Here is a 55874-nt window from a genome sequence, read left to right on the forward strand (position 1 = left end):
GACGCCGGATACGACGCGACCGGACGCCGAGGAGCAGCCATGATCAGCGGGCGACTGAATAATGGTTGGGTGATCTGGTTATCACTGTTGATAGCGCTGTTGCTCAGCGTGGCACCCATGCCGCACAGCATCGGGCTGGGGCGTCCGCTCTGGCTCGCCATGTTCATCGCCTACTGGGCAATCGCCTTGCCCCATCGAGGCGGTATGGTCGCGGCATTCTTCTTCGGGCTGATGCTCGACGTGCTGTCCGGCACCCTGCTGGGGCAGAACGGCCTGCCGTTGATATTGATCACCTTTCTGGTGCTCAACCTTCAGCAGCGCCTACGTATGTTTCCGCTATTGCAGCAAAGCCTGGTACTGCTGGTGATTCTAGGAATCGGGCAATTGGTGCAGTTGTGGCTCAATACGCTGACAGGCAATCGTCCGCCGACGCTTCTGTTTCTCGTCCCCGTCCCGGTCAGCGCTTTGCTCTGGCCATGGGTCTTCATTGCCCTGCAATGGGCGCGGCGGCGCTTCAACGTCTACTGACCGTCTCCGCGATCAGGCGAGTTGCTTCCGAGCGCCGCCTAGATATGCGAATCTGCTTCGATAGTTTTTATCCTAGGAGCAGGCATGCCCGCATTGTTTCTCGCCTCCGCGTCGCCCCGGCGTCGTGAACTGCTGACGCAGATCGGCGTTCCGTTTTCCCTTCTCGCGGTCTCCATCGACGAAACACCCGATCCAGTGGAGTCGCCGGACGTCTACGTTCAGCGTCTGGCTCGAGAGAAAGCCCTGGCGGGCCTGGCTCTGGTCGATGACGCCTCGGCGTACGTGCTGGGTGCCGACACCACGGTAGTGCTGGATCAGCGGATTCTTGGTAAGCCGATAGATAAGCAGGATGCACTGGCGACACTACAAGCCTTGTCCGGGCGCGAGCATCAGGTACTGACGGCGGTCGCGTTGGCTGGTCAAGCAGATTGCGTGGTGCGTCTGGTGAGCAGTCGGGTACGCTTCCGGCCCGTTCGGCCGGAAGAAGCCGAGGCCTACTGGACCAGCGGCGAACCACGGGACAAGGCGGGTAGCTATGCCATTCAGGGTTGGGGTGCGGTTTTCGTCAGCGCCCTTGAGGGCAGCTACTCCGGCGTGGTCGGTCTGCCGTTATGTGAAACGGCACAGCTGCTCGATGCATACGGTCTCGAGTACTGGACTAAAAGCTCAATCTAGAGCCTGTGGCTTGGCGGCGTATGCCGTAGAATCGAGCCCACTCGTCAGCTTCGGCTGTTTCACCCCACCGCCATCGGCCGAGAATAACAATGAGCGAAGAAATTCTGATGAACATCACCCCCATGGAATCACGGGTGGCGGTGGTGGAAAACGGTGTCCTGCAGGAGGTGCATGTCGAGCGCACCCAGCGTCGCGGCATCGTCGGCAACATCTACAAGGGCAAGGTGGCACGAGTGCTACCCGGGATGCAGGCGGCTTTCGTCGACATCGGCCTGGAGCGTGCGGCATTCATCCACGCTTCGGAAATTTCCAGCCGGGAAGGCAACGCGGTCGAGCCCATCAGTGCGCTCGTCCATGAAGGGCAGGCGCTGGTCGTCCAGGTCACTAAGGACCCGATCGGAACCAAGGGCGCACGGTTGACGACACAGCTGTCGATACCTTCGCGCTACCTGGTCTACATGCCCAAAACCAGTCACGTCGGAATTTCCTTGCGCATCGAAGACGAGGCCGAGCGCGAGCGACTCAAACAGGTGGTCGCCGAATGTGTCGCGGCCGAAGGCATCAAGGAAGCCGGCGGGTTCATCTTGCGCACAGCCGCCGAGGGAGCAGGGAGCGACGAAATCCTCATGGACATTCGCTACCTGCGTCGCCTGTGGGAGCAGATCGACGGCCAGATGAAGACCGCCGGCGCGCCCTCGATCATTTATGAAGACCTGTCGCTGGCCATGCGCACCCTGCGCGATCTGGTCAATCCGCGTATCGAGAAGATCCGTATCGATTCGCGAGAAAACTTCCAGAAGGTCAGCCAGTTCGTCGGCGAGCTGATGCCGGAGTTGAGCGAGCAGCTCGAGCATTACCCCGGCGAGCGGCCGATCTTCGATCTGTACAGTGTCGAGGACGAAATCCAGAAGGCGCTCGAGCGCAAGGTCATGCTCAAGTCCGGCGGCTATCTGATCATCGATCCGGCCGAGGCGATGACTACTATCGACGTGAATACCGGCGCCTTCGTCGGCCATCGCACGCTCGAGGAAACCATCTTCAAGACCAACCTCGAGTCTGCTACCGCCATTGCGCGTCAGCTTCGGCTGCGCAATCTCGGCGGGATCATCATCATCGACTTCATCGACATGGAAGACGAAGAACATCGCCGTCAGGTCCTGCGCACGCTGGAAAAGCAGCTGGAGCGTGATCACGCCAAGACCAACATCATCGGGATCACCGAGCTGGGCCTGGTGCAGATGACTCGCAAGCGCACTCGTGAAAGTCTCGAGCAAGTACTGTGCGAGCCCTGCATGTGTTGCCAGGGGCGCGGCAAGTTGAAAACTCCGGAAACCGTTTGCTACGAGATATTCCGCGAGATCCTTCGCGAGGCCCGCGCTTACCAGCCCGAGGGCTATCGCGTACTGGCGAACCAGAAAGTGATCGACCGGCTACTCGACGAGGAGTCGGGCAATGTCGCCGACCTCGAAAGCTTCATTGGCCGTTCGATCAAGTTCCAGGTGGAGACCATGTACTCGCAGGAACAGTACGACGTGGTGCTGCTCTGACTAGGGTCTGTTGCCGTTTCGCTGCGAGCCGCGTTGCTGCGCCAAATCTCGCCAGGCAAGGCGCGGGACGCAGGTAATGGTCGCTCCCTTACCAAGTCCCGCAACGCCGCATGGCGAGATTTGCCGCGCAACCCGTAGGGACGGGCCGGTTTTTGTGCGATACGGCGTTTCTCGTCGCTTATTTGGAACGACCAAACTGCGCGACTCGTGTCTTGTCTCGCGCAAAAACCGGCTCCGTCGCGGCCGCGACGAAACGGGAACAGACCCTAGATGCAAGCCAGGCCATGTTGGCCCGGATGACTGGAGCGCATCCGTATGAGTCGGCTCCTTGCCCTTGCCCTTGCGTTCTTGCGCGGTAGCCTCTGGCTGGGCGCTATCGGCCTGGTGCTGCTTGCTTTTTACGTAAGCCTTGGCCGCCAGTTGGTGCCGCTGGTGGCGGAGTATCGGCTCGAGGCGCAAGACAAGGCGCGCGAACTGCTGAACATGCCGGTGGCGCTCGGAAAACTGGAAGGTCGCTGGGAAGGCTTTTCGCCGCGGTTGCTGGCGCACGACGTGGTGCTTGGGGAAGGAGACGCGGCGATGCGTCTCGATAGCCTGGCGTTGGTGCCGGACGTGATGGCCAGCCTCTTGTCTCGGCAGCTTCAAGTGAAGTCGGTGGAATTCACTGGCGCCCATTTAAGCCTGGTGCAGGATGCGGAGGGCAAATGGCGTGTCGGCGGATTGCCCGAGCGCGGCGACCAAACGCCAGCGGATCCGCAGAAGCTATTTGGGGAGCTGCAGAGAATCGGGCGCCTATTGCTGCTCGACAGCCAGATCACCCTTGAGGCGCACGCTGAAGCGCCGCTGACCCTGACCTACGCCAATCTCGAACTGCGCACCGCAGGTGAACGCCTGCGCCTGGACGGGCGGGTGCTGTTGCCGGATGGCCAGCCACTGAGAATGCGTGCGCAGGCTTTGGTGCGACCGAAAGACTGGCGGGCCAGCGAGGCGCAACTGTACCTCAGCCTGCCGCAGAGCGACTGGGCCGCCTGGCTGCCGACGAGTCTGACCGGCAGATGGAGGGTCCGACAGCTACAGGCTGGTGGCGAGATATGGCTCGATTGGCGCGAGCGCGGGTTGGCGCGTGCCGTTGCGCGGCTGAACGCGCCGGCAGTGCAGGTAGGTCATTTGCAGCGTGACCCGGTGCAGATCGAGGATCTGGCGATGAACGCCTATCTCGATCGGGCGGATGAGGGCTATCGAATGCAGGTCGCTGGTCTGGCCTTCACTTTTGAAGGCAACCGCTGGCGGGACACGACAGTGGTTGTCCAGCAGGATATCGCCGAGGATCGCTGGCGCGTGCAGGCTGATCGCATTCCGGTCGCACCAGTGGCCGAGCTGATTCATGCATTAGCGCCTTTGCCCGATATGGCTAGCGAGTATCTGCTCGGCCTTGCGCCGACCGGAATGCTGCGTAATTTGCAGTTCGACTACCGTCCGGCAGCGCCGAGTTCCGAGCGCCTGGCATTTGCCGCCAATCTCGATGCGGTCAGCATCGCCGCGCATAACTGGATACCCGCGGTGCGCAACGTCAGCGGCGTGGTGCAGGGTAATCTCGGCGGGGGCGAGCTGCGTTTCGACAACCGGGACTTCAGTTTGCATTTGGCTGAGCTGTTTCCGAATCCCTGGGACTATCGCCGTAGCCGCGGCAGTCTCGTCTGGACGCTAAATGATCAAGCCTTCACGCTCGCCGCGCCCTATTTGCAGGTCGAGGGCGAAGAGGGGCGCATCGCTGGCGATTTCCTGATCCGCCTGATGCGCGACCCGGCGGCAGAGGACTACATGGATCTGCGCGTCGGTATCCGCGACGGGGATGCCCGCTACACCGAGAAATACCTGCCGACGCGCTCGCCAGCCCTGAGCCCGGCTTTGAGCGATTGGCTGAACACGGCGATTCGCGGCGGTACCGTCGAGCAGGGCTATTTTCAGTATCAGGGCGCGCTGAGCAAAGGCGCTACCGATACCGCTCGCAGCCTCAGTCTGTATTTCAAGGTGAAGGACGCCGAGCTTGCCTTTCAGCCCGGCTGGCCCGTGTTACGTGAGGGCCGTGGCGAGGTACTGATCGAGGACAGCGGGGCGCGGGTACGTCTTGCCGAGGCGCGCATGCTCGACAGTCGCGTGCATGACGCTACAGCCGAAATTCCGCATAGCCAAAACGGCCAGCCGCCGCGGCTGGATATCGAAGGACAGGTCGATGGCAATCTGCGAGACGCGCTGACACTGATGCAAGAGGCACCGGTCGGCACCGCCGATCTCTTCGCCGGTTGGCGCGCTGAGGGGCCTCTGAGCGGAACGCTCAATCTGGACATTCCGCTGGCAAAGGGTGAACGCCCGAAGGCTGTTGTGGATTTTTCCAGCTCCAATGCTTCGCTGTTCGTTACGCAGGCGGATCTGCAGTTCGAAGGATTGGCTGGTGAGTTTCGCTATGACAGCGAGCGCGGCTTCAGCGCTGCGGAGCTTCACGGTCGCGCCCTTGGCAGCCTTGTGCGTGGCAAAGCCATCGCCACCGGGCAGCCAGGCAATCCTTCCACGCGGATCGAGGCCACCGGAACGGTGGCGCTGCAGCGACTCCTGGCCTGGCGGAAAATCGAACAGCCTGTGCCTGCATCCGGGGAGCTACCGTTTCGGTTGAATCTGGTCCTGGATGGCGTCGACAGCAACCTGCAGGTGGATTCATCGCTGTTGGGCACAGCGCTGGCGCTCCCGACGCCATTCGGCAAGACGGCCAACGAACGGCGCGATACCACGCTGCGAATGACGCTGGGCGGCGAGCGCCAAAATTACAGTCTTCGGCATGGCGTGCTGGCGGCGCTGACCTTCGTCGCGCCGGCCGGTAGCTGGACCGAGGGTGGCGGTGAGCTGGTGTTGGGCGGTGGCGCTGCGAACCTACGCAGCGATAAGGGCTTGTATGTACGCGGAAACATACCGCGGCTTGATCTGAGCGAATGGAAGGCGTTGTTGAATGTCTACAGCGACGTTTCGCAAGGCCAGCAGGCCACTTCACTGCTGCGGCGCGCTCAGCTTGATATCGGGACGTTTGTGGGTTTCGGCACCCAAGTCGACGATCTCGGCGTGGACTTGCAGCGCCTTCCGGCTGGCTGGTCGCTGGGGCTGGATAGTCGAACTGTCGCCGGCACCGCTCGGCTGCCTGATGCCGTCGGCGAGCCCATCGTACTAGATCTGTCGCGCCTGCAGCTCCCTGCGGCAGAGCCAGGCAAACCCTCAGGAATATTGGATGATCCGCTGGCCACCGTCGATCCGAAGAGCCTGCCGGCGATGGATATTACGGTAGCCGAGGTGCTGCAGGGCGACCAGCCGCTGGGTGCCTGGGCGTTGAAGATGCGGCCGAAAGAAAATGGTGTCGAATTCTCAGAACTAAACCTGAACTTGAAGGGGCTCAAGATCGGCGGTAACGGTGGTTGGAGAGGCTCGCAGAGCTGGTACAAAGGCCGGATGGAGGGCACCGATCTGGCCGATGTGCTTTTAGCCTGGGGGTTTGCACCCTCCACCACCAGCGAATCCTTTCACCTCGATGTGGACGGCAACTGGCCCGGATCACCTGCATCTTTCAGTTTGCAGCGGCTGTCTGGTCGACTCGACGGCAGCCTACGTAACGGCCAGTTGCGCGAGGTTGACGGTAGCGCTCAGGCGTTGCGAGTCTTCGGTCTACTCAACTTCGCGTCCATCGGGCGACGGCTGCGGCTGGATTTCTCCGATTTGTTCAGCAAAGGTCTGAGCTACGATCGAATCAAGGGCGAATTGGTCGCTACCGACGGGGTTTACGTCACGTCGCAGCCGCTGACGGTCACCGGACCCTCTAGCAATCTGGAGCTGGACGGCCGGATCGATATGGTCAACGATCAGATCGACGCCAAGCTGCTGGTCACACTACCGGTCAGCAATAACCTGCCGCTGGCCGCGCTGATTGTTGGCGCGCCGGCTATCGGTGGCGCGTTGTTCGTCGTCGACAAGTTGCTGGGTGATAAGGTCGCACGTTTCGCCACCGTTCAGTACAACGTAGAAGGGCCGTGGCGAGCGCCTAAGATCACGTTCGACAAACCCTTCGAAAAGCCCAACTGAGCGCTCCTTTAAAACATGCGGCTCTGCGCCGCCTACGGTATCCATGCATGACACTAGCCGTGATCCAGATGGCCAGTCAGGCCGATATACAGGCGAACCTTGCCACCGCCCGACGGCTGCTGGAGCAGGCTGCTGCCTCTGGCGCGCGGCTAGCGGTTTTGCCGGAGAACTTCGCCGCCATGGGGCGAAGTGATCTACCGGCGGTCGGCCGGGCCGAAGCCGAGGGTGCCGGGCCGATACTGCCGTGGTTGAAACAGGTCGCATGCGACCTCAGGTTGTGGATAGTGGCCGGCACGCTGCCGCTGCCTCCGGATGATCAGCCGCAAGCGAAGGTCCGGGCCTGCTCGCTACTGGTCGATGACCAGGGCCAGCGCGTCGCGCGTTACGACAAGCTGCACCTGTTCGACGCCGAAGTGAGCGATGCGCGTGGACGTTACCGTGAGTCAGATGATTACGCCGCTGGCGAGCGGTTGGTCGTCGTCGATACACCGGTGGGGCGCTTGGGCATGAGCGTCTGTTATGACCTTCGGTTCGCGGAGCTGTACCTGGCTTTACGTCAGGCCGGGGCTGAATTGATCAGTGCTCCCTCAGCGTTCACTAGTGTGACCGGCCAGGCGCACTGGGAGATGTTGATACGCACGCGGGCCATCGAGACGCAATGCTATATGCTGGCCGCAGCGCAGGGTGGAGAGCACTCTGGCGGACGATTGACCCACGGGCATTCGTCTATCGTTGATTTTTGGGGGCGCGTGCTGAACGAGCAGGCGACAGGCGAAGCCGCACTCACCGCTGCTCGGGAAACGGCCGAGCAGAATGCGATGCGCCAGCGTATGCCGCTACTGAGCCACCGCCGTTTCACCACGCCCCGTATTGCATCGCGCATTTTGGAGTAGATATGAGTGAACTGCTGTTACCTGTCACCGAGCGCCTCCTGACGCCGGGCGGACTGGGTATCGATGATCTGCCGGGTTTGCTCGGCGAGCTGGCCGGCCCTGGCATCGACGCGGCGGATTTGTATTTCCAGGATCAGGTCACCGAGTCCTGGGTGCTGGAGGACGGCATCGTCAAGGAAGGCAGCTTCCACCTGGAGCAGGGCGTTGGCGTACGCGCGTTGTCCGGCGAGAAGACGGGCTTCGCCTATAGCAATGCGATCACCGCCGATGCGTTGCGTCAGGCAGCCGAGGCTGCCCGCTCAATCGCCCGTGGCGGCCAGCAGGGTCGTGTCGAGGTGCTTTCGAAGGCCGCTTTTGCCCCGCTGTATAGCCCAGAGAATCCACTGGATGGGCTCGGTCGTGCAGAGAAGGTCGAGCTGCTCAAGCGTATCGACGTCGCTACGCGAGCGCTGGATCCGCGAATCAAGCAGGTCACGGTAAGTCTGGCGGGTGTCTGGGAGCACATTCTGGTGGCGGGGCTGGACGGAGTCATGGCTGCCGACATACGCCCGCTGGTGCGTTTCAACGTGAGCGTAATCGTCGAGCAGAACGGACGTCGCGAGCGTGGCGGACAGGGCGGCGGTGGACGTACCGGTTACGATTACTTTTTCAGCGAAGATCGTGCAATGGGCTATGCCCGTGAGGCGCTGCGACAGGCGCTGGTGAACCTCGAAGCGGTGGCGGCCCCGGCCGGCACGCTACCGGTGGTGCTTGGTCCGGGCTGGTCCGGCGTGTTACTGCACGAGGCGGTCGGCCATGGCCTGGAGGGTGACTTCAATCGCAAGGGCAGCTCGGCTTACAGTGGCCGTATCGGTCAGCAGGTCGCTTCGAAGCTGTGCACCATCGTCGATGACGGCACGCTGGCCGATCGCCGCGGTTCGCTGAGCGTCGACGATGAAGGCACACCCACTCAGTGCACCACGCTGATCGAGAACGGAATACTCAAGGGTTATATTCAGGACAAGCTCAACGCGCGCTTGATGGGCGTTGCGCCAACCGGCAACGGTCGGCGTGAATCCTATGCTCATCTACCGATGCCGCGGATGACCAACACTTACATGCTGGCGGGTGAAAGCGACCCGGAAGAAATCATTCGTTCGGTGAAGAAGGGTATCTACTGCGCCAGCCTCGGCGGCGGACAAGTAGACATCACCAGCGGCAAGTTCGTGTTCTCCACCAGCGAAGCCTATCTGATCGAGGACGGCAAAATTACCGCGCCGGTCAAGGGCGCTACGCTGATCGGCAATGGGCCGGACGTGATGAACAAGGTTTCAATGGTCGGGACCGACTTGGCGTTGGACAGTGGTGTCGGCACCTGCGGTAAGGATGGTCAGTCCGTACCGGTCGGCGTGGGTCAGCCGACCTTGAAAATCGATGGTATTACCGTTGGTGGTACCGGAGCCTGAGAGCTATGACAAGCGCAAAGCAGCCATCCGACGCGACACGAATTGCGGACCAATCGCAGCGAGCACGTTGCGGGCAGCTCTTTTTCAGCGCAGCCCGCGCTGTGTCTCGTCCAGTCCGCGGATGTATTTGAAAATTTTGCGGCTGGCAGCTGGCGGCTTGTTCCGCGCAGCTTCGTGCTGGGCATGGCGGATCAGGCTGCGCAGCTGCTGGCGGTCAGTGTCGGGATATTCGGTAACGAAGGCTTCGAGGGTTTCGTCGTTACCGGCGATCAGGCGGTCGCGCCAACGTTCCAATGCATGGAAGCGTTCGTTGTACTGGCGGGTGGACGCGTCGAGTTGGTCGACCAGCGCCAGGATGCCTTCGATATCCTGGTCGCGCATCAGTTTGCCGATGTATTGCAGGTGGCGTTTGCGCGCGATATTCGCTGTGTGCTTCGGCGCATCGGCCAACGCCTTGCGTAAGGCGTCGGTGAGCGGGAGGCGATCAAGCACGTCGGATTTGAAAGTGGTGAGGCGCTCACCGAGGTCCTGAAGTGCATGCAGCTCTCGCTTGACCTGGGTTTTGCTTTTTTCCTCGAAGTCGTCGAGATCGGAAATATCAGACATGGGGCTGGTCCAGTAGGAAATGCCGCCATGATAACAGCAGCCTTGCTATGCAGCTCAGCTGCGCCTCGCTGGCTGCGATTGATCGAATCTGTGGTTTGGAGTGTTTTATGAGTGAAGTAGAGGGGATCGGTCCGCACGCGTTGCCCGGATTACGCGAAAAGGTCGCACGCATCATCGAAGAGGCCAGCCGGCAGGGCGCCAGCGCTTGCGAAGTATCCGTCTCGATGGAGCAAGGCCTGTCCACCACGGTTCGCCAGCGGGAAGTGGAGACGGTCGAGTTCAATCGTGATCAAGGTTTCGGCATTACGCTGTACGTCGGGCAACGTAAAGGATCGGCGAGCACCACGGGCGGCGGCGACGAGGCGATTCGCGAAACCGTGGCGGCGGCGCTGGCGATCGCCAAGCATGCTTCGGAGGATGAATTCGCCGGGCTCGCCGATCCGGCTCTGATGGCGAAAGACACACCGAATCTGGATCTTTATCATCCTTGGGATATCTCCCCTGATGAGGCTGTCGAGCTGGCACTCCGTTGTGAGGCGGCAGCGTTCGCAACCGACAGCCGTATCCTCAATGCCGATGGCACCAGCCTTAGCACTCATCAGGGATGCCGCGGCTATGGCAATAGCAACGGTTTCATTGGTGCCTACTGCAGCACTCGCCACAGCCTGAGTTGCGTGATGATCGCCGAGGCCGAGGGGCAGATGCAGCGCGACTATCATTACGATGTCAGCCGCATCGCCAGTGATCTGGCCGGTCCCGAGTCGATCGGTCGACGTGCCGCAGAACGTGCCGTTCGCCGCCTCGGCGCCCGCCCCGTGCCGACGTGTGATGTCCCGGTATTGTTTTCGTCGGAGCTGGCGACTGGTCTGTTCGGCCATTTTCTCGCGGCGATTTCCGGTGGCAATCTTTATCGCAAGGCGTCTTACCTAGAAGGCTCGCTGGGGCAAACGCTGTTCCCCGAGTGGCTGACCTTAGACGAGCGCCCGCACCTGCGGCGCGGGCTGGCCAGTTCGGCTTATGACGGCGATGGTTTGGCGACCTACGCCAAGCCGTTCGTTGAGAACGGCAAGCTCTTGTCCTATGTGTTGGGTACCTACTCCGGGCGCAAGCTCGGGATGCCAAGCACGGCCAATGCTGGCGGGGTGCATAACCTCTTCGTATCCCACGGTGATGAGGACCAGGCGGCACTGATCCGTCGCATGGGCCGCGGGCTGCTGGTTACCGAATTGATGGGGCAGGGCTTGAATCTGGTTACCGGCGACTATTCGCGCGGTGCTGGCGGGTTCTGGGTGGAAAACGGCGAGATCCAGTTCCCGGTCCAGGAAGTTACGATTGCTGGCAACCTGCGCGATATGTTCCGGCAGATCGTCGCGGTGGGCTGCGATGTCGAGACACGCAGTAGCATTCACGCCGGCTCGGTGCTGATCGAGCGAATGAAGGTGGCGGGGCAGTAGCGGCAGCAGGTTTCAAGCTGCTGGCAACAAGTGGAAGCGTAAGCGCTTTACTGTCTCTCGGCGCTCGCCTGCATACTGATTATCTTGCAGCTGCTTTATTCCCCTTCCTCAAAATAGTCTTCGATCAGTGCGATCAGCGCATCGATCGCCTCCTGTTCTTGTTCGCCGTCGGCGTGCAGATGGAGGGTAGTGCCTTTGCTCGCGGCGAGCATCATCACCGCCATGATGCTCTTGCCGTCGATCAGGCTGGCCGGGCAGCGCCCGACGCGGACATTGCAGGGAAACTGGTTGGCAACGCCAACGAACTTGGCTGCCGCACGGGCGTGCAGGCCCAGTTTGTTGATGATGGTGATTTCGCAAGACGGCATGTGGATTCCTAAGCCAGGTCTCGGTGGCGCACCTGAACGTTCTTCAGGGGCTCGCGCAGTGCCTGGCCGAGTCGCTCCGCCAGATAGACCGAACGGTGGTGCCCGCCGGTACAGCCGATGGCAACGGTGACATAGGCGCGATTGCTGGCGGCGAACCGCGGCAGCCATTTGTTCAGATAGACAAAGATGTCCTGGAACATCTCTTCAACATCGGTCTGCATGGCGAGGTAGTCGACGACGGGCTGATCCAGTCCGGAAAAATCTCGTAATTCGGCTTTCCAGTACGGATTAGGTAGGCAACGCACATCGAATACCAGGTCGGCATCCACCGGCATGCCGCGTTTAAAGCCAAAGGACTCGAAGAGGAACGCGGTCCCCGGTTCAGGCTTGTTCAGCAGACGCAGTTTCAGCGTATCTCGCAGTTGGTAGAGGTTGAGGTTTGTCGTATCGAGCGTCAGGTCGGCATGGTCGATGATCGGAGCGAGCAATAGCTCCTCGTCATGGATGGCCTCGGCCAATGAGCGGTTTTCATTCGTCAGCGGGTGCCGCCGCCGAGTTTCCGAGAAGCGCTTGAGCAACGTCTCGTCCGCCGCATCTAGATACAGCACGTCGCACTGAATGTGCCGAGCACGAACCTCGTCAAGCAGCTCGGGAAAGCGCTTCAGCTGACTTGGCAGGTTGCGTGCATCTATGGAGACAGCGACCTGCGGGTGTAGCAGTTCGGTGTGCAGCAATGCTCGCTCCGCCAGCTCTGGCAGAAGCCCGGCGGGAAGGTTGTCGATGCAATAAAAGCCGTTGTCCTCGAGCACATTGAGTGCCGTGCTCTTGCCTGACCCGGAACGGCCACTGACGATGATCAGGCGCATTGCGGAGCGAGGTTTGTCAGGGGGCGGGCTCGAACACGCGAACCATGCTGCATGCGCTGCTGGGTTGAGAATTGGCAGGTTACGGACACGTCTCTTTCCTCACTTTACGCGGGGCGAACAGCCATGCCGTTGCGCTAATTACCGCTCTGAATATCGACGACGGTCTGATACAGGTCCTGCCCGGTGGTGGCTCTGCGCAGGCGCTCACGCACTTCCTCACGGTCCAGCATGCTGGCGATCTGACGAAGCAGTTCGAGGTGTTCGTCCGTCGCCGCTGCCGGTACCAGCAGTACGAAAAGCAAATCGACCGGCGCGCCGTCGATGGCGTCGAAGTCAACCGGTGCGTCGAGCCGTAGCACCGCGCTGAGCGGCGACACGCAGCCGGGCATGCGGCAATGCGGGATGGCGATACCGTTGCCGAAGCCGGTAGAGCCGAGCTTTTCGCGGGCAATGAGGCTTTCGAAGATGGTCTGAGGATCAAGGTCTGGCAGGTCTTGGCCAATTACTTTGGCGATCTGTTCCAGGACGCGTTTCTTACTGCCACCCGGTACGTTCACCAAGGAACGTCCGGGGGTCAGGATATTTTCGATTCGGATCATGATGGGTCAGCGAGCGAGAGCACCCTGGTTATGGTCGAGCTGTTTTTCTTTGTGCTTGATGAGCTGCCGGTCGAGCTTGTCGGCAAGCAGGTCTATGGAAGCGTACATGTCTTCATGTTCTGCGTTGGCGACGACTTCGCGACCGGCAACGTGCAGCGTGGCTTCGGCTTTCTGCCTGAGCTTCTCGACCTGCAGAATCACCTGAACGGCAATGATGCGATCGAAATGTCTTTCCAGTCGCTCGAATTTCTCCTCGACGTAGTCACGCAGGGCTTCTGTGATTTCCAGGTGAAGGCCAGTGATGTTGACTTGCATACTGCATCTCCTTTTGCCACGTGCGAATTGACAGGCTGCGCGCCCGCCACCGGAAGAGATCGACCAGGTCGCCTGGCATTACAACAACCGCTTACGCTCGCTGGACGGCGCGATACCTAATGATTCGCGGTACTTCGCGACGGTGCGGCGTGCAACTTGAATACCCTGTGCCTCCAGTAAACCAGCGATCTTGCTATCGCTCAATGGCTTTTTCAGGTTTTCCGCCGCCACCAGCTTCTTGATGATCGCGCGGATGGCGGTGGATGAGCATTCGCCGCCTTCGGCCGTGCTGACGTGGCTTGAGAAGAAATATTTCAGCTCGTAGATTCCACGAGGGGTATGCATGAACTTCTGTGTCGTGACGCGTGAAATCGTCGATTCATGCATGCCTACCGCTTCGGCGATGTCATGCAGCACCAGCGGTTTCATGGCTTCATCGCCGTGATCAAGGAAGCCGCGCTGATGTTCCACGATCTGCGTGGCGACCTTCATCAGCGTCTCGTTGCGGCTGAGCAGGCTCTTGATGAACCAGCGTGCTTCCTGCAACTGGTTACGCATGAAGGTGTTGTCGGCGCTGGAGTCGGCGCGTTTGACGAAGCCGGCGTACTGAGCATTCACCCGCAGGCGCGGCATCGCATCCTGGTTCAATTCCACCAGCCAGCGATCGTTGTGCTTGCGCACGATTACGTCTGGCACGACGTATTCCGGTTCGCTCGCTTCGATCTGTGAGCCGGGGCGGGGGTTAAGCGTCTGGATCAGGTCCACCACCTGGCGCAGCTCATCCTCCTTGAGCTTCATACGGCGCATCAGAAGGTTATAGTCACGGCTGCCGAGTGTCTCCAGATGATCACTCACGAGGCGTACCGCTTCCCTCAGCCAAGGCGTTCGCTCGGGTAGCTGGCGCAATTGCAGCAGCAGGCATTCGCGCAAGTCGCGCGCGCCGATGCCGGCGGGCTCGAACTGCTGGATTCGGCGCAGCACGACCTCGATTTCATCGAGTTCGATTTCCAGCTCGGGGTCGAACGACTCGAGTACCTCCTCAAGGGTTTCGTCGAGGTAGCCCTGTGGGTTAATGCAATCGATCAGGGTTACGGCGATGAGGCGGTCGGTGTCGCTCATTGGCGCAAGATTGAGCTGCCAGAGCAGATGACTTTGTAGGCTTTCGCCGGCGGAGGTGCGGGTGGTGAAGTCCCACTCGTCGTCGTCACTGCTGGGCAGGCTGCTGGCGCTGGTCTGGTAGATGTCTTCCCACGCGGTGTCGACCGGAAGTTCATCAGGAATGCGATCACCCCAATCGCCTTCTTCAAGGTTTTCCACCGTATTGACGGGTTCTTCGTGATGATTGTCAGGCGTGTCCTGCTCGGTCGAGGTGCTGCTCTCGGGTTTCTTCTCGACCGACTCGGCCATCGGATCGGAGTTGTCGAAGTCGTCTCCGTCCTCTTCGCGCTCGAGCATGGGGTTGGAGTCCAGCGCCTCTTGTATCTCCTGTTGGAGATCGAGCGTGGATAACTGGAGCAATCGTATGGCTTGTTGCAGCTGCGGTGTCATCGTCAGCTGCTGGCCCATCTTCAGGACTAGCGATGGTTTCATGGCAGAGGACTTCGAACCTTATTTGCCGGCGCAACCGCGCCTGTTCCGATTTCGCTGGCGCTGTGCACGCCCGATGTAAGCAAATTATATGCCTGCGAATGAAGCCTTTGCCTAGTCCCGGGCGACGGTGTGAGCGGAAAAATCGGTTTCAGAGACGGAATTCGTGTCCGAGGTAGACTTCCTTGACCAGTTGGTTGGCCAGGATCGCCTCCGCGTCACCTTCCGCGATCAGCTGGCCATCGTTGACGATGTAAGCGGTTTCGCAGATGTCCAGCGTTTCGCGCACGTTGTGATCGGTGATGAGTACGCCGATGCCCTTGGCCTTCAGGTGATGGATGATCTGCTTGATGTCGCCGACCGAGATCGGGTCGACACCGGCAAAGGGCTCGTCGAGAAGGATGAATTTAGGGGCGGTGGCGAGTGCACGGGCAATCTCGACGCGACGCCGCTCGCCTCCGGACAGGCTCATGCCGAGACTGTCACGGATGTGGTTGATGTGGAACTCCTGCAGTAGGCTTTCCAGCGCCTGCTGGCGACCGCTGCGATCCAGATCCTTGCGGGTTTCGAGAATCGCCATGATGTTGTCGGACACCGATAGCTTGCGAAAAATCGACGCTTCCTGTGGAAGATAGCCGATACCGGCGCGGGCGCGGCCATGCATGGGCAGGTGGGTGACATCCTGTTCATCGATCAACACGCGTCCCTGATCGGCTTTTACCAGCCCGACGATCATATAGAAGCAGGTGGTCTTGCCGGCGCCGTTCGGCCCAAGCAAACCGACAATCTGACCGCTCTCGATGGACAGGCTTACATCACGCACGACCTGACGGCTCTTGTAGCTTTTTGCCAAATGCTGGGCTTTGAGAATCGCCATTACTCGGTCTGCTCCGCTGCCGGCTGGTCTTTGCTGCGCGGCTGGATGACCATGTCCACGCGAGGGCGCGGGGTGGTTACGTCGGTATTGGTGGCTCGGCCGGCGTTGACGATCTGGCGCTGGGTGTCATAGACAATCTTCTCGCCTTCGAAGGTGTTGCCTTCCTGGACGACTTTCGCCTGATCGATCAGGACGATGCGCTCGTTAGCTGCGAAATATTGGATGGTCAGTCCATACGCCTTGACGATTTCCTTGTCCACCGCCGGCTTCTGCTCGTAGTACGCGGGTTTGCCAATGGAGGTGAAAACCTCGACATCGCCATTCTCGTTTTGGGTGATCGTGACGGTGTCGCCGGTGATCTTCATGGTGCCCTGGGTAATGACCACATCGCCGCGATATACGGCAACGCCCTGTCGATCGTCCAGCTCCGCGGTGTCGGCCTGGACGCGGATCGGCTGGTTACGGTCTTCGGGAAGCGCATGGGCGTTCGAGCCGAACAGAAAAATGCTCAAGCCGAACAAAAAGGGGAGGGTCTTAACGCAGCTCATGCTGGCCTCTTACGTTGGATAGCAGGAGCATCCTGCCTTCATTCAGATACGCTTTCATGCCCGTGGCAGTGGTCACACCATTTGCGGCGACGATTCTAACGGGTTGGCGGGTCTCGGCATAATCCTTCTCGGGGAGCACCGTCATTCTGCTGGTGGTAATGATTGTCGGACGTCCCTTGGCATCGTTGCGTTCGATCCTGACATCATCGATCAGCTCCACTTCCACACCCTGCGGGCCGACTTCGCCGCGCTCGCTAGTCACATGCCATGGCAGCTCGGTGCCGCGATAAGAATGCAGATCGGGTCGGGTCAGCAGACTTACATCGCTGGCCTTGACGTGCTCCACTTTCTCCGCAGACAGTTCGTAATTACGCTTGCCATCCGGCTGGTACTGGACGGTTCTGGAGTTGATTACGTAAAAGTCGATCGGCGATTCCTCACCTGTGGCCGCAGCCGGTTCCTGCATGAAGCTTTCCGGGCGAATGTTCCAGTAGCCGACTGCTACCAGGAGTAATGCAATCAACAGCAGGATGGCAGGGAAACGGATTCGGCTCAGCATTGAAACCTCTAGAGATAGGCAGCCTGAGCGGCTTCAAGGTTGCCTTGGGCGCGCATGATCAGTTCGCAGAACTCCCGCGCGGCGCCTTCGCCGCCGCGGGCGCTGGTGACCCCGTGAGCGTGCTGGCGAACGAACGCATCGGCGCTGGCGACGGCCATGCCCAGGCCCACCCGGCGGATCACCGGTAGGTCGGGCAGATCATCACCTAGATAGGCGACTTCAGCGTAGTCGATTCCGAGTTCGGCGAGCAGCTCATCGAGGACCACCAGCTTGTCCTCGCGTCCCTGATAGAGATGCTGGATACCCAGGTTCTGCGCGCGGCGTTCGACCACAGGTGTTTTACGACCACTGATTATTGCGGTGCGCACGCCGGAATTGATCAACATCTTGATGCCGTGACCGTCGAGCGTGTTAAAGGTTTTGAACTCGCTGCCATCGACCAGGAAGTACAGCTTGCCGTCCGTCAGTACGCCGTCGACGTCGAAAATAGCCAGCCGAATATTACGGGCGCGCCGCAGTAAATCGTTCACTTACATCACTCCTGCGCGCAACAGATCATGCATGTTCAGAGCGCCGATGGGGCGGTCGTTGTCGTCGACCACCACCAGCGCACTGATTTTGTTGTCTTCCATTATTTTCAGGGCTTCGGCGGCAAGCATGTCGGCGTTGGCTGTCTTGCCGTGGAGGGTCATCACTTGGTCGATAGTGGCCTGGCGTACATCGATGCCTTTATCCAAAGTGCGTCGCAGGTCGCCGTCAGTGAATACTCCGGCCAGGCTGCCGTTGCCTTCTATGACCACGGTCATGCCGAGACCCTTCTGAGTCATCTCAAGCAGCGCATCGCGTAGAGAAGTACCGCGGGTGATCTGGGGCAGGCGGTCGCCCGAATGCATGACGTGCTCCACTTTGAGCAGCAAACGCCGACCAAGTGCGCCGCCAGGGTGCGAAAAAGCGAAATCTTCCGCGGTGAAGCCGCGCGCTTCCAGAAGGGCGATCGCTAGGGCGTCACCGAGTACTAGGCTGACGGTGGTCGAGGAGGTGGGCGCGAGATTTAGTGGGCAGGCTTCGATGGCGACGCTCGCGTCGAGGTTGACCGCCGCCGCCTTGGCGAGCACCGAATCGGGGTTGCCGGTCATGCTGATCAGGGTGATGCCGAGGCGCTTGATCAGCGGTAGCAGTGTCACTATTTCGCTGGTGGAGCCCGAGTTGGACAGGGCGAGGACCACGTCGTCTCGGGTAATCATGCCCATGTCGCCATGACTGGCTTCGGCCGGGTGAACGAAGAATGCGGTGGTGCCAGTGCTGGCGAGGGTGGCGGCAATCTTGTTGCCGATATGGCCCGATTTGCCCATGCCAACCACGACGACGCGTCCTTTGCAGTGGAGGATAAGCTCGCAAGCCTTAACGAATTGCTCGTCGATGCGGGTCTTGAGTTCTTCGACCGCGTCTATCTCCATGCGGATAGTGCGCTGGGCAGTCTCGATCAACTGGCTGCTCTGGCTCATGTTCACGTCATCGTCTGAATTAAAACGCGGGATTATAACGGCAAACCGATCGCCGCTCACCGAAAAGCTGCAGTTCCGAATAGCCGCTTGCGAAGCTAAACCCTCGCTGAGTGACATGTGCTCGCTCATGCGCCGACACAGTCGCGTGTTGGGGCGCTTGGCAGCGCGGTGCTATAGTTCGCCGCCGAAAATGGTCGCCGCGAAGTATCTCCGGAAAGCTGGGGGGCGTCTGATTCGCAGACTGTAGCCAAGGAGAGCCAATGAGCGCCGCCAACGCTAACGCCGTCGAGCTGAAGGGTGTCACCTTCAAGCGCGGGGAGCGGAGCATTTTCAACAACGTCGATATTGTCATACCGCGAGGCAAGGTAACGGCCATCATGGGGCCGTCCGGCTGCGGCAAGACGACACTGTTGCGCCTGATTGCGGCCCAACTCAAGCCGGCCAGCGGCGAAGTTTGGGTGGCGGGAACCAACCTGCCGACCCTGTCGCGCCGTGAGCTGTTCGATATGCGCAAGCAAATGGGCGTGCTGTTTCAAAGCGGCGCGCTGTTCACCGACCTCGATGTATTTGAAAACGTTGCGTTTCCGTTGCGCGTGCATACCAAGCTGCCGGAAGAGATGATTCGTGACATCGTGCTGATGAAGCTACAGGCAGTAGGGCTGCGGGGTGCGATCGAGCTGATGCCTGATGAGCTATCCGGTGGGATGAAGCGCCGTGTGGCTTTGGCGCGCGCTATCGCGTTGGACCCGCAGATACTCATGTACGACGAACCCTTCGCTGGCCAGGACCCCATTGCTATGGGCGTTCTGGTGCAGTTGATTCGCCTGCTCAATGATGCGCTGGGTATCACCAGTATCGTGGTTTCCCACGATCTGGCCGAAACCGCCAGCATTGCCGATTACATCTATGTGGTTGGCGATGGCCAAGTGCTCGGGCAGGGTACGCCTGCCGAGCTTCGCGAATCGGCCAGCCCACGTATCCAGCAGTTCATGAGAGGCACGGCAGACGGCCCGGTGCCTTTCCATTTCCCTGCACCGGCCTATGCCGACGACCTGTTGCGAGGCTCCGATGCGTAAGCGCTCCTTGATCGAACGAGTCCGTCTGCTCGGTGAAGCCGGCATGAATGTGGTGGCCGCGCAGGGCCGCGCGACGCTGTTTCTATTCCACGCGCTGTTCGGCCCTAGCGGCTTGAGCAATCGCTTTTCTCTGCTGATCAGACAGCTTTACTCGGTTGGGGTGCTGTCGCTGGCAATCGTGGTGGTGTCGGGAATTTTCATCGGGATGGTGTTGGCGCTGCAGGGCTATAGCATTCTCAACAGTTATGGATCCGAGCAGGCGGTGGGGCAAATGGTGGCCCTTACGCTGCTGCGCGAGCTAGGGCCGGTGGTCACCGCGCTGCTGTTCGCCGGACGCGCCGGGTCGGCGCTGGCTGCCGAGATTGGCAACATGAAATCCACCGAACAACTGTCCAGCCTGGAAATGATCGGCGTCGATCCGCTGAAGTACATAATTGCGCCGCGGCTGTGGGCCGGTTTCATCTCGCTGCCGTTGCTGACCGTGATTTTCAATGTGGTCGGCATCTGGGGCGGTGCGATGGTTGCGGTGGATTGGCTTGGCGTATACGAAGGCTCGTTCTGGGCCAATATGCAGAACAGCGTCACCTTCACCTCGGATGTGCTCAATGGAGTCATCAAGAGCATGGTGTTCGCCGTGGTAGTCACCTGGATCGCGGTGTTCCAGGGCTACGACTGCGAGCCGACTTCCGAGGGGATCAGTCGCGCCACTACCCGAACCGTGGTCTACGCCTCGCTGGCGGTACTCGGCCTCGACTTTATTCTGACCGCGTTGATGTTTGGAGATTTTTGATGCGTATCCGCACCCTGGAAATCGGTGTTGGCCTGTTCCTTTTGGCGGGCGTGCTGGCTCTGCTATTGCTATCGCTGCGGGTCAGCGGGCTGAGCGTCGATAGGACCGACACCTACAAGCTTTACGCTTATTTCGACAATATTGCCGGTCTCAGTGTCAGATCCAAAGTAACCATGGCCGGCGTGACCATCGGCACGGTGACCGCAATCGACCTGGATCGCGAGAGCTACACCGGACGTGTCACGCTGGAAGTGCAGAAGGATGTCGACATCCTGCCGGCCGACTCCACTGCGTCGATTCTGACCGCTGGGCTGCTGGGCGAGAAGTACGTAGGCATCAGCGTGGGTGGCGAAGAAGAGACGCTAGGAGACGGCGATACCATTCGCGATACCCAGTCGTCGCTAGTGCTGGAAGACCTGATCGGCAAATTTCTACTCAATTCGGTAAACAAAGAGTGAGGAGTGTTCATATGATGACTGTCCTGCGTCGCGGCTTGCTGGTATTGCTCGCTGCCCTGCCTCTACTGGTTCAGGCGGCCCCGAGCGCCCATGAAGTGATCGAGCGGACCACAGATGAACTGCTCGCCGACCTTAAGGCCAACAAGGAGCAGTACCGTCAGGATCCGAATGCCTTTTACGACTCGCTCAACGAGATTCTCGGCTCGGTGGTCGATGCCGAAGGAATTTCCCGCAGCATCATGACCGTGAAGTACTCGCGCGGCGCCAGCCCTGAGCAGATGAAGCGCTTTCAGGAGAACTTCAAGCGCAGCCTCATGCAGTTCTACGGCAACGCCCTGCTGGAGTACGACAATCAGCAGATCCGGGTGCTACCTGCGAGCGGCAAGCAGGATGCCGAGCGCACCAGCGTTGGCATGGAGGTGACGGGTCGCCAGGGCGAGATCTATCCGGTCTCCTACACCATGGTCAATCAGAACGGCGAATGGCTGGTTCGAAATGTGATCATCAATGGCATCAACATCGGCAAGTTGTTCCGTGACCAGTTCGCCGACGCCATGCAGAAAAATAATGGCGATCTGGACAAGACCATCGAGGGCTGGGCCGAAGTGGTCGCGCGGGCCAAGGACACCGAAGCCGGTCAGCAGGCGGCGGGCGATGAGTGATGGGCGTGTCGAGATGGGCGCTGGCGGCGAGCTGCTGCTCTCCGGCGTGCTCGATTACCAGTCCGGCCCGGCTTTACGCCGTGACGGCCAGGCATTGATCCGTGCGAGTAACGGCGAACGGCTGCTGATCGACTGCTCATCGGTAGAGAAATCCAGCAGCGTCGGGCTTTCCCTGTTGCTGGCTTTTAGTCGAGATGCAATCGGGTCGGGCCGGGAGGTGGAGATCGTTGGTATGCCCAGCGATATGCGTGAAATTGCTAGGGTGTCTGGCCTGCTGAATGTTCTTTCGTTGACAGACGAAGCACGGGAAGCGGGCTGATGCTACTGCGCTGGGCTGAATCGATGCGCGGCAAAGTTCATGCAGTGGCCGAGTCGCTGGGAAATCTTCTGGTCGAAACTTTTCATTATCTGGCGCTGTTCGCTATTGGTGCAGTCACCGCCTGGGCGGGGGTGGTGGCGTTTCTGGGCATGATCGAGAAAGGCAGCATCAGCGTCGACGACATTCTGCTGCTGTTTATCTATCTAGAACTCGGCGCGATGGTTGGCATCTACTTCAAGACCAACCATATGCCCGTGCGCTTCCTTATCTACGTGGCTATCACCGCGCTGACTCGTCTGCTGATCGCGGATGTATCGCACCACCACCGTCCGGACATGGGCGTAGTCTATATTTCCGGAGCGATCCTGCTGCTAGCAGTGGCGATACTGGTTGTTCGTTTTGCCTCGTCGAAATTTCCAGCGGTAGCTGCTGGCAACCGACCTCAGCGTTTGCGTGACAGCGAGGCGGAAACGCTCGACTGAGTGAGCTTCGTCACCCCACGTGGGTTCGGGGTTCGCAGCCTTCGGGCTTTTTTGTATGATGGCCGGCCGCGCGCGTCCGGCGCCGATCGAGGTTGAACATGCAGGCTGTAGAAGTTAAGAATTTTCTGGAAGAGAAGCTTCCAGGTGCTCAGGTGGAAGTCGAGGGCGAAGGCTGCAACTTCCAGCTGAACGTGATTAGCGATGAGTTGGCCGGCTTGAGCCCGGTCAAGCGCCAGCAGCAGATTTATGCTCATCTGAATCCTTGGATCGGCGACGGCAGCATCCACGCCGTCACTATGAAGTTCTTCAGCCGTGCCGACTGGCTTGCGCGTAGCTGATTGCCGGTCACGATAGACATATTTCAGCCAGTGCGCAGTCCCTGAAGCCGCGTACGGCTCCTCTTCGACAGTGCTTCGAGCCTGCGGGTTACGGGAACATTCATGGATAAATTGATCATCACCGGCGGTGCCCGCCTAAACGGCGAAATTCGCATCTCCGGCGCCAAGAACTCGGCCCTGCCCATTCTGGCGGCTACCTTGCTTGCCGATACCCCGGTAACCGTATGCAACTTGCCGCACCTGCATGACATCACCACCATGATCGAACTGTTCGGTCGCATGGGCGTGCAACCGGTCATCGACGAAAAACTCAGCGTTGAAGTCGACGCCAGCAGCATTCAGACGCTGGTGGCACCTTACGAGCTGGTCAAGACCATGCGCGCCTCGATTCTGGTGCTCGGACCGATGGTGGCACGCTTCGGCGAGGCGGAAGTGGCCCTGCCGGGTGGTTGCGCCATCGGCTCGCGGCCAGTCGACCTGCACATCCGCGGTCTGGAAGCGATGGGTGCCCAGATCGATGTCGAAGGTGGCTATATCAAGGCGCGGGCTCCGGCTGGCGGCCTGCGCGGCGCGCATTTCTTCTTCGATATCGTCAGCGTGACCGGCACCGAGAACATCATGATGGCGGCGGCGCTGGCGAACGGTCGTAGCGTACTGGAAAACGCTGCGCGTGAACCGGAAGTGGTCGATCTGGCTAACTTCCTCAACGCCATGGGTGCGCAAATCTCCGGCGCCGGAACTGACACCATCGTTATCGACGGCGTGAAGCGTCTGGGTGGTGGGCGCTACAGCGTAATGCCGGACCGCATCGAGACGGGCACCTATTTGGTGGCCGCCGCCGCAACCGGCGGTCGCGTAAAGCTCAAGGATACCGATGCCACGCTGCTCGAGGCTGTATTGCACAAGCTCGAGGAGGCTGGCGCTCACATCGATACCGGCAGCAACTGGATCGAACTGGATATGAAGGGCAACCGGCCGAAAGCGGTCAACGTCCGTACGGCGCCGTATCCGGCATTCCCCACCGACATGCAGGCGCAGTTCATCGCCATGAACGCTGTCGCCGAAGGCACTGGCACGGTCATCGAGACGGTGTTCGAGAACCGCTTCATGCACGTGTACGAAATGAACCGCATGGGCTCGCAGATACTCGTCGAAGGCAATACTGCCATCGTGACCGGTGTACCGAAGCTCAAGGGCGCTCCCGTGATGGCGACCGACCTCCGTGCCTCGGCGAGTCTGGTCATCGCCGGTCTGGTGGCCGAAGGCGATACGCTGATCGATCGTATCTACCATATCGATCGCGGCTACGAATGCATCGAAGAAAAGCTGCAGCTGCTGGGCGCCAAGATCCGCCGCGTACCGGGCTAGTCCCACCAGGCCGGAGTCGCCAGCTTGTGGGCGGCGACACCCGGTCCGGTGAGCCAACCCGGCTCTGCCCATGCCTGTGCCACGGCCGCCACCAATAGGCTTCAAGGAACAAACCGTCCATGCTCACCATCGCCCTTTCCAAAGGCCGTATCCTCGACGACACCCTGCCATTGCTCGCCGCGGCTGGTATCGTTCCCACCGAGAATCCGGAAAAAAGCCGCAAGCTGATCATTCCGACTACGCAGGATGACGTGCGCTTGCTGATCGTCCGTGCCACCGATGTGCCGACCTATGTCGAGCACGGCGCGGCGGATCTCGGTGTCGCGGGCAAGGACGTATTGATGGAATACGACGGGCAGGGCCTGTACGAGCCGCTGGATCTGAAAATCGCCAACTGTAAGCTGATGACAGCAGGGCGGGTCGGTGCTGCAGAGCCAAAGGGCCGGCTGCGCGTTGCGACCAAGTTCGTTAACGTTGCCAAACGCTACTACGCCGAGCAGGGCCGCCAGGTCGACATCATCAAGCTCTACGGCTCGATGGAGCTAGCGCCCTTGGTAGGGCTTGCGGACAAGATCATCGACGTCGTCGACACCGGCAATACGCTGCGTGCCAATGGCCTGGAGCCGCAGGAATTGATCGCCATGATCAGTTCGCGCCTGGTGGTCAACAAAGCCTCTATGAAAATGCAGCACGCCCGCATCCAGGCATTAATCGACGCCTTGCAGGGCGCGATCGAACATCACGGTTGAGAACCCTCCGGTCTGCGCTGCAGCCCGGCCCGCCTATCCGTGTCATAACCTAAATTTTCAGGTGCCCACGCGGTTGGCTTGTTAATCTAGTGGCGCCTGAAAATCCGCTTCGACGCATCCATTCATGAGGCCTGTTATGACCGCTTCCATCGACATCCGCCGACTCAATGCTGCTGATCCGGACTTCTCGCGACACCTGGATCATCTGCTGAGCTGGGAAAGCGTGTCCGACGATGGCGTCAATCAGCGCGTACTCGAAATCATCAAGGCGGTACGTGAGCGCGGCGACGCGGCTTTGGTCGAGTTGACCCAGCGTTTCGACGGCCTCGAAGTGGCGTCGATGGCCGATCTGATCCTGCCTCGTGAGCGCCTCGAACTGGCGCTGGAGCGCATTACCCCGGCGCAGCGCCAAGCGCTGGAAGCGGCCGCTGAGCGCGTGCGGACCTATCATGAAAGGCAGAAACAGGATTCCTGGTCGTACGCCGAAGCCGACGGCACGGTGCTGGGCCAGAAAGTTACCCCACTCGACCGTGCCGGGCTTTACGTGCCGGGCGGCAAGGCATCGTACCCGTCATCCGTACTGATGAATGCCATTCCTGCCAAGGTTGCCGGTGTACCGGAAGTCGTCATGGTCGTGCCGACACCGCGCGGCGAGCTGAACGAATTGGTGCTGGCGGCGGCCTGCATTGCCGGCGTCGACCGGGTCTTCACCATTGGCGGCGCGCAGGCCGTCGCGGCGCTGGCCTACGGAACCGAAAGCGTGCCGCCGGTGGATAAGATCGTCGGCCCCGGTAATATTTATGTCGCAACGGCCAAGCGTCACGTGTTCGGCAAGGTCGGCATCGACATGATCGCTGGACCGTCGGAGATTCTGGTGGTCTGCGATGGCCAGACCGATCCCGACTGGATCGCCATGGACCTGTTCTCCCAGGCCGAACACGACGAAGACGCCCAGTCCATTTTGGTCAGCCCCGATGCTGCGTTTCTCGACAAGGTTGCCGAAAGCATTGCGCGGCTGCTGCCGACTCTGGAGCGCGCCGATATTGCCCGAGCCTCCTTTCAGGGCCGCGGCGCGCTGGTTCAAGTCGCCGATATGCAGCAGGCGATCGACGTCGCCAACCGCATCGCGCCTGAGCACCTTGAGTTGTCGGTGGCCGACCCCGATCAATGGCTGCCGCAGATTCGCCACGCCGGAGCGATATTCATGGGGCGCTACACCGCCGAGGCGCTGGGCGATTATTGCGCTGGGCCAAACCACGTCTTGCCGACATCCGGCACGGCGCGTTTTTCGTCTCCGCTGGGCGTATATGACTTCCAGAAGCGCTCGTCGATCATCAACTGCTCGGCCGAGGGTGCATCGGAGCTGGGCAAGATCGCCTCGGTCCTGGCCCGCGGCGAATCGCTGACGGCGCACGCACGCAGCGCTGAGTACCGGATAAAGCGGTAAAACGAAGAAGACGAAAAAGGCGCTGGAGGTTGGACGTGTAAGAGCGAGCTTGCTCGCGAACCGCCTTGAAAGCTTCGCCAGCAAGCTGGCTCCTACGGGTTGGGCGGTGCATGGTTCCTGCGCGTCGGCTCTTTCAGTCTCCAGCCTCTGCGATCAAACAATTTGAACACCAAGGAGAAAGGGCATGAGCAAATTCTGGAGCCCCTTTGTCAAAGATCTGGTGCCTTACGTACCGGGTGAGCAGCCCAAGCTGAGCAAGCTGGTCAAGCTCAATACCAACGAGAATCCCTACGGCCCATCGCCAAAGGCGATCGCCGCAATGCAAGCCGAGTTGAGCGATAGCCTGCGCCTTTATCCCGACCCGAACGGGGAGCGCCTCAAACGCGCGGTTGCGGAGCATTACGGTGTGCGGCCGGAGCAGGTCTTCGTAGGCAATGGCTCGGATGAAGTGCTTGCGCATGCCTTTCACGGGCTGTTCCAGCACGGTAAGCCGTTGCTGTTTCCCGACGTGACCTACAGTTTTTATCCGGTCTACTGCGGTCTGTATGGCATCGAATACGAAGCTATCGCGCTGGACGATAACTTTCAGATCGATGTGGCCGACTATGCACGGCCGAACGGCGGAATCGTTTTTCCTAATCCCAACGCACCAACTGGCTGCCTGCTGGGGTTGGAAGCGATCGAGCGCCTGCTGCAGGCCAATCCCGATTCGGTCGTCCTGGTGGATGAGGCCTATATCGACTTTGGCGGCGAATCAGCGATTGCCTTGGTGGACCGCTACCCGAACCTGCTGGTGAGCCAGACGCTGTCTAAATCCCGCTCGCTGGCAGGGCTTCGCGTCGGTCTGGCCGTTGGGCATCCTGATTTGATCGAGGCGCTTGAGCGGATCAAGAACAGCTTCAACTCCTATCCTCTGGACCGTATCGCCATTGCCGGTGCCGCCGCCGCGTTTGAGGATCGCGAATACTTCGAGCAAACCTGCCGACAAGTAATTGCCAGTCGCGAAGACTTAATTGCCTCGATGCAAAAATTGGGTTTCGAAGTGCTGCCTTCAGCCGCCAACTTCATCTTCGCGCGTCATCCTCAGCGTGACGGCAGGCAGCTGGCGGAGCAGCTGCGCGAGCAGGGCGTGATCGTGCGGCACTTCAAGCTGCCGCGTGTCGACCAGTTCCTGCGTATCACTATCGGTACGCCTGAGCAGAATCAGGCGCTGTTGCAAGCGCTCTAGAGGTAGCGGCAAACCTCAAGCTTCAAGCGGCAAGTAGAAGCGGATGCGGTGCTTAGCAGAATGTCATCACTTGCATCATGGTTTGCTTGCAGCTTGCAGCTTGCAACAGCTATTGCGGACCTTTCTCCACCAGCGGTCGCATCCCGACTTCAGCCGTCAGTGTCAGTGGCTTGCCGTTGCGCAGGATATCGATATCGATCTTATCGCCAGGACGCGCCCTCGCAACCTGGTTCATCGAGGTGCGGCCATCGCTGGCTTGCTCGCCGGCAATGCTCAGGATTAGATCACCCGGCAGTAACCCGGCACGCTCAGCCGGGCCGTCGCGATAGACACCCGCGACGACAATTCCCGGCCGTCCGGTCAGGCCGAAGGATTCCGCCAGCTCCTGGGTCAGGGATTGCACCTCGACCCCGAGCCAGCCGCGGATGACCTGACCATGTTCGATGATTGATTTCATCACCTCGATTGCCAGCTTCACCGGAATCGCAAAGCCAATACCTTGCGAGCCGCCGGATTCGGAAATAATCGCCGTGTTGATACCGATCAACTGCCCGGCGGTATCGACCAGTGCGCCACCGGAATTGCCGCGGTTGATCGCTGCATCGGTCTGAATGAAGTCTTCGTAGGTATTGAGGCCTAACTGGTTGCGTCCCGTGGCGCTGATAATGCCCATGGTCACCGTCTGGCCGACCCCGAACGGGTTGCCGATCGCTAGCGTCACATCGCCGATGCGGATGCTATCGGAGCGCCCGATGGTCATCGCTGGCAAATTCTCCAGATCGATTTTCAGTACCGCGAGATCGGTTTCCGGGTCGCTGCCAATCACCCGTGCAAGCGTTTCGCGGCCATCTCGCAGGGCTACGACTATCTGCTCGGCGTTGGCGGTAACGTGGTTGTTGGTCAGCAAATAGCCTTCGGGGCTCATGATGACTGCCGACCCGAGGCTCGACTCCATGCGCCGCTGCCGCGGCAGGTTGTCGCCGAAGAAGCGCTGAAACAGCGGGTCGTCCTTGAGCATCGGCTGCTGCGGGGTTTGGTCGATCACTTTCGTGGTGTAGAGGTTGGCTACGGCGGGTGCCGCGCTACTTACCGCGTTGGCGTATGAATAAGGACCCTGCTGCGGTATCCCCACCACCGGCGTGTGGCGCAAGGTGTATTCAGGTTGCGTGCCCAGCCCTACCAGATGCGGGTAGCGCTGGATGATCAGCAGGGCCATGAGCAGGCCTACCAGCAACGGCCAGCCAAGAGAACGCAGGGCATTGATCATCGCGATTTTAGAATCCGGGCAGGTTGCAGGGGTCGATAGCGCCCCCTTAAGGTGGCGGCATTATACGAAGCTGGTGGCGAATTGCAGCTTCGCCAGTTGCTAATCTGCGCTGAGTTGGCAGGGCGGGTTAGATCACGCTCTTGGCTAGCGTAACGACCGCTTAGGCTGAGGTCAGTTTTTTCATTTTACGAGAGGATGTCGCATGGCCGTTGCACTGACCACTTTGGTCGAGGAAGCCGATCGTTACCTGAATGCCGCGAAGATTTCGGACTACTGTCCGAACGGCATGCAGGTCGAGGGACGACCACAGGTGCGCCGCATTGTCAGCGGCGTAACCGCGAGCCAGGCACTGCTGGATGCTGCGGTCGACGCGCAGGCCGACGTGGTACTGGTGCATCACGGCTATTTCTGGAAGAACGAAGACCCGCGCGTGGTGGGTATCAAGCAGCGGCGATTGAAAACCCTGCTAACTAACGAGATCAGTCTGCTCGCTTATCATCTGCCACTCGATGTGCATCCTGAAGTCGGTAATAACGTCCAGCTGGCACGGCTGCTCGGGTTGATCATAGAGGGGCCGCTGGAGCCCAATAATCCTCGCTCCGTCGGGCTTGTCGGCTCGCTGGACGTTCCGTTGGCACCGGCTGACTTCATGCACCGGGTTCACGTTGCGCTGGGGCGCGAACCGCTGATGATAGAAGGCGCAGGTCCGATCAGACGGATAGCCTGGTGCACCGGCGGCGCCCAAGGCTATATCGAACAGGCCGTGGCTGCTGGCGTCGATGCTTATCTGACTGGCGAAGTGTCGGAACCGACTGTGCATATCGCTCGGGAAAACGGTCTGAGCTTCTTCGCCGCAGGCCATCACGCGACGGAACGCTACGGCGTGCAGGCTCTGGGAGACTATTTGGCCCGACGTTTCGCCATCGAACACCTGTTTATCGATTGCCCGAACCCGGCCTGAGTTGCGCAATTCGTCAGACCTTGGCCGATATCCAGGCGTTTTTCAGCCGATATAAAGCTAGAAGATTTAGATCTAAAAGGCCGCCTGATTAGAATTTAACGCCGTGTTAAAGTTGCGCCCTCGTTCCGGCCCGCGGCCGTCCATCTGCCAATTCGTGAGTAGCTATGGTCGACAAACTGACGCATCTGAAACAGCTGGAGGCGGAAAGCATCCACATCATTCGTGAGGTGGCCGCCGAGTTCAACAATCCGGTGATGCTCTATTCCATCGGTAAAGACTCCGCCGTAATGCTGCATTTGGCACGCAAAGCGTTCTTTCCTGGTCGCCTGCCGTTCCCGGTGATGCACGTCGACACGCGCTGGAAATTCCAGGAAATGTACCGCTTTCGCGAGAAGATGGTCGCCGAGATGGACCTGGACCTGATCACTCATATCAACCCGGACGGCGTCGTGCAGAACATCAATCCGTTTACCCACGGTAGCGCCAAGCACACCGATATCATGAAAACCGAGGGCCTCAAGCAGGCGCTTGACAAGCATGGCTTCGACGCCGCCTTCGGTGGTGCGCGCCGCGATGAAGAGAAATCGCGGGCGAAGGAGCGGGTGTATTCCTTCCGTGATAGCAAGCATCGTTGGGACCCGAAGAATCAGCGCCCTGAGTTGTGGAATGTCTACAACGGCAAGGTGAAGAAGGGCGAATCCATCCGCGTCTTCCCATTGTCGAACTGGACCGAGCTGGATATCTGGCAATACATCTACTTGGAACAGATTCCGATCGTGCCGTTGTACTTCGCTGCTGAACGCGAAGTCATCGAGAAGAACGGCACGCTGATCATGATCGACGACGAGCGCATCCTCGAGCACCTCTCCGACGATGAGAAGGCGCGTATCGAAAAGCGCATGGTGCGCTTCCGCACCCTCGGCTGCTACCCGTTGACGGGTGCGGTGGAATCCACCGCCGCGACGCTGCCGGAGATCATTCAGGAAATGCTCCTGACGCGTACTTCCGAACGTCAAGGCCGCGTCATCGATCATGATGGCGCCGGTTCGATGGAAGAAAAGAAACGTCAGGGCTACTTCTAAGGATTCCGCATCATGTCTCATCAGTCTGATTTGATCAGCGAGGACATCCTCGCGTACCTGGCCCAGCATGAGCGCAAGGAACTGCTGCGCTTTCTGACCTGCGGTAACGTCGACGACGGTAAGAGCACTCTGATCGGGCGCCTACTGCACGACTCGAAAATGATCTATGAAGATCATCTCGAAGCCATCACCCGCGATTCGAAAAAATCCGGCACCACTGGCGATGACGTCGACCTGGCATTGTTGGTCGACGGCCTGCAGGCTGAGCGCGAGCAGGGCATCACCATCGATGTCGCCTACCGCTATTTCTCGACGGCCAAGCGCAAATTCATCATCGCCGACACCCCGGGCCATGAGCAGTACACGCGCAACATGGCGACGGGTGCTTCGACTTGCGACCTGGCGATCATCCTCGTCGATGCTCGTTACGGCGTGCAAACTCAGACCAAGCGCCATAGCTTCATCACCTCGCTGCTGGGCATCAAGCACATCGTCGTGGCCATCAACAAAATGGACCTGATGGACTTCGATCAGTCCGTTTTCGAGCGCATCAAGGCCGACTATCTCGCCTTTGCCGAGCGCATCGAGCTGCAGCCTTCGTCGCTACACTTCGTACCGATGTCGGCGCTCAAGGGCGACAATGTGGTAAACCGCAGCGAGCGAGCGCCGTGGTATGAAGGCCCGTCGCTGATGGAGATTCTCGAAAGCGTCGAGATCGCTGGCGACCGCAATTTCGACGATCTGCGCTTCCCGGTGCAATACGTCAACCGCCCCAACCTGAACTTCCGCGGCTTCGCCGGCACGCTCGCCAGCGGCATCGTGCGCAAAGGCGATGAAGTAACGGTTCTGCCATCCGGCAAGCGCAGCAAGGTCAAGTCCATCGTCACCTTCGATGGCGAGCTGGAGCAGGCGACCCCGGGTGAAGCGATCACCGTGACGCTGGAAGACGAGATCGACGTGTCTCGCGGCGACATGCTGGTGCACGCTGACAACCAGCCGCGCATCGTCGACAGCTTCGACGCCATGCTGGTGTGGATGGCTGACGAGCCGATGCTGCCCGGCAAGAAATACGACATCAAGCGTGCGACCAGCTACGTGCCGGGCTCCATCGCCAGCATCACCCACCGGGTCGACGTAAATACTCTGGAACATGGTTCCGCCAGCAGTCTGCAGCTCAACGAGATTGGCAGGGTCAAGGTCAGCCTGGATGCCTCGATCGCCCTCGACGGCTATGCACAAAACCGCACCACTGGCTCGTTTATCGTTATCGATCGCCTCACCAATGGCACCGTTGGCGCGGGCATGATCATCGCTGATCCGATTGCTCAGGGCTCCTCCGGGCATCACGGCGCGCTGGCGCACGTTTCCACCGACGAGCGCGCGACCCGCTTTGGCCAGCAGCCGGCTACGGTGCTGTTTACCGGCTTGTCCGGTGCCGGCAAAAGCACGCTGGCCTACGCGGTTGAGCGCAAGCTGTTCGATATGGGACGTGCTGTTTATGTGTTGGATGGCCAGAATCTGCGCCACGACCTGAACAAGGGCCTGCCGCAGGACCGCGCCGGACGTACCGAGAACTGGCGCCGTGCCGCTCACGTGGCCCGTCAGTTCAACGAGGCGGGTCTGATTACATTGGCAGCTTTCGTCGCACCGGACGCAGAAGGCCGGGAACAGGCCAAGGCGTTGATCGGGGATGAACGCCTAATTACCGTCTACGTCCAGGCGTCCCCCCAAGCTTGCCGCCAGCGGGATCCGCAGGGGTTGTACGCGGCCGGTGGGGATAATATTCCGGGTGAATCCTTCCCGTACGATGTGCCGCTGAGTGCCGATCTTATGGTGGATAGCGAAACGTCGACTTTGGACGAGGGGGTAACGCGGGTGATTCAGTTGTTGCGCGAGCGTCGGGCAATCTGATCTCGCAGTAATTTGCAGCCCGTGCCCTGCGCCGATGGAATGGCGTAGGGTGGGGTACACCCTGCGCGGGGGAGGGGTTGGGATTACAAACACCCTGACGGCATGTAGAAGTCCTTCCAGGCTCCTGCTCCCGACTCATCAATATCGCAATTCCAGGCACCATTCGCAGAGCGTGAAATGGATATATGGGTGCCTGATACAAGCGAGCTAACATTGCCCCCAATTGTCACTTCCAGAGAGCCAGAGCCGTCGAACAAAAAACTAGCGATATCGCCGGAAGCGGCCATTGTCACATCGGAGGGGACATAACCCAGATCCGTATTGCTCATGATGTGGCGGCCTCTGCTCAAATGCTCCTCGACAGCGGATTGATAAGCGGACAGTTCTATATAGGCGCGCGTAACCTGTGATCGTGCGACATAGTCTTGATACACCGGGATAGCTATAGCAGCCAGAATGCCGACGATTGCGACCACAATCATCAGTTCAATCAATGTAAATCCCTTGCTGATATTTCGCATTGAGCGTCCTCCCTTTTCAGACCTAAGGCAAACATCAGGCCAGACCATTACGAGTCTTAGAGAGGTGAGATTGGTAAAATCGAAGCTCCAGCAAATAGTGACTGAGCGCAGCCAGTAGCAGGCCCAATCCGCAGCCCAGTAGCAGTACTTCCGGCCACTCCCAGCCATCTTTGTCCCTGACCAGGCGCATTATTGGGTAATGCCACAGATAGAGCCCGTAGGACATTCGCCCCAACCAAGCCAATAAGCTTCCGCCAAGCCAGGTGGGCTGCGCCACTATCAATAGCGCCGCCCCAACTTCAACGATTGTAAAACCATACAAAACCGTGGGCATCCATACAGTGCTGAAAAAAGTCATCGAAAAAAGTAATAGGGAAAGGCCAACGACACCCCAGTAGCGGTGAATGGTCACACCTGCGTATCCCAGTAAGCATCCCAGTAATAATCCACTGCAATGGGTTTCCGTGCGCGGATAAAATGCCCAAGCGCCCAATTTCTCGCCGCTCCACCAGCGCAGGGCGGTAGCCAGCAAATAAAGCATAAAGATTAGGCCCAACGCTAAGTGTCGGGGTAAGCGAAGCAATCCCAGCAAAACCAGCGGCCACAGTAGATAAAACTGCATCTCCACCGCCAGGCTCCAGACATGTCCCAGCACAGACACTGGCGCCCCCAACGCTGTGGCGTAATTCACAATATAAACCGCAGACAAGAGCGTATCGCGCAAATGCTTGGAGAGGGCTACATCGGGAAACAGCCAAGGCGCTGTCGATAGATATGCCAGCAACATCACCAGCAATGCCGGCAATAGGCGACGCATTCGTCTGAAAATGAAGCGGTCAAGCTTCAAACCGGTCTCCCGAGCATATTCATCCAAGAGTAAGCGGGTGATTAGATACCCCGACAGTACGAAAAATACATCTACGCCGAAAAAGCCACCCGGCAGCCCTGGAAGGCGGGCGTGATAGGCTACTACCGTTAATGCCGCTAGCGCGCGGATGCCATCCAGCGGTGGGCTATAGACTTGAGTCCTCATTGCAGCATCCTCGACGCATAGTAGGCACTCAATTTTCGATAGAGGAGCTGAGTCATTGAGTCGGTCGAGCTTCCGTTGCGTCTCACGCCGTTGCCGACCCAGACTGTGACACCTCCATAATTGTCAAGGAGTAAGACGGACGGGCTGCCATATAAAAAACCTGGTTGAACCTGAAGCGTCAACGCGCTAGCAGGTTCTCGGTAGCTGAATACGCCATAACCATAACAACCTCGCAACCGGTCTGGCTCACAGATTTCCTCCGCAGCGGCGTGTTCAACAGCGAACCCTCGCTCGTCACGCAGCGTCGCCCACAAAGACGCAAATGCGGAGGCGCTACCAGAAAGGCCTGCCGAAGACGACAGTGCTTGGAAGTCGAAATAGCGCCAGTAATCGGCTCCGTAAAATCCGCTATTTCGAAAGTCGTATCTCACCTCGTCGGCGAGATACGGTCCGTCGATAAAACGTATCCCGCGTGCACGTAAACGATATTCGCGCTCCATAAGCAGCCGGAAAGGCAGTCCAGATGTGCGCTCCAGCACCATTGCCAGTAGGCAGTAATTAAGATTGGAGTATGCATATCGCTCACCTGGTGCAAAGTCCAAGTTCACGCTGGTCAAGGGGGTGGCGGTGTATGGGCACCAAGGTTTTACTTTCCTGATGACCATCGGATCTTCCGAGCGTAGGCGGTCGAAGCCCGAACTATGTCGAAGTAAATGCTCAACTGTTATTGCCTTCAGCCGGGCATCGCCTATCTTGCCGTTAAGGTGGAGCCGTTCTAGGAGGCGCTCACTCAGAGCGAGGTTGCCAGCACGCACCTGTCGCAGGACGGCATCGGCTGTTAGTGCTTTGGTCATGCTGGCATAGCGAAAACGGCTGTCGTTCGTAATTCGCTCAGAAAGCAGGGGTGTTCCTCGCCAGCCATAGTGGCACTCATGAAGCGTTCCGTTGGCCTCAACATGTGCCAACTGGCCGGATGGCGAAGAGTTGTCGCGCAATGCAAACCTGCTTGCGGACTTTAGCCAGACGGGTGCTCCAGAAGAGCACGAGAGTGTCGGCATCGTCAGTAAAGCTTGCGCGGGATAAAGAAAGCGCAATACCTGCTGTCGATCTCCGATCCAGAAATAAGTCGGCAAACCCAACACTAGGCTTCCGATGGCGACCATCCCCAGAAGGTGAATCAGCCTGAACGGCATGCAGGCTCCTAGATAAGTTGCTTACAAAAAAAACCCCGCCAGTGGCGGGGCTTAACTTACTTGATCGTTACGAGGAATTAGTTGGCTGCCGCTTCACCGCAGCCAGATGGGCGGTATTTTGCATCAACGTTAGTTGTGCAAGTCCAAGCGCCGGCATCGCTACGTGCCCAAGTAAGGGAGTTGCTGCTCAGAGTAGCCGCAGCATTTCCACCGAAATCAGCAGCTACAGAAGCGGTGTTGGCAGAGAGGGAGATAGTTACGGTCAGGCCGTCTTGGGGAGTTCCGCCCGCTTCACCTTCACCTTCGTCGCCAATGAGGTTGCTAGCAGTCCAACCCAACTCGCAAGCCGGAGTAGTGGAGAAATCTCTGCCTTCCATCATGCATGTTTCGATAGCGGTCTTCAGAGCGCCGGTTTCGCTCATAACTCGACTAACCTGAGATTTGGCTACGTAGTTCTGATACTGCGGAATAGCGATGGCCGCCAGGATGCCGATGATCGCAACCACGATCATCAGTTCGATAAGGGTGAAACCCTTCTGCATCTGAGCTTTCATTTTGAATCTCCTTTAAGTGTTAAGGCTGTGAGCCTGCCAGAGACAAAGCAGTTGGCGTGCCAGCTTTTGTTCGTACTGAACGCGGCGGGCAATAATGTGAGGCATCTCAATTTACTGTCGCTGCCCAGGAGCTTTCCAGGCGCGCTGCTGGCTCCTCAGACACCGAAACTTTCGTTATGAAGTTTAGTTCTTCGCTTGTTGCGGTTTTTAGTCGGCTCTTTGCTGGCGATATGTGACCAATAGCGTCACTTGCTGCCGCCCTTGTTTGCAGCTACCCGCATCTGCGCTATAAGGCGGGCATAGAGTAGGAGCGAGACCGCCATGAGCGACAATATTTCTCTTTCCGGCCTAGCCCGGCAGATGGTGCTGGCCGGAGTGCTGGATGAAAAGACGGCCCAGCAAGCGCAGGTGCAAGCGCTGCGCAACAAATCATCCCTGGTTACCTATGTGGTCCAGAACAAATTGGCCAAAGGCCGCGCCATAGCCGAGCTCGCGTCCGACCAATTTGGCGTCGCATTGCTGGACCTTTCTGCGCTAGACAAGGATTCGCTGCCCAAGGACCTGATCAGCGAGAAATTGGCACGTCAGCACCGTGTGCTGCCGCTCTCCAGGCGCGGCACCAAGCTATATATAGCCATCTCCGACCCTGCCAACCACCAGTCCATCTCCGATATCCAGTTCAGTACCGGCCTGACCATCGAGTCGATCCTTGTCGAGGACGACAAGCTGGGCGATGCCATCGACAAGCTATACGAGAGCGGCGCAACAGGGCTGGAAGATCTGGGTGAGGTCGATCTGGATGGCGTCGATGTCGAGACCGTCAGCGATGATGGAAAGACGGAAGAGGGCGGTGAGGCTGCGGACGACGCCCCAGTCGTTCGTTTCGTCAACAAGATGCTGCTTGACGCCATTCGCGGGGGCTCATCGGACTTGCACTTTGAACCCTATGAAAAAGCCTATCGCGTGCGGTTTCGTACAGACGGCATCCTTCATGAGGCTTCCCGGCCCCCGATTCAGCTGGCTCCACGTATCTCGGCGCGCCTGAAAGTCATGGCTGGGCTTGATATCTCCGAGCGGCGTAAGCCGCAGGATGGCCGAATCAAGATGAAGCTGTCCAAGAGCAAAGCAATCGATTTTCGCGTCAATACCTTGCCCACGCTCTGGGGTGAAAAAATCGTGATGCGGATTCTCGACCCGACCAGTGCTCAAATGGGCATCGATGCGCTGGGTTATGAAGAGGATCAAAAGGCGCTGTATATGCAGGCGCTTCAGCAGCCACAGGGGATGATCCTTGTGACCGGTCCTACTGGGTCGGGCAAGACGGTTTCCCTTTATACTGGCTTGAACATTCTTAATACCGTGGATGTGAATATTTCCACGGCTGAAGATCCGGTGGAAATCAATCTCGAGGGCATCAACCAGGTCAACGTTAATCCTCGGCAGGGCATGGACTTCTCCCAAGCGTTGCGGGCCTTTCTACGTCAGGATCCGGACGTCATCATGGTCGGGGAGATTCGCGACCTGGAAACGGCCGAGATCGCCATCAAGGCAGCGCAGACGGGTCATATGGTGATGTCGACGCTTCACACCAACAGTGCTGCGGAAACCTTGACGCGGCTGCGGAATATGGGGGTGGCGGCGTTCAACATCGCCACTTCGGTGAACCTGATCATTGCCCAGCGGCTGGCACGTAAGCTATGTAGTAGCTGCAAGAAAGAAGTCGAGCTGCCCCGCGATGCCCTACTGGAAGAGGGCTTCCCGGCCGATAAGATCGGTACCTTCAAAATCTACGCCCCGGTTGGTTGCGATAACTGCAAAGGCGGTTACAAAGGTCGTGTCGGTATTTATGAAGTGGTTAAAAACACGCCGTCGCTGGCCAGGATTATCATGGAGGACGGCAACTCCATCGACATTTCCACCCAGATGCGTAAAGACGGCTTCAACGATCTGCGTACTTCGGCTTTGGTAAAAGCTATGCAGGGCGTGACCAGCCTGGAAGAAGTCAACCGGGTGACCAAGGACTAACATGGCGCAGAAAGCGGTAAAAACCAGTGTCTTCACCTGGGAAGGAACGAATAAGCAAGGCGCAAAGGTAAAAGGCGAGCTGAGCGGCGTCAGCCCGGCGCTGGTCAAGGCTCAATTGCGCAAGCAGGGCGTCAATCCACAAAAGGTTCGCAAAAAGTCGGTTTCGCTGTTCAGTGCCGGAAAAAAGATCAAGCCGATGGATATCGCCCTGTTCACCCGGCAGATGGCGACCATGATGAAAGCTGGCGTGCCGCTACTGCAGTCTTTTGACATTATCGGTGAGGGGTTCGATAACCAGAATATGCGCAAACTGGTGGACGACCTTAAACAGGAGGTCGCGGCGGGTAACAGCTTTGCTTCGTCGCTGCGCAAGAAGCCGCAATACTTCGATGATCTTTATTGCAACCTGGTTGACTCCGGCGAGCAGTCCGGCTCGTTGGAAGCCTTGCTTGATCGAGTGGCGACCTACAAGGAGAAGACCGAGGCGCTCAAAGCGAAAATCAAAAAAGCGATGAATTACCCCATCGCTGTTGTCCTGGTTGCAATCATCGTGTCGGCGATCTTGTTGATTAAGGTGGTTCCTCAGTTCCAGGATGTGTTCGCCAACTTCGGCGCGGAACTGCCCGCTTTTACCCTGATGGTGATCGGCCTGTCGGAAGCCTTGCAAGAATGGTGGTATGTCGTGCTGATCGGCCTTATTGGTGCCGCCTATGCTTTCAAACAGGCGCATACACGGTCCGAGAAATTCCGTAACTGGTTTGATAGGGTCCTGCTGAAGGTGCCGGTCGTTGGCGATATTTTGTATAAGTCCGCCGTGGCTCGCTTTGCTCGGACTCTTTCCACCACTTTTGCTGCGGGTGTGCCATTGGTGGACGCGTTGGACTCGGTCTCGGGCGCCACAGGCAACGTGGTGTTTCGCAATGCTACGGCGAAAGTAAAAAATGACGTTTCCAGTGGTATGCAGCTGAATTTCTCGATGCGTACGACCGGCACCTTTCCCAGTATGGCGATCCAGATGACGGCCATTGGCGAAGAGTCCGGCTCGCTGGATGAGATGCTCGCCAAGGTTGCTACTTTCTATGAGGACGAAGTGGACAACATGGTCGACGGCCTCACTGCGCTGATGGAGCCCATGATCATGGCTGTTCTCGGTGTGCTGGTTGGCGGCCTGATCATCGCCATGTATTTGCCGATCTTCCAGCTGGGCTCTGTGGTTTAAACATGAATGTAGTCACCTTTCTGGCCAGCAATACGCTGGCCTTTGTTTTGTGCGCGCTGGTGCTTGGCCTGTTGGTTGGCAGTTTTCTCAACGTGGTGATACATCGGCTGCCGATCATGATGCAGCGGGACTGGCGCGCTCAGGCGCGTGACTTCCTAGATCTTCCGGCCGAACCCACCGGCGCGGCGTTCAATCTCGTCCTACCGAATTCTCATTGTCCGCATTGCGACCATGAGATTCGCCCGTGGGAGAACCTTCCGCTGGTGAGTTGGCTGGCGTTGCGTGGCAAATGTTCGTCATGCCGGGCGCCGATTAACCGTCGTTATCCTATTATCGAACTGCTTTGCGGGCTCTTGTCGGCGTATGTCGCCTGGCATCTCGGTTTTTCCTGGCAGGCCGGCGCCATGCTGCTGGTGACCTGGGGTTTGCTGGCGATGAGTATGATCGACGTCGACCATCAGCTGCTGCCGGACTCGATCGTGCTGCCGCTGCTGTGGCTGGGGCTGATCGTCAATAGCTTCGGGCTGTTTGCTTCGCTTTCGGATGCGCTCTGGGGAGCGATTATTGGCTACCTCAGCCTGTGGTCGGTGTACTGGGTGTTCAAGCTGATCACTGGCAAAGAGGGTATGGGCTACGGCGATTTCAAGTTACTGGCCATGCTGGGCGCCTGGGGCGGCTGGCAGGTTTTGCCGTTGACGATTCTTCTGTCTTCCGTAGTGGGTGCGGTGCTCGGAACGATCATGTTGCGTGTGCAAAAAGCTGAAAGTAGCACCCCGATCCCCTTCGGGCCCTACCTGGCGATTGCCGGTTGGATTGCGATGCTATGGGGCGACCAGATCACCTCAAGCTATCTTCAGTTCGCCCGGTTCTAAAGGCCTGAGCGTTCTGCTTGCCGAGGGAGCGTCCTGCTAGCGCTTTTATCGGCTCTGATTTTCTTCCTTGCATCCACGGTTTTCACGCGTTACTACTGCGCGTCATTTTCTCTGAATGGTTCGACGATGAAACCGTGGATCCTCGGTTTGACGGGTGGGATTGGCAGTGGCAAGAGTGCGGTGGCCGAGCAGTTCGGTAGGCTCGGCGTGCACTGGGTCGATGCTGACCATGCCGCGCGCTGGGTAGTCGAGCCCGGCAGGCCGGCTTTGAGTCTGATTGCTGAGCGCTTCGGTGCGGACGTTCTAGCAGCCGATGGCAGCCTGGATCGGGCGGTACTACGCGGACTGGTTTTTAAGGATCCAGAGCAGCGCAAATGGCTTGAGCAACTGCTGCATCCTTTGATTCGTCAGGAAATCGCCGAGCACCTGGCTCGCGCGCAGTCTCCGTACGCCATTATGGTGTCTCCGTTATTGATCGAGTCCGGTCAATACCGGCAGGCCGACCGCGTGCTGGTGGTCGATGTGCCTGAAGAGGTACAGCTGCAACGCGCAGTCCTGCGGGATCAGTCCAGCGAGGAGCAAATTCGCGCCATCCTCAAGGTTCAAGCCAGTCGGGACGACCGCTTGCGTCATGCAGATGACGTATTGGTCAACGACCGTGATCTTGAATGGCTGAAGGCAGAGGTTGAACGTCTGCATAAATTTTATCTGACGCTACGAGGAGGTCAGGAATGAGTACTACGATTGTTGAATGCCCTACCTGTGGTGCGCCGGTCGAATGGGGCGTGCAGAGCCCAAATCGGCCTTTCTGTTCCGATCGCTGTAAATTGATCGATCTCGGCGCCTGGGCATCGGAGGAACATGCGATCCCGGGTAATGAGCTCGAAGATGATCTGTTTTCGGATGATATGCCGCCTCGCCAGCATTGAGTCTGATGCGAGGGTCTCAGTTGTTTGGTAGAGCGGTCGATGTAGCTCCGATCAGGCCTGCTTGTCACCATTGTCTTTCCACGGCGCTTGCAAATAGCGGCTGCGGTTGAAGGTCTCCATCCAGTCGGGATAAAACACCACGAGCGCGCTGACAATGGTTCCGTTGATGAACGCTTCGGGAAACATCACCAGCCAGATGTAGCCGGCGAAGTCATCGAGCCAGGGCGGCATCGGATAGCGGCCATCGATCAATAAGATTCCGAGCCCGGCAAGAATGCAGAAAAGCGCGGCGAGTCCGGCTGCGAAAAAGCCCGAAAAGAAGATATAGACGAACAGGTTGCGCGGCTGCAATCGCTCGACCAGTCGCGCGCAGAGTTCGGTTACCGTGACAGGAATCAACACCAGCAATACACCGTTGACGCCTAGTGCAATCAACTGCTGATGACCTGTTACGGTCAGGCCGAGCTGTGCAATGAACGCCGCGAGGATGGCCAGTGGCCAATCCAGCAGCAGCGTCACGGCAGTCAGGCCGATAAAGTGGAAGGACAGCCCGGAGTCGAAATCCCGTCGGACCAGCCAGAGCAGAAAAATTGCCAGCACAGCGCCGAACAATAGATGCTGGCGTCGGATGTCGCTGAAGAGCTCCACCCAGGGCGCTCGCACGCAAGCCCATACCAGGCCGGCGGCGTATAGCAGCCAGCCTGTGAGCAGGCTGGACGGTGCGAGCAGTTCGGCAGCAATCATCCTCGCTTCTCCTCGGCGCGGCTCTAATCAGGCTTTAACAGCCGCAGCAGTATAACGCTGCGGCTATGAGCTTGGGCTGGCGCGCGTTTGGATACCAGGCAATTGCATCAGGGGGCTGGGTTGGGTTGCGCGCTGTGGATTGACTCTAGCGCCGCAAGCACCTCGGCAGATAACTTCAGATCGGAGCTCGCAAGGTTGCTATCCAGCTGTTCGAGCGATGTCGCGCCAATGATATTGCTGGTCACGAAGGGTTGCTGCGTCACAAACGCCAGGGCCATCTGTGCCGGATCCAGACCGTGCTCGCGAGCGAGGGCGACATAGCGGGAGCAGGCCGCCTGTGCCTGTGGATTGGTATAGCGGGCAAAGCGGCTGAACATGGTTATGCGCGCGCCGGCGGGGCGTGCGCCCTGCTCGTATTTGCCGCTGAGCATGCCGAACGCCAGTGGCGAATAGGCAAGCAGGCCGCATTGCTCGCGGATCGCTATTTCTGCCAGGCCCACCTCGAAGCTGCGGTTGAGTAAGTTGTAAGGGTTCTGGATCGACACTGCACGCGGCAAGCCTCTGGAATCGGCCAACTGCAGAAATTTCATCATGCCCCATGGGGTTTCGTTGGACAGGCCAATATGGCGAATTTTCCCAGCCTTTACTTGCTCGTCTAGTGCGTCCAGCGTTTCTTCCAGCGGAGTGAAATCCTCTGATTGATGCCGGTAGCCGAGTTGGCCGAAGAAGTTCGTACTACGCTCGGGCCAGTGCAGTTGGTAGAGGTCTATCCAGTCCGTCTGGAGACGCTTCAGGCTGGCGTCGAGGGCGGCAACGATGTGCTGACGGTTTAGCTTCAACTGGCCGTCACGAATGTGGCTGATGCCATTGCCCGGTCCGGCAATCTTGCTCGCCAGGATCCAGTCGGCTCGGTTCCCGCGGGCTTTGAAGTAGTTGCCAATGAAACGCTCGGTGGTCGCATAGGTCTCGGGCTTCGGCGGCACCGGATACATTTCTGCGGTATCGATGAAATTGATTCCCGCTCCCTTTGCGCGATCCAGTTGGGCGAAGGCTTCGCTTTCTTCGTTCTGTTCGCCCCAGGTCATTGTGCCTAGGCAAAGTGAGCTGACTTTTAGGTCGGTGCGGCCTAGCTGGCGCTGTTCCATACGGTGTCCTTTTGATGATCTTGTGTGTCGGATGGTTTGCTGACTGATAAGTTTCTGCTCCGCCACCTGTCTGGCTGGCTTGGAGCATCTCTCTAAAGCTTGCTAGCTGGGGAGTATTCTGGCGATCGCTTCGGCTCAGGCGGAAATTGCCGCCTTCGCCGCCTTGAGAGTCGAAGCGGCTTGCTATTTTGCTCGTAATCAGGATAATTCCGCAGCCTGTCGCCGGGGATGCCTAGCCCGCTGACGCAAAAACAAGGTAGGGGATGCCTAGCCTACCAAACACTGCCGTAGCGGACGCGCTGACCCGAGCCCCCGATAGCGTCTGTTTCCGGCTGTCCTGGCCTTGCCAGGGCGAGCACCATTCAGTAAGATTCGCCGTCTTATTTTCAGGGCGGCCCCTGAGGCTATAACGAATGAAGACTTTTACTGCTAAACCGGAAACCGTCAAGCGCGACTGGTTCGTCGTCGACGCTGCCGGCCAGACCCTGGGTCGTCTGGCAACCGAAATCGCTAGCCGCCTACGTGGCAAGCACAAGGCGGAATACACCCCTCACGTCGATACCGGTGATTACATCGTCGTTATCAATGCCGAGCAAGTACGTGTTACCGGTGCCAAGACCACCGACAAGATGTACTACTCTCACTCCGGTTTCCCGGGTGGCATCAAGTCGATCAACTTCGAGAAGCTGATCGCCAAGGCGCCAGAGCGTGTGATCGAGACCGCGGTCAAAGGCATGCTGCCTAAGAATCCGCTGGGTCGCGACATGTATCGTAAGCTGAAGGTGTACAAGGGTGCCAATCATCCGCATACCGCTCAGCAGCCCCAAGAACTGAAGATTTAACGGAATAGTTCATTATGTCGGCGACTCAAAATTACGGCACTGGCCGTCGCAAGACTGCAACCGCGCGCGTCTTCCTGCGTCCGGGCACTGGCAAGATTTCCATCAACAACCGTGAGTTGGATAACTTCTTCGGGCGTGAAACCGCTCGCATGGTTGTTCGTCAGCCGCTGGAGCTGACCGAGACCGTCGAGAAATTCGACATCTACGTCACCGTTCTCGGTGGTGGTGTAAGTGGTCAGGCTGGTGCGATCCGTCACGGAATCACCCGTGCACTGATGGACTATGACGAGGCTCTTCGTCCTGCTCTGCGCAAGGCTGGCTTCGTTACTCGCGATGCTCGCGAAGTTGAACGTAAGAAAGTCGGTCTGCGCAAAGCGCGTAAGCGTCCGCAGTACTCGAAGCGCTAATCAGCTTCACAAAAAACGCCCAGCTTCTTCCGAAACTGGGCGTTTTTTTATGGGCGATAGCAAACCCTGCGACAGCTTGTCGCGCGCTCAATGCCCCGATTTTCGGGGCTTTGAGCTGGGTTGTGTCAGGTTATTACCTTGTCATGCGAGGGGCTTTTCTTTACCATTTGGCGAATTTTTTCGCGGCCTCGTTTTACGGTAGACGCACGTAGTAGACGCCTGCTTTCGGTAGGCCATAAGAAACTGATGGGAGACGACTGAATGAGCAATGACGGCGTGAATGCTGGCCGGCGTCGCTTCCTTGTAGCCGCTACTTCGGTAGTAGGTGCTGCAGGAGCGGTGGGCGCCGCGGTCCCGTTTGTGGGATCGTGGTTCCCGAGTGCCAAGGCCAAGGCGGCCGGCGCACCGGTTAAGGTAAATATCAGTAAGATCGAGCCGGGCCAGCAGATGATCGCTGAATGGCGTGGCCAGCCGGTGTTTATCGTGCGTCGTACCGAGGAGGCACTGGCTAACCTGGGCAAGCTCACCGATAGGGTTGCTGATCCGAAGTCTGAAGCATCCGTACAGCCAGCCTACGTCGATCCGCAGGTTCGCTCGATCAAGCCAGAGCTGCTAATTGTGGTTGGGCTCTGTACGCACCTGGGTTGCTCACCATCCTTCCGGCCAGAAGTTGCGGCCCCCGATCTAGGCGCTGATTGGCTCGGCGGCTATTTCTGCCCGTGCCATGGTTCGAAATATGACTTGGCTGGCCGCGTCTTCAAGGGGCAGCCGGCTCCCTTGAACCTGCCGGTTCCCCCACATACGTACGAGACGGACACCACAGTCGTCATCGGCGTGGATCAGGAGAGCGCGTGATGAGCAAGTTCATGGAATGGGTTGATGCGCGCTTCCCCGCGACCAAGATGTGGGAAGACCATCTAAGTAAGTACTACGCACCGAAGAACTTTAACGTGCTCTACTTCTTCGGCTCCCTGGCGTTGTTGGTTCTGGTCAACCAGATTCTCACCGGTATTTGGCTGACGATGAGCTTCGAGCCGTCGGCAGAGGGTGCGTTTGCGTCTGTCGAATACATCATGCGTGACGTGGAGTACGGCTGGATCATTCGCTACCTGCACTCCACCGGTGCATCGGCGTTCTTCGTCGTGGTTTACCTTCACATGTTCCGCGGCATTCTCTACGGCTCCTACCAGAAGCCTCGTGAGCTGGTATGGATCTTCGGCATGATGATCTATCTGGCGCTGATGGCTGAAGCTTTCATGGGTTATCTGCTGCCGTGGGGCCAGATGTCCTACTGGGGCGCCCAGGTGATCATTTCGTTGTTCGGTGCCATTCCGGTTATTGGTGACGATCTAACCCAATGGATCCGTGGCGACTATCTGATCTCGGGTATCACTCTCAACCGCTTCTTCGCGCTGCACGTCATCGCTCTGCCGATCGTGATTCTCGGCTTGGTAGTGCTACATATTCTTGCTCTGCATGAAGTGGGTTCGAACAACCCGATGGGTGTGGACATCAAGAAGAGCAAGGATGAAGCGGGAGTGCCTCTTGATGGCATTCCGTTCCATCCTTACTACACGGTCAAAGACATCGTCGGTGTGGTGGTGTTCCTATTCGTGTTCTGCGCCATCGTGTTCTTCTTTCCGGAGATGGGTGGGTACTTTCTGGAGAAGCCGAACTTCGAGGTTGCGAACGCTTTCAAGACGCCTGAGCACATCGCGCCTGTCTGGTACTTCACGCCTTATTACGCGATTCTGCGTGCGGTCCCGGACAAGCTCCTCGGTGTTATCGCCATGGGCGCCGCGATTGCCGTGCTGTTCGTGCTGCCCTGGCTGGACCGTAGCCCGGTCAAATCCATGCGCTACAAAGGCTGGATGAGCAAGATCGCGCTGGTGTTGTTCTGCATCTCCTTCGTCATCCTCGGCGTGCTTGGTGTGCTGGCTCCTACTCCTGAGCGCACGTTGGTATCTCGGATCTGTACTGCTATCTACTTCGGTTACTTCATCCTGATGCCGTTCTACACCAAGCTCGAGAAGACCAAAGTAGTTCCGCAAAGGGTGGCTGGCTGATGAAAAAGCAATTTGCTGCATTGATTCTTGCACTCGTGCCGGCATTCGGTTTTGCCGCTGGCGGTGGCGTTCACCTTGATGAAGTGGATGTCGACCTGACCGATAAGGTTGCGCTGCAGGATGGCTTGAGAACCTTCGCCAACTACTGCATGGGTTGCCATAGCGCGCAATATCAGCGTTACGAGCGCGTTGCGACCGATCTGGGTATTCCAGAGGAAGTGATGTTGGACCAGGTCGTGTTCAGTGACGCCAAGATCGGCGACCACATGAAGATCGGGATGAAGCCGGCAGATGCCAAAGGCTGGTTTGGTGCGGCTCCGCCGGACCTGACGCTGGTAGCGCGAGTTCGTGGTAATGACTGGCTGTACACTTACCTGCGTAGCTTCTATGAAGACCCTACGCGTCCTTACGGCGTCAACAATACCGTGTTCCCGAACGTGGGCATGCCTCACGTGCTGGCACCGCTTCAGGGCCGTCAGGTGCTGCCGAGCAAGTTGCCTGAGGGCGAGTCGGTTGCATGCAAGCAGGTTCAGGTCGTTGAAGATGGCCGCAAGCAATTCGATCCACTCACCGGCACCCCGATCACGCACGAGGATTGCCACGTGTTGACGGTCGTGAAAGGCACTGGTGAGCTGACCGAAGCGGAGTACGACGAGAAGATCAAGAATCTCGTGACCTTCCTGGCTTACTCGGCCAACCCGGTCAAATTGGAAAGCCAGCGCATCGGTACCTACGTGCTGTTGTTCCTGGCGTTCTTCTTCGTGTTCGCCTATTTGCTCAAGCGCGAATACTGGAAAGACGTCCACTGACCCTTAGCTGTTTTGCGGTACCCTGCGCGCGCCCTTCTGGGCGCGCGCGTTTTTCTGCCATTCGATAATTCAGCAAAGGAGGGACCCTATGGCCGCGACCAATCGGTTGGCCTGCTATTCCGATCCCGCCGACCATTATTCGCACCGAGTGCGCTATGTACTCGCCGAGAAGGGCGTCAGCGTCGAGATAATTGACGTCGACCCGGCAAATTGCCCGGGCAGGTTGATCGAGGTAAATCCGTACGCCAGCGTGCCTACGCTGGTGGATCGTGATCTGGCGCTGTACGAGCCTAATGTGATCACTGAGTATCTGGAGGAGCGTTATCCGCACCCGCCGTTGCTTCCTGTCTATCCGGTGGGCAGGGCAAATACGCGACTTCTGGTGCATCGAATTCAGCGGGATTGGTGCGCACTGGTGGATCAAATCGCTGATCGCCGTACCGCCGACGCGGTGCGGGCTCAGGCACGCAAGGAGTTGCGTGAGAGCCTCACGGGGGTCTCACCAGTGTTCGCTGAAAAACCTTTCTTCATGAGCGACGAGATCAGTCTGGTAGATTGCTGTCTGTTGCCCATCCTGTGGCGTTTGCCCAGACTCGGAATAGAGTTGCCACGGGCGGCCAAACCGCTGCTCGACTATATGGAGACTAATTTTGCTCGTGAGGCCTTCCGGGTCAGTCTATCCGCCGTTGAGCGCGGCATGCGCTAAGAGAGGCTGTATATGACTTCAAGTCGTCCTTATCTCGTACGGGCGTTGTATGAGTGGATCGTGGACAACGAGTACACGCCACACGTGCTGGTCAATGTCGAGCACCCTGGGGTTCAAGTGCCGGCGGGTTTTGCCAGTGACGGGCAGATAGTATTGAACGTTGCGCCGAGTGCCGTACGCCAGCTGCAAATGGACAATGACGCGATCAGTTTCGAGGGACGTTTCGGTGGCGTTCCGCACAGGCTGCATGTGCCATCCGCTGCGGTGATGGCGATCTATGCGCGTGAGAACGGGCAGGGCATGGTGTTTGAGATCGAGTCGACGCCGCCCGAGGACGATACGCCCAGTGACGATTCCTCGACTGATTCAGGCGCATCGTCGCGCCCAGCTTCGGCAAAGCGCCCTAGCCTGAAAGTCGTTAAGTAAGCGGCGGCAAGCCTCAAGCCATAAGTAAGGACCAAAGCTATCCGGTTTGACGGGGCTTTGTTCCGATCAACTGGCTTGAGGCTTGAGGCTTGAGGCTTGAGGCTTGAGGCTCGAGGGCTGCCGCTAATCGATATACTCGAACAGCTTCACGATGCGTTGTACGCCGGAAACGCCTTGCACCACGCTAGTGGCGCGGTTGCCTTCCTGGCGAGTGACGAGGCCGAGCAGGTAGACGATGCCGTTCTCAGTGATCACCTTGATGCGTGAGCCCGGTACGTTTTCGTCAGTCAGCATCTGTGCCTTGATCTTGGTGGTCAGCCACGAGTCATTGCTGCGGGCTAGTGCTGAGGAAGGTTGCAATACCTGAAGCTCGTTGTGCACGCGCTTGACGCGCTGGACGGAGCTTGCCGCCTGTTCGGCTGCTTCTTTGAGTTCGCTGCGCGGCGTCTGTCCGGCGAGCAACACCACGCCGTTATAGCTGGCAACGACAATATGCGACGCCTGGTCCAGGTCGGGGTGGGCTTTGGCTATGTTTACCGCGGCCTTGGTCTCGATCAGCGAGTCGTCGATCCTGCTGCCGATCGTGCGGGTTCCCCTGTCATCATTGATGGGGTCATCGCGCGTGGCGGTGAGTACTGAACTGCAGCCCGTGGCTGCCAGGCATAGCGCAAGCGTAAACGCGTGCAATCGAACCGGGTTCATTCTTCGCTCCCGAACAGTTGGTTATCGATCAGATCACAAAGGCAATGAATCGTCAGCAGATGCACCTCCTGGATGCGCGCGGTCACCTTTGCCGGTACGCGTATCTCGACATCCTCGGGGAGCAGCAGCGAAGCCATGCCGCCACCATCGCGACCGGTCAGTGCTACCACCAGCATTTCACGGTCATGAGCGGCCTGTATCGCCTGGATGACGTTGGCGGAGTTGCCGCTGGTGGATATCGCGAGAAGCACATCGCCAGGTTGACCCAGTGCACGAATCTGCTTGGAAAAGACCTCGTTGTAGCTGTAGTCGTTGGCAATCGAGGTGATTGTCGAGCTGTCGGTTGTCAGGGCTATTGCCGGCAGGCTGGGACGCTCGCGCTCGAATCGGTTGAGCAGCTCGGAGGAAAAATGCTGGGCATCGCCCGCAGAGCCACCGTTGCCGCAGGTCAGGATCTTGCCTTCGCTGAGCAGCGTATTGACCATTACTTGTCCGGCTTGCTCGATGCAGGGAGCAAGTGCCTCCATCGCGTGCTGCTTGGTTTCGATGCTGGCCTGGAAAAGTTGGCGTATACGGGTTTGCATGTCCATCGGTGTTTGACCTTCAAATGACGGGCTGGCCCGCGTGGGCCATGCCGTAAACGATCTTGGAGCTGCCGGTGCGGTTGCGAATGTCGGGCTCAGCCATCGAACGCGTTGCGGATCCAGTTAGGTGTATCTGCGGTGTCGGTCGCCTCGATGGCGACAACGTCAAAGCGGCACGGGTGTCGAAACCACCGGCCTTCTTTCTGCAGAAATAGCTGAGCAGCCTTGATCAGCTTCCGTTGTTTGCGTTGGTCGACGCTTTCAAGTGCGCCGCCCCAAGCGGCGTGGCGCCTATAGCGAACCTCGACGAATACTACTGTATCGCCATCTAGCATGACCAGATCAAGCTCGCCGCTACGGCAGGACCAGTTGCGATGCAGCAGGCGCAGGCCATGTCGCTCCAGATAACGTTGCGCATAGGTTTCCGCCAGTTGCCCGCTGTGCTGTTTGTCGGTGGTTGTCAATACAACGTTTCCCTGAGCGGCTGGACCTCGCCGTCATGGAACTCGGCCCATGGAAGACGACGCTCGATACGCTGTTCAGGAGTCAGGCTGAGAATTCCCGAAAGCCCCTCCAGCCGTGTTTCCGGCAAGGCCAGGAGTTGATTCAGGCGTGGTGCCAAAAGGTACGCATCGGCACCCATCGCATAGAGCCTGCCGAGGCTTCCGCGGGCCTGTGGCCACTTGCGTTCGATCTCCTGGCGAAGTGGTAGCTGGGGATCGAGAAGCCATGGCGTTTCGGTGAAGCGGATACCTTCCAGGTCAAGGTACTGGGTGCGGTTATCCGTTGCGGCATGCAGATGGGAGGTGGCGTAGACCGGGAGATCCCCGGCGTACTGGAATATTAATGTGGGCTTTACTTGCTGAGCCTGTTGCGGAGTCGCCGCGAGGAAGAGGAAATCGACGTCCTGGCGCCGCGTTGGCTTCGATTCGGGGCTGGGGCTGCTGCGTACCTGCAGCAGGTCGGCTATCTGACTGGCCAGCTCGATCGGTTCGGCGAGGGGTTCGGCAGCAACCACTGTTCCGCCCTGCTCCTGCCATTGTTGGCGAAAGGCTTCAAATACCCGATTGCCCCATTCCCCACGAGGCGTCAACGCTATTGCCCGGCGGTGCCCGTCGGCCCAGGCCCGGCGCGCTACTTCGCGTGCCTCGTCCTCCGCGGCAAGGCCGAACTGGAACAGTTGCGGTGGCACCTTCTGGTTTGCATCGCTGTAGTTCAGCGCAAGGGTGGTGATCGGAAGTTGCTCCCGATCGGCCAGTTGACGGACTAGATCCTTGTCCAGCGGGCCGATAACGAGTTCAACACCCGATGCGCTTGCTTGCCGGTAAAAGTCATCCAGGGAGGATAGGCGGGAGCTGTCGAACAACTCGATCTTCAGGTCTCGCTGTGCTTTTAGGTGAGCGGCGAGAAAGCCGTCACGCAGAGCGCGCGCTACGCTGGCCAGGGGGCCTTCCATTGGCAATAGAAGCGCTACGTGTGACAGCGGTTGGTCAGCCAATTCCCGCAACTTAACCAATGGATCCGGTAAGCGTCGTGCGGCTGGGTGGTTGGGGTTCTGTTGGATCCAGGCGTCGATCGCGCGTTGCTGCTGCCCGAGCGTGCCGGCCTGCTTTATGGTTGCTGCAAGGGTCAGCCAGCCGGAAAGATCCGTGTCTGCGGTCGGTTGTAGCTGGTCTGCCGGTAGCATGGAAACAAGTGACCAGATGGCCTCGTGGTTCTGCTTCGCCGACTCACCGCTCAACAGTGGTGCGATGAAGGTTCGTTCGCGTGCCGCGTCGAGGGGCTGGTTGTTTGCCTCAAACGCTTGCGCCCGCGCCAGCTGAGTGCGCAGTTGCTGGTCTACGGGAAGCTCTGCGAGGCGCTCGAATGCTGGATGCTGCAAAGCTTCGAGGGCGCGCTGCGGGTCTTTGTCGGCCAATGCCAGTTCGGCTTGCAGCGTCCGCGCAAACATCTGCTGTGCAGGCATCAGCTGGTCTATGGTGATCTGCTCAAGAATCTGTCGTGCCTGGGCTCGGTTGCCCTGCTGGATACTTTGGTCAGTTGCGGACAGCCGCAGCAATGCAGCCTCGGCTGGATCGCTGGCATCGGCTTCCTTCAGCAGTTGTTGCGTCGAGGCCTGCGGGGTGCGCGGTAGCTCGCCTAAGGTCGAGGACGGCGAGGTGGCACAGGCCGAAAGCACGGCGGCAATACATAAGAAGAGAAACGGGCGAAAGCGAACCATCATGTGATCATTCCTGGAAGCACTGGCGGGTGTCGACGGATTGTACCCAAGCCTCGTAGGGGCTGCGATGTTGTGACCGCTAAACGGGCTACAATGCGCGTTTTACCTGATTGAGGTACGCCCTGTGACTGCATCAGATGTCGTGAATTCCGCTACAGGCACGCTCTATGTTGTCGCTACGCCTATTGGAAATCTCGAGGACATCAGCGCGCGCGCGCTGCGGGTATTGGCGGAGGTCACGCTGATTGCGGCGGAAGATACTCGTCATTCGGCTCGACTGCTGCAGCACTTCGGTATTGCCACGCCATTGGCTGCGTGCCATGAGCATAACGAGCGCGATGAAGGGGGGCGCTTTATCGAGCGGCTTCTGGCTGGAGATGATGTGGCGCTCATCTCCGACGCCGGCACGCCACTGATATCTGACCCCGGTTATCACCTGGTCAGGCGGGCGCGCGCGGCAGGCATGCAGGTCGTTCCGCTACCCGGTGCCTGTGCACTTATCGCGGCGCTTTCGGCTGCTGGTTTGCCGTCCGATCGATTTATATTCGAAGGATTTTTGCCCGCAAAGCAGGCGGCACGTCGTACGCGGCTCGAGTATTTGAAGGAAGAGCCGCGCACCCTGATCTTTTATGAGGCGCCGCATCGCATTCTCGAATGCCTTCAGGACCTAGAGTTGGTGTTTGGCGCGGAACGGCCCGCTGTGCTGGGGCGTGAGCTGACCAAGACATTTGAGACTTTGAAGGGGCTGCCTTTGAAAGAGCTGCGTGCCTGGGTGGAGTCCGACAGCAATCAGCAGCGGGGCGAGTGCGTGCTCGTGGTTGGCGGCTGGCAGGCACCGCAGGGCGGAGATGCGGTCGATGCACATGTGCGCCGAGTGCTGCAGTTGCTATTGGCGGAATTGCCTGTGAAGCGCGCCGCGGCTGTTGCGGCGGAGATAACCGGCGTCAGGAAAAATCTGCTTTATCAGCTTGCGCTGGAAGACAAGAATCAAGGCCGTTAGATCGATTCTTGCCGAAGCTTATTGCGGCCCTGCTGCACGCTGCAGCTTGCAGGCTAATGCACGGCAAAGTACCCTGACGGCCGGAGAGTCGATCGGACAGTCGCTGTCTCTTTTTGTTCCGCAAGAAGGGAGGGAGGAAAGTCCGGGCTCCATAGGGCGAAGTGCCAGGTAACGCCTGGGAGGCGCGAGCCTACGGAAAGTGCCACAGAAAATAACCGCCTAAGCGCTTCGGTGCCGGTAAGGGTGAAAAGGTGCGGTAAGAGCGCACCGCACGGTTGGCAACAGTCCGTGGCTAGGTAAACCCCACTTGGAGCAAGACCAAATAGGGATCCATTGGCGTGGCCCGCGCTGGATCCGGGTAGGTTGCTAGAGGCAGTCAGTGATGGCTGTCGTAGAGGAATGACTGTTCTAGACAGAACCCGGCTTACAGATCGACTCTCCGACTTCTTCCGAAACACCTTCTCTTTTTAGTCCAAAATATTCTTGCTCTTAACAAAGTACTTTAACTTTGAAGTGCAGGTTTTTGGGCTGCCTGAGATTATTTTACCGATCTCTTCCCCTCGTTGCCGTTTATCCCCTCTTTGCTCGTTAAATCCCCGTCACATAACGGTTTTTCCCGCCAAGCGCACCTTGACGGTGGGGTCGCTGCATTTCTATAGTGCGCACGAGTGGTAAAAAGTGGAATGAAGTGGGTATTTATGGGTATGAATAACTAATTTCAGGGGAAGCGCAGCCGTGTTTCGCGGAGCAAACGCCATCAGTCTCGATGCCAAAGGGCGGCTAGCTATGCCCAGCCGGTATCGTGACGAGCTCGTTTCGCGCTGTGAGGGACAGTTGATCATCACAATCGACGCTGTTGATCGCTGCCTCTGTATCTACCCACTTCCTGAATGGGAACTGATCGAAGCCAAGCTCCGCGAATTGCCGTCACTGCGTGAAGAGAGCCGCCGGTTGCAGCGCCTGCTTATCGGCAACGCTGTAGATCTGGAAATGGATGGCAGCGGCCGCGTGTTGGTGCCGCCACGTTTGCGTGAGTACGCCGGGTTGGACAAGCGAGCCATGCTGGTCGGGCAGTTGAACAAGTTCAGCCTGTGGAACGAGGACGACTGGAACGCGCAAGCAGATGCGGACCTGGCGGCCATTAAACAACCCGGTGCCTTGCCGGAAGAACTGCGTGACCTAATCCTGTGAGCCAGACCAGCTATAACCACATAACCGTGTTGCTCGACGAGGCCGTTGCGGCGCTCGCTGTGCGCTCGGATGGCCGCTATCTGGATGGAACGTTCGGACGTGGGGGGCATAGCCGTCTTTTGCTGCGGCAGCTTGGGCCTGATGGCTATTTGCTAGGTTTCGACAAAGACCCGCTAGCAATCGCTACGGGGCAAGCACTGGCGGCCGAGGATGGCCGCTTTGTCGTTGTGCAGAGAAGTTTCGCCGAGCTCGGTGCCGAGGTTACGCAACGCGGCTGGACCGGCACCTTGAGTGGCGTGCTGCTGGATTTAGGCGTGTCTTCGCCACAGCTGGACGATCCGGAGCGCGGCTTTAGCTTTCTCAATGATGGCCCCTTGGATATGCGTATGGATCCCAGTCGCGGAATCAGCGCGGCCGAGTGGATCGCGACTGCCGCCGAAGACGACATCGCTCGGGTATTCAAGGAATACGGCGAGGAGCGCTTCGCCAAGCGCATGGCGCGTGCGGTGGTGCAGCGTCGAGCCGAACGGCCCTTCGAGCGGACAGCTGATCTCGCTCAGGTATTGACTGTCGCCAATCCGGCCTGGGAGAAAGGCAAGAACCCGGCGACGCGTGCATTTCAGGGCTTACGCATTTTCATCAACAACGAACTCGGCGATCTGGAAGCTGGGCTCGAGGCTGCCATCGAGGCGCTCGAGGTTGGCGGCCGGCTGGCAGTAATTAGCTTTCATTCGTTGGAAGACCGCATCGTCAAGCAGTTCATGCGGCGTCATGCCAAGGGCGAGGCGGACACCCTGCCGCGCGACCTTCCGATCATTCCTGAGAAATTCGTGCCGCGTCTGAAGCTCTTGGGTAAACCTCAATACGCCTCTGCTGAAGAGATCAAGGCCAACCCGCGCTCGCGCAGCGCCGTGATGCGCGTTGCGGAGAAGCTGCGATGAGCCAGCTTCGGCGATCGATGCCGCGCGGCAGCCTGTTGATGCTGGTGCTGTTCGTTGCTGTGTTGCTTTCGGCAATCGGTGTTGCCTACAGCGCGCATTGGAATCGCCAGTTGCTAAATGAGCTCTATGGCGCGCTCAGCGTGCGCGACAAGACGCAGGCTGAGTGGGGTCGCCTGATATTGGAGCAGAGCACATGGACCGCTCATAGCCGCATCGAGACGCTCGCCACCGAACAACTGGAAATGCAAATTCCGGCAGCGGCGGATGTCAGGTTGGTGGCGCCATGAAACTCCAGGGCGCGCTCTATCCTTGGCGTTTTCGTATCGTGCTAGCCCTGCTGGCCCTGATGGTCGGCGCCATTGCATGGCGTATCGTCGACCTGCAGGTGATCGATCAGGACTTCCTGAAAAACCAAGGTGATGCGCGCAGCGTGCGGCACATTCCCATACCGGCGCATCGCGGTCTGATCACCGATCGTCACGGCGAGCCGTTGGCGGTCAGCACTCCAGTGACAACGCTCTGGGCCAACCCGCAGGAGTTGCAGGCGGCGAAGGCACGTTGGCCCGAATTGGCGAATGCGCTGGGGCAGGAGCCGGGCGCTGTCCAGCAGCGCCTCGAAGGGCAGGCCGAGCGTGAATTCATCTACCTGGTGCGTGGACTGACCCCCGAGCAAGGGCAGCGCGTGCTGGACCTGGATATTCCGGGCGTCTACTCACAAGAAGAATTCCGCCGGTTCTACCCTGCGGGCGAAGTTGCTGCGCATGTAGTCGGCTTCACCGATATCGATGATCGTGGTCGGGAAGGCCTGGAGCTGGCATATGACGAGTGGCTTGCAGGCGTCCCCGGCAAACGCCAGGTGCTCAAGGATCGCCGTGGTCGGCTGATCAAGGACGTACAGGTGACCAAGAATGCCAAGGCCGGCAAAGCCCTGGCGCTCTCCATTGACCTGCGGTTGCAATATCTGGCGCACCGCGAGCTGCGCAACGCATTGTTGGAGTTCGGCGCCAAGGCCGGCAGCCTGGTGATGCTTGATGTAAAGACCGGGGAGGTGCTGGCCATGGTCAACCAGCCGACCTACAACCCGAACAATCGCCGCAACCTGCAGCCGGCTGCGA

The 55874-nt window shown here is 58.8% G+C and carries 61 protein-coding genes and 1 other RNA gene (2 of these 62 only partly in view); 40 read left to right on the plus strand and 22 right to left on the minus strand.

The annotated features are described in order from the left end of the window. From mreC to tldD, 7 genes are all read left to right on the plus strand, one after another. Positions 1-43, plus strand: partial view of a rod shape-determining protein MreC gene (gene mreC / locus D7241_RS15235; protein WP_408102217.1) — the 3' end only. It extends 923 nt beyond the left edge of the window; the window shows 43 of its 966 coding nt (coding positions 924-966); its start codon lies beyond the left edge, outside the window; its stop codon occupies positions 41-43. Then, positions 40-528: a rod shape-determining protein MreD gene (gene mreD / locus D7241_RS15240; RefSeq protein ID WP_408102218.1), complete on the plus strand. Its 489-nt coding sequence runs from the start codon at positions 40-42 to the stop codon at positions 526-528. Before mreC ends, mreD begins: the two co-directional genes overlap by 4 nt. Positions 529-612: 84 nt before the next feature. After that, a complete protein-coding gene (locus D7241_RS15245) occupies positions 613-1203 on the plus strand; it encodes a Maf family protein (RefSeq protein WP_408102219.1) in 591 nt (196 codons plus the stop codon). Positions 1204-1292: 89 nt separating this feature from the next. After that, complete coding sequence (gene rng, locus D7241_RS15250) at positions 1293-2750, plus strand: ribonuclease G (protein ID WP_408102220.1); 1458 nt, start codon at positions 1293-1295, stop codon at positions 2748-2750. A 315-nt stretch (positions 2751-3065) separates the two neighbouring features. After that, entirely contained in the window at positions 3066-6869 is a 3804-nt protein-coding gene (locus D7241_RS15255) for a YhdP family protein (RefSeq protein WP_408102221.1), read from the plus strand. Positions 6870-6916: 47 nt separating this feature from the next. Next, positions 6917-7762: a carbon-nitrogen hydrolase family protein gene (locus D7241_RS15260; RefSeq protein WP_408102222.1), complete on the plus strand. Its 846-nt coding sequence runs from the start codon at positions 6917-6919 to the stop codon at positions 7760-7762. A gap of 2 nt (positions 7763-7764) precedes the next feature. Continuing rightward, positions 7765-9207, plus strand: coding sequence for a metalloprotease TldD (gene tldD / locus D7241_RS15265; RefSeq protein ID WP_408102223.1), 1443 nt, complete (start codon positions 7765-7767; stop codon positions 9205-9207). An 84-nt stretch (positions 9208-9291) separates the two neighbouring features. Here tldD and yjgA read toward each other — a convergent pair whose 3' ends face one another. Then, positions 9292-9813: a ribosome biogenesis factor YjgA gene (yjgA, locus tag D7241_RS15270; RefSeq protein ID WP_408102224.1), complete on the minus strand. Its 522-nt coding sequence runs from the start codon at positions 9811-9813 to the stop codon at positions 9292-9294. 107 nt (positions 9814-9920) lie between these two features. On the opposite strand from yjgA, the gene pmbA reads away from it, so the two are divergent. Further along, positions 9921-11267 (plus strand): metalloprotease PmbA, encoded by a 1347-nt coding sequence (gene pmbA / locus D7241_RS15275; RefSeq protein ID WP_408102225.1) that lies wholly within the window; start codon positions 9921-9923, stop codon positions 11265-11267. Positions 11268-11362: 95 nt separating this feature from the next. Here the strand turns inward: pmbA and D7241_RS15280 are convergent, their stop codons facing one another. The 10 genes from D7241_RS15280 to D7241_RS15325 form a co-directional block, all read right to left on the minus strand. Continuing rightward, positions 11363-11635 carry an HPr family phosphocarrier protein gene (locus D7241_RS15280; protein WP_408102226.1) on the minus strand — a complete coding sequence of 91 codons (273 nt, stop codon included), beginning with the start codon at positions 11633-11635 and terminating at the stop codon, positions 11363-11365. A gap of 8 nt (positions 11636-11643) precedes the next feature. Next, positions 11644-12501 (minus strand): RNase adapter RapZ, encoded by an 858-nt coding sequence (rapZ, locus tag D7241_RS15285; protein ID WP_408102227.1) that lies wholly within the window; start codon positions 12499-12501, stop codon positions 11644-11646. A gap of 134 nt (positions 12502-12635) precedes the next feature. Next, positions 12636-13100, minus strand: a complete 465-nt coding sequence (gene ptsN, locus D7241_RS15290) for a PTS IIA-like nitrogen regulatory protein PtsN (RefSeq protein ID WP_255983190.1) — start codon at positions 13098-13100, stop codon at positions 12636-12638. 6 nt (positions 13101-13106) lie between these two features. Further along, positions 13107-13415 carry a ribosome hibernation-promoting factor, HPF/YfiA family gene (hpf, locus tag D7241_RS15295; RefSeq protein ID WP_255983188.1) on the minus strand — a complete coding sequence of 103 codons (309 nt, stop codon included), beginning with the start codon at positions 13413-13415 and terminating at the stop codon, positions 13107-13109. Positions 13416-13493: 78 nt separating this feature from the next. Continuing rightward, positions 13494-15005, minus strand: coding sequence for an RNA polymerase factor sigma-54 (locus D7241_RS15300; RefSeq protein ID WP_408102228.1), 1512 nt, complete (start codon positions 15003-15005; stop codon positions 13494-13496). A 148-nt stretch (positions 15006-15153) separates the two neighbouring features. Then, positions 15154-15879 (minus strand): LPS export ABC transporter ATP-binding protein, encoded by a 726-nt coding sequence (gene lptB / locus D7241_RS15305; protein WP_255983184.1) that lies wholly within the window; start codon positions 15877-15879, stop codon positions 15154-15156. Then, on the minus strand, positions 15879-16427 hold the full coding sequence (gene lptA / locus D7241_RS15310) for a lipopolysaccharide transport periplasmic protein LptA (protein WP_255983182.1): 549 nt from the start codon (positions 16425-16427) through the stop codon (positions 15879-15881). The genes lptB and lptA overlap by 1 nt, the downstream gene beginning before the upstream one ends. Continuing rightward, complete coding sequence (gene lptC / locus D7241_RS15315) at positions 16414-16986, minus strand: LPS export ABC transporter periplasmic protein LptC (RefSeq protein WP_255983180.1); 573 nt, start codon at positions 16984-16986, stop codon at positions 16414-16416. Before lptC ends, lptA begins: the two co-directional genes overlap by 14 nt. 8 nt (positions 16987-16994) lie before the next feature. Next, the gene (locus D7241_RS15320; protein WP_255983178.1) at positions 16995-17516 is read right to left on the minus strand and encodes an HAD family hydrolase; all 522 of its coding nucleotides are present in this window, start codon (positions 17514-17516) and stop codon (positions 16995-16997) included. Beyond that, complete coding sequence (locus D7241_RS15325; protein WP_408102229.1) at positions 17517-18497, minus strand: KpsF/GutQ family sugar-phosphate isomerase; 981 nt, start codon at positions 18495-18497, stop codon at positions 17517-17519. A 254-nt stretch (positions 18498-18751) separates the two neighbouring features. Here D7241_RS15325 and D7241_RS15330 point away from each other — a divergent pair, with 254 nt between their 5' ends. The 11 genes from D7241_RS15330 (at position 18752) to hisC (ending at position 27408) form a co-directional block, all read left to right on the plus strand. After that, positions 18752-19567, plus strand: coding sequence for an ATP-binding cassette domain-containing protein (locus tag D7241_RS15330; RefSeq protein ID WP_408102230.1), 816 nt, complete (start codon positions 18752-18754; stop codon positions 19565-19567). Then, a complete protein-coding gene (gene mlaE, locus D7241_RS15335) occupies positions 19560-20357 on the plus strand; it encodes a lipid asymmetry maintenance ABC transporter permease subunit MlaE (protein ID WP_255983172.1) in 798 nt (265 codons plus the stop codon). The genes D7241_RS15330 and mlaE overlap by 8 nt, the downstream gene beginning before the upstream one ends. Beyond that, on the plus strand, positions 20357-20815 hold the full coding sequence (gene mlaD, locus D7241_RS15340) for an outer membrane lipid asymmetry maintenance protein MlaD (protein ID WP_408102231.1): 459 nt from the start codon (positions 20357-20359) through the stop codon (positions 20813-20815). Before mlaE ends, mlaD begins: the two co-directional genes overlap by 1 nt. A gap of 11 nt (positions 20816-20826) precedes the next feature. Beyond that, a complete protein-coding gene (locus tag D7241_RS15345) occupies positions 20827-21477 on the plus strand; it encodes a phospholipid-binding protein MlaC (RefSeq protein WP_255983168.1) in 651 nt (216 codons plus the stop codon). Beyond that, positions 21470-21796 carry a lipid asymmetry maintenance protein MlaB gene (locus tag D7241_RS15350; protein ID WP_408102232.1) on the plus strand — a complete coding sequence of 109 codons (327 nt, stop codon included), beginning with the start codon at positions 21470-21472 and terminating at the stop codon, positions 21794-21796. The genes D7241_RS15345 and D7241_RS15350 overlap by 8 nt, the downstream gene beginning before the upstream one ends. Continuing rightward, positions 21796-22278 (plus strand): phosphate-starvation-inducible protein PsiE, encoded by a 483-nt coding sequence (locus D7241_RS15355; RefSeq protein WP_408102233.1) that lies wholly within the window; start codon positions 21796-21798, stop codon positions 22276-22278. Before D7241_RS15350 ends, D7241_RS15355 begins: the two co-directional genes overlap by 1 nt. 98 nt (positions 22279-22376) lie before the next feature. After that, positions 22377-22616: a BolA family protein gene (locus tag D7241_RS15360; RefSeq protein ID WP_255983162.1), complete on the plus strand. Its 240-nt coding sequence runs from the start codon at positions 22377-22379 to the stop codon at positions 22614-22616. Between the two features lie 102 nt (positions 22617-22718). Beyond that, entirely contained in the window at positions 22719-23984 is a 1266-nt protein-coding gene (murA, locus tag D7241_RS15365; RefSeq protein ID WP_217475177.1) for a UDP-N-acetylglucosamine 1-carboxyvinyltransferase, read from the plus strand. Between the two features lie 119 nt (positions 23985-24103). Continuing rightward, entirely contained in the window at positions 24104-24733 is a 630-nt protein-coding gene (hisG, locus tag D7241_RS15370) for an ATP phosphoribosyltransferase (protein WP_408102234.1), read from the plus strand. A gap of 136 nt (positions 24734-24869) precedes the next feature. After that, complete coding sequence (gene hisD, locus D7241_RS15375) at positions 24870-26180, plus strand: histidinol dehydrogenase (protein ID WP_408102235.1); 1311 nt, start codon at positions 24870-24872, stop codon at positions 26178-26180. Positions 26181-26364: 184 nt separating this feature from the next. Further along, the gene (gene hisC, locus D7241_RS15380; protein WP_408102236.1) at positions 26365-27408 is read left to right on the plus strand and encodes a histidinol-phosphate transaminase; all 1044 of its coding nucleotides are present in this window, start codon (positions 26365-26367) and stop codon (positions 27406-27408) included. 109 nt (positions 27409-27517) lie between these two features. Here hisC and algW read toward each other — a convergent pair whose 3' ends face one another. Then, positions 27518-28675 (minus strand): Do family serine endopeptidase AlgW, encoded by a 1158-nt coding sequence (gene algW, locus D7241_RS15385; RefSeq protein ID WP_408102237.1) that lies wholly within the window; start codon positions 28673-28675, stop codon positions 27518-27520. A gap of 202 nt (positions 28676-28877) precedes the next feature. Here algW and D7241_RS15390 point away from each other — a divergent pair, with 202 nt between their 5' ends. The 3 genes from D7241_RS15390 to cysN all read left to right on the plus strand — a co-directional run bounded on the left by D7241_RS15390 (position 28878) and on the right by cysN (position 32629). Further along, entirely contained in the window at positions 28878-29636 is a 759-nt protein-coding gene (locus D7241_RS15390) for a Nif3-like dinuclear metal center hexameric protein (RefSeq protein ID WP_408102238.1), read from the plus strand. A gap of 164 nt (positions 29637-29800) precedes the next feature. Next, the gene (gene cysD, locus D7241_RS15395) at positions 29801-30718 is read left to right on the plus strand and encodes a sulfate adenylyltransferase subunit CysD (RefSeq protein ID WP_408102239.1); all 918 of its coding nucleotides are present in this window, start codon (positions 29801-29803) and stop codon (positions 30716-30718) included. 12 nt (positions 30719-30730) lie between these two features. Beyond that, complete coding sequence (gene cysN / locus D7241_RS15400; protein ID WP_408102240.1) at positions 30731-32629, plus strand: sulfate adenylyltransferase subunit CysN; 1899 nt, start codon at positions 30731-30733, stop codon at positions 32627-32629. Between the two features lie 83 nt (positions 32630-32712). Here cysN and D7241_RS15405 read toward each other — a convergent pair whose 3' ends face one another. The 4 genes from D7241_RS15405 to D7241_RS15420 form a co-directional block, all read right to left on the minus strand. Next, positions 32713-33150, minus strand: coding sequence for a pilin (locus D7241_RS15405; protein ID WP_408102241.1), 438 nt, complete (start codon positions 33148-33150; stop codon positions 32713-32715). Between the two features lie 34 nt (positions 33151-33184). After that, positions 33185-34183 carry an acyltransferase family protein gene (locus D7241_RS15410; protein WP_408102242.1) on the minus strand — a complete coding sequence of 333 codons (999 nt, stop codon included), beginning with the start codon at positions 34181-34183 and terminating at the stop codon, positions 33185-33187. After that, positions 34180-35376 (minus strand): serine hydrolase domain-containing protein, encoded by a 1197-nt coding sequence (locus D7241_RS15415; RefSeq protein ID WP_408102243.1) that lies wholly within the window; start codon positions 35374-35376, stop codon positions 34180-34182. The genes D7241_RS15410 and D7241_RS15415 overlap by 4 nt, the downstream gene beginning before the upstream one ends. A 77-nt stretch (positions 35377-35453) precedes the next feature. Beyond that, complete coding sequence (locus D7241_RS15420) at positions 35454-35930, minus strand: pilin (RefSeq protein ID WP_408102244.1); 477 nt, start codon at positions 35928-35930, stop codon at positions 35454-35456. A 321-nt stretch (positions 35931-36251) separates the two neighbouring features. Here D7241_RS15420 and pilB point away from each other — a divergent pair, with 321 nt between their 5' ends. The 5 genes from pilB (at position 36252) to yacG (ending at position 40975) form a co-directional block, all read left to right on the plus strand. Then, positions 36252-37955, plus strand: a complete 1704-nt coding sequence (gene pilB, locus D7241_RS15425; RefSeq protein WP_408102245.1) for a type IV-A pilus assembly ATPase PilB — start codon at positions 36252-36254, stop codon at positions 37953-37955. A 1-nt stretch (position 37956) separates the two neighbouring features. Next, positions 37957-39174 (plus strand): type II secretion system F family protein, encoded by a 1218-nt coding sequence (locus D7241_RS15430; RefSeq protein ID WP_408102246.1) that lies wholly within the window; start codon positions 37957-37959, stop codon positions 39172-39174. Between the two features lie 2 nt (positions 39175-39176). Continuing rightward, complete coding sequence (locus D7241_RS15435; RefSeq protein ID WP_408102247.1) at positions 39177-40046, plus strand: prepilin peptidase; 870 nt, start codon at positions 39177-39179, stop codon at positions 40044-40046. A 126-nt stretch (positions 40047-40172) separates the two neighbouring features. Further along, a complete protein-coding gene (coaE, locus tag D7241_RS15440; RefSeq protein WP_408102248.1) occupies positions 40173-40781 on the plus strand; it encodes a dephospho-CoA kinase in 609 nt (202 codons plus the stop codon). Continuing rightward, the gene (gene yacG, locus D7241_RS15445; RefSeq protein ID WP_408102249.1) at positions 40778-40975 is read left to right on the plus strand and encodes a DNA gyrase inhibitor YacG; all 198 of its coding nucleotides are present in this window, start codon (positions 40778-40780) and stop codon (positions 40973-40975) included. The genes coaE and yacG overlap by 4 nt, the downstream gene beginning before the upstream one ends. A gap of 51 nt (positions 40976-41026) precedes the next feature. On the opposite strand, the gene D7241_RS15450 is transcribed toward yacG, so the two are convergent. Then, positions 41027-41719, minus strand: coding sequence for an energy-coupling factor ABC transporter permease (locus tag D7241_RS15450; protein ID WP_408102250.1), 693 nt, complete (start codon positions 41717-41719; stop codon positions 41027-41029). Positions 41720-41826: 107 nt separating this feature from the next. Continuing rightward, entirely contained in the window at positions 41827-42864 is a 1038-nt protein-coding gene (locus tag D7241_RS15455; protein ID WP_408102251.1) for an NADP(H)-dependent aldo-keto reductase, read from the minus strand. 413 nt (positions 42865-43277) lie between these two features. Between D7241_RS15455 and rplM the strand changes: the two genes are divergently transcribed. From rplM to D7241_RS15490, 7 genes are all read left to right on the plus strand, one after another. After that, complete coding sequence (gene rplM, locus D7241_RS15460; protein WP_019342644.1) at positions 43278-43706, plus strand: 50S ribosomal protein L13; 429 nt, start codon at positions 43278-43280, stop codon at positions 43704-43706. Positions 43707-43720: 14 nt separating this feature from the next. After that, positions 43721-44113: a 30S ribosomal protein S9 gene (gene rpsI, locus D7241_RS15465; protein ID WP_255983121.1), complete on the plus strand. Its 393-nt coding sequence runs from the start codon at positions 43721-43723 to the stop codon at positions 44111-44113. A gap of 261 nt (positions 44114-44374) precedes the next feature. Further along, entirely contained in the window at positions 44375-44968 is a 594-nt protein-coding gene (gene petA / locus D7241_RS15470) for a ubiquinol-cytochrome c reductase iron-sulfur subunit (RefSeq protein WP_408102252.1), read from the plus strand. Further along, positions 44968-46179: a cytochrome bc complex cytochrome b subunit gene (locus D7241_RS15475; protein ID WP_408102253.1), complete on the plus strand. Its 1212-nt coding sequence runs from the start codon at positions 44968-44970 to the stop codon at positions 46177-46179. The genes petA and D7241_RS15475 overlap by 1 nt, the downstream gene beginning before the upstream one ends. Then, a complete protein-coding gene (locus D7241_RS15480) occupies positions 46179-46988 on the plus strand; it encodes a cytochrome c1 (RefSeq protein ID WP_408102254.1) in 810 nt (269 codons plus the stop codon). Before D7241_RS15475 ends, D7241_RS15480 begins: the two co-directional genes overlap by 1 nt. Positions 46989-47076: 88 nt before the next feature. Further along, the gene (locus D7241_RS15485; protein ID WP_408102255.1) at positions 47077-47694 is read left to right on the plus strand and encodes a glutathione S-transferase N-terminal domain-containing protein; all 618 of its coding nucleotides are present in this window, start codon (positions 47077-47079) and stop codon (positions 47692-47694) included. Between the two features lie 12 nt (positions 47695-47706). Next, the gene (locus D7241_RS15490) at positions 47707-48120 is read left to right on the plus strand and encodes a ClpXP protease specificity-enhancing factor (protein WP_255983111.1); all 414 of its coding nucleotides are present in this window, start codon (positions 47707-47709) and stop codon (positions 48118-48120) included. A 123-nt stretch (positions 48121-48243) separates the two neighbouring features. Here the strand turns inward: D7241_RS15490 and D7241_RS15495 are convergent, their stop codons facing one another. From D7241_RS15495 to D7241_RS15510, 4 genes are all read right to left on the minus strand, one after another. Next, positions 48244-48822, minus strand: coding sequence for a BON domain-containing protein (locus D7241_RS15495; RefSeq protein ID WP_255983109.1), 579 nt, complete (start codon positions 48820-48822; stop codon positions 48244-48246). Further along, positions 48819-49412 (minus strand): phosphoheptose isomerase, encoded by a 594-nt coding sequence (locus D7241_RS15500; RefSeq protein ID WP_255983107.1) that lies wholly within the window; start codon positions 49410-49412, stop codon positions 48819-48821. The genes D7241_RS15495 and D7241_RS15500 overlap by 4 nt, the downstream gene beginning before the upstream one ends. A gap of 89 nt (positions 49413-49501) precedes the next feature. Further along, entirely contained in the window at positions 49502-49870 is a 369-nt protein-coding gene (locus D7241_RS15505) for a YraN family protein (protein WP_408102256.1), read from the minus strand. Beyond that, on the minus strand, positions 49867-51630 hold the full coding sequence (locus D7241_RS15510; protein WP_408102257.1) for a penicillin-binding protein activator: 1764 nt from the start codon (positions 51628-51630) through the stop codon (positions 49867-49869). The genes D7241_RS15505 and D7241_RS15510 overlap by 4 nt, the downstream gene beginning before the upstream one ends. 121 nt (positions 51631-51751) lie before the next feature. Between D7241_RS15510 and rsmI the strand changes: the two genes are divergently transcribed. The 6 genes from rsmI to D7241_RS15540 all read left to right on the plus strand — a co-directional run. After that, positions 51752-52627, plus strand: a complete 876-nt coding sequence (gene rsmI / locus D7241_RS15515; RefSeq protein WP_408102258.1) for a 16S rRNA (cytidine(1402)-2'-O)-methyltransferase — start codon at positions 51752-51754, stop codon at positions 52625-52627. Positions 52628-52711: 84 nt separating this feature from the next. Further along, an RNA gene (gene rnpB, locus D7241_RS15520) (RNase P RNA component class A) lies at positions 52712-53070 on the plus strand. A gap of 292 nt (positions 53071-53362) precedes the next feature. Next, positions 53363-53818 (plus strand): division/cell wall cluster transcriptional repressor MraZ, encoded by a 456-nt coding sequence (gene mraZ / locus D7241_RS15525; RefSeq protein ID WP_408102259.1) that lies wholly within the window; start codon positions 53363-53365, stop codon positions 53816-53818. Next, positions 53815-54759, plus strand: coding sequence for a 16S rRNA (cytosine(1402)-N(4))-methyltransferase RsmH (gene rsmH, locus D7241_RS15530; RefSeq protein ID WP_408102260.1), 945 nt, complete (start codon positions 53815-53817; stop codon positions 54757-54759). The genes mraZ and rsmH overlap by 4 nt, the downstream gene beginning before the upstream one ends. Continuing rightward, on the plus strand, positions 54756-55046 hold the full coding sequence (ftsL, locus tag D7241_RS15535; RefSeq protein ID WP_255983096.1) for a cell division protein FtsL: 291 nt from the start codon (positions 54756-54758) through the stop codon (positions 55044-55046). Before rsmH ends, ftsL begins: the two co-directional genes overlap by 4 nt. Beyond that, positions 55043-55874 carry the start of a peptidoglycan D,D-transpeptidase FtsI family protein gene (locus tag D7241_RS15540; RefSeq protein ID WP_408102261.1) on the plus strand. The gene runs 902 nt beyond the window's last position, so 832 of the gene's 1734 nt are visible here — the first part of the coding sequence; its start codon is at positions 55043-55045; its stop codon lies beyond the right edge, outside the window. The genes ftsL and D7241_RS15540 overlap by 4 nt, the downstream gene beginning before the upstream one ends.

It is taken from the genome of Stutzerimonas sp. VN223-3 (genome assembly GCF_045999685.1).
Taxonomy (GTDB): domain Bacteria; phylum Pseudomonadota; class Gammaproteobacteria; order Pseudomonadales; family Pseudomonadaceae; genus Stutzerimonas; species Stutzerimonas stutzeri_AR.

Excerpts from the sequence above, each read along its gene's own strand:
- mreD (WP_408102218.1), top strand. The coding sequence starts at position 40 with ATGATCAGCGGGCGACTGAATAATGGTTGGGTGATCTGGTTATCACTG.
- D7241_RS15245 (WP_408102219.1), top strand. The coding sequence starts at position 613 with ATGCCCGCATTGTTTCTCGCCTCCGCGTCGCCCCGGCGTCGTGAACTG.
- rng (WP_408102220.1), top strand. The coding sequence starts at position 1,293 with ATGAGCGAAGAAATTCTGATGAACATCACCCCCATGGAATCACGGGTG.
- D7241_RS15255 (WP_408102221.1), top strand. The coding sequence starts at position 3,066 with ATGAGTCGGCTCCTTGCCCTTGCCCTTGCGTTCTTGCGCGGTAGCCTC.
- D7241_RS15260 (WP_408102222.1), top strand. The coding sequence starts at position 6,917 with ATGACACTAGCCGTGATCCAGATGGCCAGTCAGGCCGATATACAGGCG.
- tldD (WP_408102223.1), top strand. The coding sequence starts at position 7,765 with ATGAGTGAACTGCTGTTACCTGTCACCGAGCGCCTCCTGACGCCGGGC.
- yjgA (WP_408102224.1), bottom strand. The coding sequence starts at position 9,813 with ATGTCTGATATTTCCGATCTCGACGACTTCGAGGAAAAAAGCAAAACC.
- pmbA (WP_408102225.1), top strand. The coding sequence starts at position 9,921 with ATGAGTGAAGTAGAGGGGATCGGTCCGCACGCGTTGCCCGGATTACGC.
- D7241_RS15280 (WP_408102226.1), bottom strand. The coding sequence starts at position 11,635 with ATGCCGTCTTGCGAAATCACCATCATCAACAAACTGGGCCTGCACGCC.
- rapZ (WP_408102227.1), bottom strand. The coding sequence starts at position 12,501 with ATGCGCCTGATCATCGTCAGTGGCCGTTCCGGGTCAGGCAAGAGCACG.
- ptsN (WP_255983190.1), bottom strand. The coding sequence starts at position 13,100 with ATGATCCGAATCGAAAATATCCTGACCCCCGGACGTTCCTTGGTGAAC.
- hpf (WP_255983188.1), bottom strand. The coding sequence starts at position 13,415 with ATGCAAGTCAACATCACTGGCCTTCACCTGGAAATCACAGAAGCCCTG.
- D7241_RS15300 (WP_408102228.1), bottom strand. The coding sequence starts at position 15,005 with ATGAAACCATCGCTAGTCCTGAAGATGGGCCAGCAGCTGACGATGACA.
- lptB (WP_255983184.1), bottom strand. The coding sequence starts at position 15,879 with ATGGCGATTCTCAAAGCCCAGCATTTGGCAAAAAGCTACAAGAGCCGT.
- lptA (WP_255983182.1), bottom strand. The coding sequence starts at position 16,427 with ATGAGCTGCGTTAAGACCCTCCCCTTTTTGTTCGGCTTGAGCATTTTT.
- lptC (WP_255983180.1), bottom strand. The coding sequence starts at position 16,986 with ATGCTGAGCCGAATCCGTTTCCCTGCCATCCTGCTGTTGATTGCATTA.
- D7241_RS15330 (WP_408102230.1), top strand. The coding sequence starts at position 18,752 with ATGAGCGCCGCCAACGCTAACGCCGTCGAGCTGAAGGGTGTCACCTTC.
- mlaE (WP_255983172.1), top strand. The coding sequence starts at position 19,560 with ATGCGTAAGCGCTCCTTGATCGAACGAGTCCGTCTGCTCGGTGAAGCC.
- mlaD (WP_408102231.1), top strand. The coding sequence starts at position 20,357 with ATGCGTATCCGCACCCTGGAAATCGGTGTTGGCCTGTTCCTTTTGGCG.
- D7241_RS15345 (WP_255983168.1), top strand. The coding sequence starts at position 20,827 with ATGATGACTGTCCTGCGTCGCGGCTTGCTGGTATTGCTCGCTGCCCTG.
- D7241_RS15350 (WP_408102232.1), top strand. The coding sequence starts at position 21,470 with ATGAGTGATGGGCGTGTCGAGATGGGCGCTGGCGGCGAGCTGCTGCTC.
- D7241_RS15355 (WP_408102233.1), top strand. The coding sequence starts at position 21,796 with ATGCTACTGCGCTGGGCTGAATCGATGCGCGGCAAAGTTCATGCAGTG.
- D7241_RS15360 (WP_255983162.1), top strand. The coding sequence starts at position 22,377 with ATGCAGGCTGTAGAAGTTAAGAATTTTCTGGAAGAGAAGCTTCCAGGT.
- murA (WP_217475177.1), top strand. The coding sequence starts at position 22,719 with ATGGATAAATTGATCATCACCGGCGGTGCCCGCCTAAACGGCGAAATT.
- hisG (WP_408102234.1), top strand. The coding sequence starts at position 24,104 with ATGCTCACCATCGCCCTTTCCAAAGGCCGTATCCTCGACGACACCCTG.
- hisD (WP_408102235.1), top strand. The coding sequence starts at position 24,870 with ATGACCGCTTCCATCGACATCCGCCGACTCAATGCTGCTGATCCGGAC.
- hisC (WP_408102236.1), top strand. The coding sequence starts at position 26,365 with ATGAGCAAATTCTGGAGCCCCTTTGTCAAAGATCTGGTGCCTTACGTA.
- algW (WP_408102237.1), bottom strand. The coding sequence starts at position 28,675 with ATGATCAATGCCCTGCGTTCTCTTGGCTGGCCGTTGCTGGTAGGCCTG.
- D7241_RS15390 (WP_408102238.1), top strand. The coding sequence starts at position 28,878 with ATGGCCGTTGCACTGACCACTTTGGTCGAGGAAGCCGATCGTTACCTG.
- cysD (WP_408102239.1), top strand. The coding sequence starts at position 29,801 with ATGGTCGACAAACTGACGCATCTGAAACAGCTGGAGGCGGAAAGCATC.
- cysN (WP_408102240.1), top strand. The coding sequence starts at position 30,731 with ATGTCTCATCAGTCTGATTTGATCAGCGAGGACATCCTCGCGTACCTG.
- D7241_RS15405 (WP_408102241.1), bottom strand. The coding sequence starts at position 33,150 with ATGCGAAATATCAGCAAGGGATTTACATTGATTGAACTGATGATTGTG.
- D7241_RS15410 (WP_408102242.1), bottom strand. The coding sequence starts at position 34,183 with ATGAGGACTCAAGTCTATAGCCCACCGCTGGATGGCATCCGCGCGCTA.
- D7241_RS15415 (WP_408102243.1), bottom strand. The coding sequence starts at position 35,376 with ATGCCGTTCAGGCTGATTCACCTTCTGGGGATGGTCGCCATCGGAAGC.
- D7241_RS15420 (WP_408102244.1), bottom strand. The coding sequence starts at position 35,930 with ATGAAAGCTCAGATGCAGAAGGGTTTCACCCTTATCGAACTGATGATC.
- pilB (WP_408102245.1), top strand. The coding sequence starts at position 36,252 with ATGAGCGACAATATTTCTCTTTCCGGCCTAGCCCGGCAGATGGTGCTG.
- D7241_RS15430 (WP_408102246.1), top strand. The coding sequence starts at position 37,957 with ATGGCGCAGAAAGCGGTAAAAACCAGTGTCTTCACCTGGGAAGGAACG.
- D7241_RS15435 (WP_408102247.1), top strand. The coding sequence starts at position 39,177 with ATGAATGTAGTCACCTTTCTGGCCAGCAATACGCTGGCCTTTGTTTTG.
- coaE (WP_408102248.1), top strand. The coding sequence starts at position 40,173 with ATGAAACCGTGGATCCTCGGTTTGACGGGTGGGATTGGCAGTGGCAAG.
- yacG (WP_408102249.1), top strand. The coding sequence starts at position 40,778 with ATGAGTACTACGATTGTTGAATGCCCTACCTGTGGTGCGCCGGTCGAA.
- D7241_RS15450 (WP_408102250.1), bottom strand. The coding sequence starts at position 41,719 with ATGATTGCTGCCGAACTGCTCGCACCGTCCAGCCTGCTCACAGGCTGG.
- D7241_RS15455 (WP_408102251.1), bottom strand. The coding sequence starts at position 42,864 with ATGGAACAGCGCCAGCTAGGCCGCACCGACCTAAAAGTCAGCTCACTT.
- rplM (WP_019342644.1), top strand. The coding sequence starts at position 43,278 with ATGAAGACTTTTACTGCTAAACCGGAAACCGTCAAGCGCGACTGGTTC.
- rpsI (WP_255983121.1), top strand. The coding sequence starts at position 43,721 with ATGTCGGCGACTCAAAATTACGGCACTGGCCGTCGCAAGACTGCAACC.
- petA (WP_408102252.1), top strand. The coding sequence starts at position 44,375 with ATGAGCAATGACGGCGTGAATGCTGGCCGGCGTCGCTTCCTTGTAGCC.
- D7241_RS15475 (WP_408102253.1), top strand. The coding sequence starts at position 44,968 with ATGAGCAAGTTCATGGAATGGGTTGATGCGCGCTTCCCCGCGACCAAG.
- D7241_RS15480 (WP_408102254.1), top strand. The coding sequence starts at position 46,179 with ATGAAAAAGCAATTTGCTGCATTGATTCTTGCACTCGTGCCGGCATTC.
- D7241_RS15485 (WP_408102255.1), top strand. The coding sequence starts at position 47,077 with ATGGCCGCGACCAATCGGTTGGCCTGCTATTCCGATCCCGCCGACCAT.
- D7241_RS15490 (WP_255983111.1), top strand. The coding sequence starts at position 47,707 with ATGACTTCAAGTCGTCCTTATCTCGTACGGGCGTTGTATGAGTGGATC.
- D7241_RS15495 (WP_255983109.1), bottom strand. The coding sequence starts at position 48,822 with ATGAACCCGGTTCGATTGCACGCGTTTACGCTTGCGCTATGCCTGGCA.
- D7241_RS15500 (WP_255983107.1), bottom strand. The coding sequence starts at position 49,412 with ATGGACATGCAAACCCGTATACGCCAACTTTTCCAGGCCAGCATCGAA.
- D7241_RS15510 (WP_408102257.1), bottom strand. The coding sequence starts at position 51,630 with ATGATGGTTCGCTTTCGCCCGTTTCTCTTCTTATGTATTGCCGCCGTG.
- ftsL (WP_255983096.1), top strand. The coding sequence starts at position 54,756 with ATGAGCCAGCTTCGGCGATCGATGCCGCGCGGCAGCCTGTTGATGCTG.